General features: G+C 58.0%; 46 protein-coding genes, 3 pseudogenes and 1 other annotated feature (1 of these 50 running past the window's edge). Of the genes and pseudogenes, 27 read left to right on the forward strand and 22 right to left on the reverse strand.

Going from position 1 to position 57,671, the window contains the following annotated elements:
• Positions 1–110 precede the first annotated feature (110 nt).
• The 7 genes from EIEH_RS11815 to trxC form a co-directional block, all read right to left on the reverse strand.
• The gene (locus tag EIEH_RS11815) at positions 111–1,427 is read right to left on the reverse strand and encodes a pentapeptide repeat-containing protein (RefSeq protein ID WP_081490045.1); all 1,317 of its coding nucleotides are present in this window, start codon (positions 1,425–1,427) and stop codon (positions 111–113) included.
• Between the two features lie 687 nt (positions 1,428–2,114).
• Positions 2,115–2,351 carry a hypothetical protein gene (locus EIEH_RS16930; protein WP_015870062.1) on the reverse strand — a complete coding sequence of 79 codons (237 nt, stop codon included), beginning with the start codon at positions 2,349–2,351 and terminating at the stop codon, positions 2,115–2,117.
• 64 nt (positions 2,352–2,415) lie between these two features.
• Positions 2,416–2,775, reverse strand: coding sequence for a hypothetical protein (locus EIEH_RS16935; protein WP_015870063.1), 360 nt, complete (start codon positions 2,773–2,775; stop codon positions 2,416–2,418).
• Positions 2,776–3,242: 467 nt separating this feature from the next.
• On the reverse strand, positions 3,243–4,598 hold the full coding sequence (gene pssA / locus EIEH_RS11825; protein WP_035609684.1) for a CDP-diacylglycerol--serine O-phosphatidyltransferase: 1,356 nt from the start codon (positions 4,596–4,598) through the stop codon (positions 3,243–3,245).
• Positions 4,599–4,732: 134 nt separating this feature from the next.
• The gene (locus tag EIEH_RS11830; protein WP_015870066.1) at positions 4,733–7,405 is read right to left on the reverse strand and encodes a bifunctional acetate--CoA ligase family protein/GNAT family N-acetyltransferase; all 2,673 of its coding nucleotides are present in this window, start codon (positions 7,403–7,405) and stop codon (positions 4,733–4,735) included.
• A gap of 72 nt (positions 7,406–7,477) precedes the next feature.
• Complete coding sequence (locus EIEH_RS11835; RefSeq protein WP_015870067.1) at positions 7,478–8,158, reverse strand: tRNA-uridine aminocarboxypropyltransferase; 681 nt, start codon at positions 8,156–8,158, stop codon at positions 7,478–7,480.
• A gap of 101 nt (positions 8,159–8,259) precedes the next feature.
• Positions 8,260–8,691, reverse strand: a complete 432-nt coding sequence (gene trxC, locus EIEH_RS11840; RefSeq protein WP_015870068.1) for a thioredoxin TrxC — start codon at positions 8,689–8,691, stop codon at positions 8,260–8,262.
• Positions 8,692–8,897: 206 nt separating this feature from the next.
• Between trxC and EIEH_RS11845 the strand changes: the two genes are divergently transcribed.
• Positions 8,898–9,971 carry a tRNA/rRNA methyltransferase gene (locus EIEH_RS11845; RefSeq protein WP_015870069.1) on the forward strand — a complete coding sequence of 358 codons (1,074 nt, stop codon included), beginning with the start codon at positions 8,898–8,900 and terminating at the stop codon, positions 9,969–9,971.
• 156 nt (positions 9,972–10,127) lie between these two features.
• Positions 10,128–11,334, forward strand: a pseudogene (locus EIEH_RS18530) (IS3 family transposase).
• Positions 11,335–11,350: 16 nt separating this feature from the next.
• On the opposite strand, the gene arcA reads toward EIEH_RS18530, so the two are convergent.
• Positions 11,351–12,067, reverse strand: a complete 717-nt coding sequence (gene arcA / locus EIEH_RS11850; RefSeq protein WP_012847432.1) for a two-component system response regulator ArcA — start codon at positions 12,065–12,067, stop codon at positions 11,351–11,353.
• A gap of 103 nt (positions 12,068–12,170) precedes the next feature.
• Here arcA and yjjY point away from each other — a divergent pair.
• From yjjY to thrC, 5 genes and pseudogenes are all read left to right on the forward strand, one after another.
• Positions 12,171–12,313, forward strand: a pseudogene (gene yjjY, locus EIEH_RS19730) (YjjY family protein).
• A gap of 403 nt (positions 12,314–12,716) precedes the next feature.
• Positions 12,717–13,433: a tRNA/rRNA methyltransferase gene (locus EIEH_RS11855; protein WP_015870074.1), complete on the forward strand. Its 717-nt coding sequence runs from the start codon at positions 12,717–12,719 to the stop codon at positions 13,431–13,433.
• 213 nt (positions 13,434–13,646) lie between these two features.
• Positions 13,647–13,769, forward strand: a sequence feature (Thr leader region).
• Between the two features lie 21 nt (positions 13,770–13,790).
• Positions 13,791–16,253: a bifunctional aspartate kinase/homoserine dehydrogenase I gene (gene thrA / locus EIEH_RS11860; protein ID WP_015870075.1), complete on the forward strand. Its 2,463-nt coding sequence runs from the start codon at positions 13,791–13,793 to the stop codon at positions 16,251–16,253.
• Between the two features lie 2 nt (positions 16,254–16,255).
• The gene (gene thrB / locus EIEH_RS11865; protein WP_015870076.1) at positions 16,256–17,185 is read left to right on the forward strand and encodes a homoserine kinase; all 930 of its coding nucleotides are present in this window, start codon (positions 16,256–16,258) and stop codon (positions 17,183–17,185) included.
• A gap of 3 nt (positions 17,186–17,188) precedes the next feature.
• On the forward strand, positions 17,189–18,475 hold the full coding sequence (gene thrC, locus EIEH_RS11870; protein ID WP_015870077.1) for a threonine synthase: 1,287 nt from the start codon (positions 17,189–17,191) through the stop codon (positions 18,473–18,475).
• A gap of 60 nt (positions 18,476–18,535) precedes the next feature.
• Here the strand turns inward: thrC and yaaA are convergent, their stop codons facing one another.
• Together yaaA and EIEH_RS11880 are read right to left on the reverse strand one after the other, a co-directional pair.
• On the reverse strand, positions 18,536–19,333 hold the full coding sequence (gene yaaA, locus EIEH_RS11875; RefSeq protein ID WP_015870078.1) for a peroxide stress protein YaaA: 798 nt from the start codon (positions 19,331–19,333) through the stop codon (positions 18,536–18,538).
• 109 nt (positions 19,334–19,442) lie between these two features.
• Positions 19,443–20,883, reverse strand: a pseudogene (locus EIEH_RS11880) (alanine/glycine:cation symporter family protein).
• A gap of 431 nt (positions 20,884–21,314) precedes the next feature.
• On the opposite strand from EIEH_RS11880, the gene tal reads away from it, so the two are divergent.
• The 5 genes from tal to EIEH_RS11905 all read left to right on the forward strand — a co-directional run bounded on the left by tal (position 21,315) and on the right by EIEH_RS11905 (position 26,693).
• Positions 21,315–22,268 (forward strand): transaldolase, encoded by a 954-nt coding sequence (tal, locus tag EIEH_RS11885; protein WP_015870081.1) that lies wholly within the window; start codon positions 21,315–21,317, stop codon positions 22,266–22,268.
• Positions 22,269–22,388: 120 nt separating this feature from the next.
• A complete protein-coding gene (gene gabD / locus EIEH_RS11890; protein WP_015870082.1) occupies positions 22,389–23,843 on the forward strand; it encodes an NADP-dependent succinate-semialdehyde dehydrogenase in 1,455 nt (484 codons plus the stop codon).
• Between the two features lie 177 nt (positions 23,844–24,020).
• Positions 24,021–24,677: an HAD family hydrolase gene (locus EIEH_RS11895; protein ID WP_015870084.1), complete on the forward strand. Its 657-nt coding sequence runs from the start codon at positions 24,021–24,023 to the stop codon at positions 24,675–24,677.
• Positions 24,674–25,261 carry a molybdopterin adenylyltransferase gene (mog, locus tag EIEH_RS11900; RefSeq protein ID WP_015870085.1) on the forward strand — a complete coding sequence of 196 codons (588 nt, stop codon included), beginning with the start codon at positions 24,674–24,676 and terminating at the stop codon, positions 25,259–25,261. Before EIEH_RS11895 ends, mog begins: the two co-directional genes overlap by 4 nt.
• 121 nt (positions 25,262–25,382) lie before the next feature.
• Complete coding sequence (locus EIEH_RS11905) at positions 25,383–26,693, forward strand: MFS transporter (RefSeq protein WP_015870086.1); 1,311 nt, start codon at positions 25,383–25,385, stop codon at positions 26,691–26,693.
• Between the two features lie 88 nt (positions 26,694–26,781).
• Here EIEH_RS11905 and satP read toward each other — a convergent pair whose 3' ends face one another.
• Positions 26,782–27,351, reverse strand: coding sequence for an acetate uptake transporter (gene satP, locus EIEH_RS11910; RefSeq protein ID WP_035609688.1), 570 nt, complete (start codon positions 27,349–27,351; stop codon positions 26,782–26,784).
• Between the two features lie 316 nt (positions 27,352–27,667).
• Here satP and dnaK point away from each other — a divergent pair, with 316 nt between their 5' ends.
• The 4 genes from dnaK to nhaR all read left to right on the forward strand — a co-directional run bounded on the left by dnaK (position 27,668) and on the right by nhaR (position 33,337).
• Positions 27,668–29,575: a molecular chaperone DnaK gene (gene dnaK, locus EIEH_RS11915; protein ID WP_015870088.1), complete on the forward strand. Its 1,908-nt coding sequence runs from the start codon at positions 27,668–27,670 to the stop codon at positions 29,573–29,575.
• Between the two features lie 110 nt (positions 29,576–29,685).
• The gene (gene dnaJ, locus EIEH_RS11920; RefSeq protein WP_015870089.1) at positions 29,686–30,819 is read left to right on the forward strand and encodes a molecular chaperone DnaJ; all 1,134 of its coding nucleotides are present in this window, start codon (positions 29,686–29,688) and stop codon (positions 30,817–30,819) included.
• Positions 30,820–31,047: 228 nt separating this feature from the next.
• Positions 31,048–32,226, forward strand: coding sequence for a Na+/H+ antiporter NhaA (gene nhaA / locus EIEH_RS11925; RefSeq protein WP_015870090.1), 1,179 nt, complete (start codon positions 31,048–31,050; stop codon positions 32,224–32,226).
• A 208-nt stretch (positions 32,227–32,434) separates the two neighbouring features.
• Positions 32,435–33,337: a transcriptional activator NhaR gene (nhaR, locus tag EIEH_RS11930; RefSeq protein WP_012847450.1), complete on the forward strand. Its 903-nt coding sequence runs from the start codon at positions 32,435–32,437 to the stop codon at positions 33,335–33,337.
• Between the two features lie 69 nt (positions 33,338–33,406).
• Here the strand turns inward: nhaR and rpsT are convergent, their stop codons facing one another.
• On the reverse strand, positions 33,407–33,670 hold the full coding sequence (gene rpsT / locus EIEH_RS11935; protein ID WP_015460922.1) for a 30S ribosomal protein S20: 264 nt from the start codon (positions 33,668–33,670) through the stop codon (positions 33,407–33,409).
• 411 nt (positions 33,671–34,081) lie between these two features.
• On the opposite strand from rpsT, the gene ribF reads away from it, so the two are divergent.
• The 5 genes from ribF to ispH are packed head-to-tail and all read left to right on the forward strand — an operon-like array spanning position 34,082 to position 39,814.
• Positions 34,082–35,077, forward strand: coding sequence for a bifunctional riboflavin kinase/FAD synthetase (gene ribF, locus EIEH_RS11940; RefSeq protein ID WP_015870093.1), 996 nt, complete (start codon positions 34,082–34,084; stop codon positions 35,075–35,077).
• Positions 35,070–37,916 carry an isoleucine--tRNA ligase gene (ileS, locus tag EIEH_RS11945; protein WP_015870094.1) on the forward strand — a complete coding sequence of 949 codons (2,847 nt, stop codon included), beginning with the start codon at positions 35,070–35,072 and terminating at the stop codon, positions 37,914–37,916. Before ribF ends, ileS begins: the two co-directional genes overlap by 8 nt.
• Positions 37,916–38,413 (forward strand): signal peptidase II, encoded by a 498-nt coding sequence (gene lspA / locus EIEH_RS11950; RefSeq protein WP_035609724.1) that lies wholly within the window; start codon positions 37,916–37,918, stop codon positions 38,411–38,413. Before ileS ends, lspA begins: the two co-directional genes overlap by 1 nt.
• Positions 38,413–38,880 (forward strand): FKBP-type peptidyl-prolyl cis-trans isomerase, encoded by a 468-nt coding sequence (gene fkpB, locus EIEH_RS11955; protein WP_015870096.1) that lies wholly within the window; start codon positions 38,413–38,415, stop codon positions 38,878–38,880. Before lspA ends, fkpB begins: the two co-directional genes overlap by 1 nt.
• On the forward strand, positions 38,861–39,814 hold the full coding sequence (gene ispH / locus EIEH_RS11960; RefSeq protein ID WP_015870097.1) for a 4-hydroxy-3-methylbut-2-enyl diphosphate reductase: 954 nt from the start codon (positions 38,861–38,863) through the stop codon (positions 39,812–39,814). Before fkpB ends, ispH begins: the two co-directional genes overlap by 20 nt.
• Before the next feature lie 85 nt (positions 39,815–39,899).
• Here the strand turns inward: ispH and EIEH_RS11965 are convergent, their stop codons facing one another.
• The 4 genes from EIEH_RS11965 to xdhA form a co-directional block, all read right to left on the reverse strand.
• The gene (locus tag EIEH_RS11965; RefSeq protein ID WP_015870098.1) at positions 39,900–40,454 is read right to left on the reverse strand and encodes a YbhB/YbcL family Raf kinase inhibitor-like protein; all 555 of its coding nucleotides are present in this window, start codon (positions 40,452–40,454) and stop codon (positions 39,900–39,902) included.
• Between the two features lie 190 nt (positions 40,455–40,644).
• Positions 40,645–41,133, reverse strand: a complete 489-nt coding sequence (xdhC, locus tag EIEH_RS11970) for a xanthine dehydrogenase iron sulfur-binding subunit XdhC (RefSeq protein ID WP_015870099.1) — start codon at positions 41,131–41,133, stop codon at positions 40,645–40,647.
• On the reverse strand, positions 41,130–42,008 hold the full coding sequence (gene xdhB / locus EIEH_RS11975; protein ID WP_015870100.1) for a xanthine dehydrogenase FAD-binding subunit XdhB: 879 nt from the start codon (positions 42,006–42,008) through the stop codon (positions 41,130–41,132). Before xdhB ends, xdhC begins: the two co-directional genes overlap by 4 nt.
• A 6-nt stretch (positions 42,009–42,014) precedes the next feature.
• A complete protein-coding gene (xdhA, locus tag EIEH_RS11980; RefSeq protein ID WP_015870101.1) occupies positions 42,015–44,306 on the reverse strand; it encodes a xanthine dehydrogenase molybdenum-binding subunit XdhA in 2,292 nt (763 codons plus the stop codon).
• Positions 44,307–44,751: 445 nt separating this feature from the next.
• Between xdhA and dapB the strand changes: the two genes are divergently transcribed.
• The 6 genes from dapB to folA all read left to right on the forward strand — a co-directional run bounded on the left by dapB (position 44,752) and on the right by folA (position 52,500).
• A complete protein-coding gene (dapB, locus tag EIEH_RS11985; RefSeq protein ID WP_015870102.1) occupies positions 44,752–45,570 on the forward strand; it encodes a 4-hydroxy-tetrahydrodipicolinate reductase in 819 nt (272 codons plus the stop codon).
• A gap of 464 nt (positions 45,571–46,034) precedes the next feature.
• Complete coding sequence (gene carA, locus EIEH_RS11990) at positions 46,035–47,192, forward strand: glutamine-hydrolyzing carbamoyl-phosphate synthase small subunit (protein WP_015870104.1); 1,158 nt, start codon at positions 46,035–46,037, stop codon at positions 47,190–47,192.
• A gap of 19 nt (positions 47,193–47,211) precedes the next feature.
• Positions 47,212–50,433, forward strand: coding sequence for a carbamoyl-phosphate synthase large subunit (gene carB / locus EIEH_RS11995; RefSeq protein ID WP_015870105.1), 3,222 nt, complete (start codon positions 47,212–47,214; stop codon positions 50,431–50,433).
• Positions 50,434–50,654: 221 nt separating this feature from the next.
• Entirely contained in the window at positions 50,655–51,425 is a 771-nt protein-coding gene (locus tag EIEH_RS12000; RefSeq protein ID WP_015870106.1) for a threonine/serine exporter family protein, read from the forward strand.
• Positions 51,416–51,889, forward strand: coding sequence for a threonine/serine exporter (locus EIEH_RS12005; protein WP_035609693.1), 474 nt, complete (start codon positions 51,416–51,418; stop codon positions 51,887–51,889). Before EIEH_RS12000 ends, EIEH_RS12005 begins: the two co-directional genes overlap by 10 nt.
• A 128-nt stretch (positions 51,890–52,017) precedes the next feature.
• Positions 52,018–52,500: a type 3 dihydrofolate reductase gene (folA, locus tag EIEH_RS12010; protein ID WP_015870108.1), complete on the forward strand. Its 483-nt coding sequence runs from the start codon at positions 52,018–52,020 to the stop codon at positions 52,498–52,500.
• A gap of 251 nt (positions 52,501–52,751) precedes the next feature.
• Here folA and apaH read toward each other — a convergent pair whose 3' ends face one another.
• The 6 genes from apaH to lptD all read right to left on the reverse strand — a co-directional run.
• Complete coding sequence (apaH, locus tag EIEH_RS12015; RefSeq protein ID WP_015870109.1) at positions 52,752–53,591, reverse strand: bis(5'-nucleosyl)-tetraphosphatase (symmetrical) ApaH; 840 nt, start codon at positions 53,589–53,591, stop codon at positions 52,752–52,754.
• A 4-nt stretch (positions 53,592–53,595) separates the two neighbouring features.
• Positions 53,596–53,973 (reverse strand): Co2+/Mg2+ efflux protein ApaG, encoded by a 378-nt coding sequence (gene apaG / locus EIEH_RS12020; protein ID WP_015870110.1) that lies wholly within the window; start codon positions 53,971–53,973, stop codon positions 53,596–53,598.
• Positions 53,974–53,997: 24 nt separating this feature from the next.
• Positions 53,998–54,813, reverse strand: a complete 816-nt coding sequence (gene rsmA / locus EIEH_RS12025) for a 16S rRNA (adenine(1518)-N(6)/adenine(1519)-N(6))-dimethyltransferase RsmA (RefSeq protein ID WP_015870111.1) — start codon at positions 54,811–54,813, stop codon at positions 53,998–54,000.
• Complete coding sequence (pdxA, locus tag EIEH_RS12030; protein WP_015870112.1) at positions 54,803–55,798, reverse strand: 4-hydroxythreonine-4-phosphate dehydrogenase PdxA; 996 nt, start codon at positions 55,796–55,798, stop codon at positions 54,803–54,805. The genes rsmA and pdxA overlap by 11 nt, the downstream gene beginning before the upstream one ends.
• Positions 55,799–55,802: 4 nt before the next feature.
• On the reverse strand, positions 55,803–57,107 hold the full coding sequence (gene surA / locus EIEH_RS12035) for a peptidylprolyl isomerase SurA (protein ID WP_015870113.1): 1,305 nt from the start codon (positions 57,105–57,107) through the stop codon (positions 55,803–55,805).
• A 119-nt stretch (positions 57,108–57,226) separates the two neighbouring features.
• Positions 57,227–57,671: the 3' end of an LPS assembly protein LptD gene (gene lptD, locus EIEH_RS12040; protein WP_015870114.1), read on the reverse strand. The gene runs 1,943 nt beyond the window's last position; 445 of the gene's 2,388 nt are visible here — the last part of the coding sequence; its start codon lies off the right edge, out of view; the stop codon is at positions 57,227–57,229.

Genomic DNA, 57,671 nt, shown 5'->3' on the forward strand with positions numbered 1-57,671 from the left:
CTACAGGGTCTTTAAGCTAGATGTAATCTGACAGATACCTGTATAAATAACCGGTAACTGTCAGATCAGGTCTGAGCTAATACACATTAGTTAATAACAGTTAATAACAGTTAATAGCCGTTAATAATTGTCGGTTTGTTATCTGAGTTGTAGTGATAAACCTTGTAACACTTCACGCTATCCAATCTCATGCCATACACATCGCTTGCGAATTCCTTTTCACCGACTGAACTGATTTCTTTATGTATGAAATCTACATTTGACAATTCCGCCCCAGTCATATTGCAATGAGATAACTCACAATCGCGAAACTGACACTGTCGTATTCCCGAACCAGTGAGATCGGCATCGGTAAAATCGGACTTGTGAAACGTGGAATCATTGATGCTGGCATACGTCAGTTTCGCGCCACTCAGGTCCACCCCTGAGCCGATATTATCCACCACGATACTCTGCAGCGTAGCCCCGGACAGGTTCGCCTCATTCAGCTTCGTACGGTTCAAATTCACGTTGGTCAAGGCCGCACGACTCAGGTCCGCGCTGGTCATATCCGCCGCCTCCAGATTCGTTTCATCCATAGTGGCCCCGGCCAGAGTCGCCTTGCTCAACTTCGCGCCCTCCAGGTCCGTCTGGCTGAGATTTGCACCCTTTGCGCACATCCGCACCGCTTCTACTTCAATCATTATCGCCTCGCTCAAATCTGCGCCGGTCAGATCCGCGTCATTCAACTTCGCCTGACGCAGAATCGCTGAACTTAGATTTACGTTCTTCAGCACCGCCTGATTCAGCGTCGCATTGCTTAAATCCGCGTTATCCATATCTGCCTGATTCAGAGTCGCATTGTTCAGACTCGCACCGCTCAGCTTCGCGAAGCTCAGCTGCGCGCCGGTCAGATCCGCATGGTCCAGCGTTGCTCCGCTCAGGTTCGCGAAGCTCAGCTGCGCGCCGGTCAGATTCGCATGGTCCAGCTTCGCTCCGCTCAGATCCACATACCCAAGTTTTCCATTTTGTAGCGAAATGTCGGTCAAGTCCGCGCCGGATAAATTCAGACCCTCAAAGAAATCATCTTTAGTAAGGGTGATGAAATTCTCCTCCCCATCAATATCTATATTGAATTTGATACAATTGTCCACGACATCGTATTTTTTGGTAAATCTATCACTATGCGCGCTTCCAACGAGTTCTTGTAGCTGATCAAAAGCCTCACATCTTGCCTTATTGCTTTGGTTGTGATCTTGATTCATCACGATGAAAAGCTGCTCCATGGCTTCCGTTTTTTTGGTATTACAACACCAGTCAAGAACTTTATTCACAATACGGTTAAATCTGCTGCCAATATGGCCTATGTCTGTAGCATTTTTAACCAGTGAAATATCATTACGACTAAGATTTCTGGAGAATAAGCCAGAATGTGGTAAGGGAAGCATATTTAACCTCAATTAAGTCTGCTTGGCATGTTACCGGTATTACTCAGGAAAGGTGCGATCGAGTAGGCCATACCTCATTATGAGTAAAATGCCTGAATTCTAAACGCACGCATATCTAAATTCTTTAGTTTTTTGTCTAAAACGAGGATTTTTGGGGCATTGTCAGGTTGTTTACACTGGCGCTAATGCCTCCGATTGGTTGAGGGAGTGTAATGAGTTCTTTTGAGGCTCCGCGCTTCATGGTATCTATCACCAAGCGCCTTTGAGGCATCGCACTATAATTAGGGTGAGGCGTGGATGTTTTATCGAGACGCGCCATCTCAACCAATCGAAGGTATTATCCAGAAGCTGAGCTTTGAGGGACGGCATCTTTTTGACTCACTGAACAAGTCTGCAGTCAAACGCAGCGCGGCAGTTGTATTCTAACATGGCGGTTCATCTGATCTCAGAATACATGCTCTGAGGTGTCCGGAATCGATGTACAGGCTCGCAATCCGGAATCAGCATGCATTTTAAACCGGGATAGCTGTTCATTTTCAATGAACCTGTACCGCCTCTTTTGGCTGCATAACAAAATGTGGAGGCATAATTTGGACGTCAATGCAGTTAAACTTATCCAGAATGTGCCCGTGCAGTGCACTTTTTACCTGCGCCGACGTCTCTCCTGCGGCAATCTCTTTCCGTAGCTCATAGCTGACATACCTGTGTCTTGCATTCATTCTGACGGATCACGGGTGCTACGCCGTTCTGTCTCATCTTGGTTTGCGGCAACGCCAGCAGTAGCATGGCATGAACCTGACGCCAGGGCATATCATAGCTGATGGTGACGCCGGTATTGATAATGATCCCGCTGGGAGCGGTGTGGGTGCTGGGATTGACAATATTGCTACTGGCGAGGAGGGCGTTGGGGACGCGTGGTATCAAAGCCTTCGCGGCTTTTCGGCTTGGTAGTCAGTATCTCAATATCATCAATAACGCTCTCATCCCCCTATGCGAACATAATCCCCTGGTGTAAGACGAGTGACGAGATCTGGATCAGGCCGCTCATGGCAAGGCTGACCAGACCCGCTGAGTCCTGCGTGATCATCAGTCCCAAAAAGACGCTGACGCTCTTAAACACCCGGGTATTGGCGCAAGGGAAGAAGGGATAGGGCATCGACAGAGCAAACATCCAGATAATGACGCTGAGTTGGCGGCGAGTGGTCTTGATGGTATCCGGGTAGAACCCCGGCAGCCTGAGGCGTCCGCTCTCCACCTGGCGGAACAGCAGGCGCAATGGGCGTTGGATCAGCAGCGCGATCGAGGTAGGGCTCAGCAGATCCGGAGACGCGGCGATCAGATCCTGCAACAGTTGCGCCGCGCCTGTCAGGTTATCGCGATGAAGTGAGTAGCTCCAATAGCGCGTGGGGGGAAGCCGCTTTAAGACCTATACCAGCCAGGTATAGCCAGCGATAGGCCGGTATGCGACGCTCAAGGTTGCCAATGTAGGTGATAAGGGAGCCTGCATGATAAGAATATCGGCATGGCGGCGGATCTGTTTTTGCAATCGCTGCGCCAGCCACAGCGTGCTGTATTGCCGGTGAGACGCACGCCGGATAGCGCGTCGGATGTTGCCCGATCAACGCTCCGCGCAGGTTTCCCGTTGCTTTATACGCTCGGCCACCTGATCCAACGGCAGGATAACGCGCAGGAGACGAACCATCGCATCTATCTCGGTGATGTACAGAGACTATTGAGTATAAGCACAGTCTGTGTGTGTAAAGCGAGTGGCGAGAGAGAAAAAGGCCTCCAGGACGGGAGGCCATGAGACAGTCGTTACAGAATGCGGCTGATCAGGCGATCGACGCGAATGCGACGCAGGCGGCGGATCAGCTTGCGCACTTTCAGCGGATATTGCTGAATGGTTTCCAGATCCTCATAGCTACGTACGACTTGGGTATGACGGCGGATACACTCCAGTTCGTGCTGGCGCTGATGCTGGATTTCGCCCTGCGGATCGTGGATTAAAATCGCATTCTCCAAATCCAGGCGCCAGGCGCGCGGATTGAGATTGTTGCCGGTGATCAGCTGCCAACGATCGTCTACCCACATGCCTTTCAGATGATAGGTATTATCATCATCGCGCCACAGACGTACGGTCAACTGCCCGTTATCAAGGTAGGGCTGGAGCCGACTGATAAAGCGACGCAGGTTGATTTCATACAGATAGGGTAATGCACCGATGATCTTGAATGGCTCCTCTTCCGGAATAAAGAAGTCATTGGCCTTCTTGTCTCCGACGATGATTTCAACCTGTTTTCCCTGGCGCAGCAGGAAGATGATATCGCGTACCAGCGGGGTTGGCAGGTTGAAATAGGGAGTACACAGTGTGAGCGTCCGCTCGGTGCAGCAGATAAGGTGATGAATGGTCTTATTCAGGATATTCTGTTTACCCAGACCGGCTAATGGCGTCACCGCCAGCTCTTCGTTCCCAGCCTCTGCTGGCACCTGATAGCTGCTATCGCGCAGTGCATGGCGGAACTGGCGGGTTTCATTACGGATTTCAGGGCTTTTGGGACGATCGCAGCGGTCCAGGCGCTGCACCGCGGGGTTGCCCAGCAAGGTTGACTGAACAAATTGACACATGACTGCAGCCAGGCGCGGATTCCGGATAAAGTGGTAACGATCGTAGCGGTACTTGTCATGACGGTGCAGGTAGACATCGTTCAGGCTGGCGCCGCTGTAGATCACCCGATCGTCAATGACAAAACCTTTTAGGTGCAGTACTCCCAGGGCCTCGCGCGTGTTGACCGGCACGCCATAGATCGGCACGATAACATCTGGGTATTCGTTGGTCATCCGGCAGTACCAGTCGGCATTGGTGTTACTGGCCTCTGCGCCGATGCGGCCGCGCTGTGCCCGATGCCAATCGACCAGAACGAAAATCTCCAGCTGCGGACGCTGTCGTTTAGCCTGATAGAGCGCATTTAACACATCCCGACCACCATCGTCATTTTCCAGGTACAGCGCCACCAGATAGATCCGCTGAGTTGCCTGGCCGATGGCCTCTAGCAGCGCCTGACGGAATGCCGCCGGCGAAAACAGCGTCTCTACCTCGCCGACCTGTTGTGGGAGTTTGGGCAGTTGAGCAAGGTGTTGTTGATGTTTGGCTCGCTTAAATTTGGACAACATCACAGTGCGCTTCTTCTCTTGTCGTAGTGCAGCGCGGGCGGTTGCACACGCTCAGTTTAACCAACGGGATCGGACGATAATAACACTAGTTTTATCCCGTTGCGTATGTTTTGCCACGATTTGTCGAAATTGTCTCAGCATTTTTCGCTGCTTGGTCGCACGTTGTCCGACAGCGATAGTGAAAGATTGACTATCCCGTCCTCCAGTAGAACTTCCACCTGAAAGCCTACTTTACGCGCCAGCGCGATCATGCCGCGGTTGGTTGGCATGGTGATGCCCAGCAGATGCCTTAACTGGCGCTGACGCGCATAGCGGATCAGTTTATCCAGCAGGATAGAGCCTAATCCCAGGCCGTGATGATCGCTGCGCACCAGCACGGCAAACTCTGCGTTGGTGTTATCGGGGTCGATCAGCGCGCGGGTGACGCCGAGGATCTCCTCGCCCTGCGGCGTGGACTGTACCGCGACGAATGCCATCTCCCGCTCGTAGTCGATTTGGGTCATCTTGGCGAGATCTTCATGGGTAAACTCATTGATCTCACTGAAGTAACGATAGTAAAGGTCCTCTTTGCTGACGCGTTGGATAAATTGCTGAAGCAGGGGCTCATCCTCCGGGAGGATCGGGCGCAGCAGGGCGTCGTCGCCGTTTTTGAGCCGGATGGACTCCTTAAGCTGGTGCGGATAAGGGCAGATGGCAAGCCGGGTTGGCGCCGCATGTCGCTCGAGCAGCTGCAGTGAGACATCCAGGAGGGTGAAGGTGCTCCCGCAGGCAAGCAGTGGATGGATCTCCAGACGCTGGATCGTCGGACAGTCGACGATCAGGTGGGATACCTGCACCAGAACCTGACTGAGCCCGGCGATATCCAGATCGGCCAGCGGCGCACGCCGCCGAATCTGACCGCGCTTTTGCGCCTGGACTATCAGGTAACGGGCCAGATTCATATTCAGCGGGGGGAGTGCCGCCGCGGCATCCCGCTGGGCATCCCACTCGGCGCCGCCTTCACCCAGCAAAATCAGCGGGCCGAAGACGGCGTCGTTCTCCACGCAGATACGCAGTTCCTGTGCCCCAATACGGTTGGCCGTACTCTGAACCAGCAGCCCTAAAATCCGTGCATGGGGATAGGCCTGACGGGCCCGGTCGAAGATCGCATTGGCAGCCTGCTCGACTTCACGCGCGTTGCGCAGATAGAGCATGACGCCCTGAACATCCGAGTTATGGGCAATATCGGGGGAGCGCAGCTTGAGGGCGACGGGATAACCGATGCGCTCGGCGATATGCACCGCTTCGGTACTGTCGTTGGCTATCCAGCCCGGCAGGGTATCCAGGCCATAGCAGGCCAGAATATCGCGCACCTCATGGGTATCGAGGCGGGTGACACCGTCGGTCTGCGCCTGTGCCAGCAGACGATGGGCCAGCGCGGTATTGGCCGGCAGACTGGCAGGCAGGGCCGGGGTCTCCATCAGCTGCCGCTGGTTGCGCCGGTATTCAACCATGTGCATGAAGGCGGTGACTGCCCCTTCGGGGGTGCGATAGGTCGGAATGCCCGCCTCGTTGAAGAGGCGGCGGGCTTCTTGGGATGTGTTCTCACCGCTCCAGTTGGTCATCAGCGTTACATGGCGGGCTCGCGGGTGCGCGCTCAGCGTTTCGATCAGCGCGCGGGCGGTTTCGGTTGCCGGCGCTGTCGCGCTCGGTGCGTGCTGGATCAGCAACGCATCGTAACAGCGGCTGTCGAGCAGACACTGCAGCGTAGCCTGGTAACGGGCCGGCGTGGCATCATCGCGCAGATCGATCGGGCCCTGTAGGTAGGTTTCTACCGGCAGCACCGCGCACAGCGTGCTGTACAGCACATCATCGCATGAGGCGGGATGGCCACCGCGGCGTTGCAGCTCATCCAGCGCCATGGCGAGCGGGGCGGCACCGTTACCGACGATCAGCAGCCGCTCTCCGCGCAGGGGATGCATATGGCTGAGTGTTTCTACCGCAGAAAACAGTTCGTGGGTATTTTGCACCCGCAGCAGCCCGGCGCGCTGAATGGCGGCATCGTAGGCGATATCTAGCCCCGCAGCCTCGCCCAGCACATGTCGCGCCTGCGGACTACGTCCGCTTTTAATCACCAGGATCGGTTTATTGCGCGCCGCGCTGCGTGCGGCAGACAGGAAACGCCGCGCATCATGCAGGTGTTCGAGATAGAGCAGGATCGCACTGGTTTTGGCATCCCGCGCCAGATAATCCAGCAGATCGTCGACGTCAGTGTCCAGGCTATCGCCTAATGCTACAAACAGAGAGAAGCCGATCTCACGTTGGCGAGCCCAGTCGAGAATGGTGTTGGATACCGCCGCTGACTGGGAGATAAAGGCCAGGCGCCCCGGAAGGATCGGCACCGGGGAGAAGCTGGCATTGAGTTTTTGCCACGGCGCCAGCAGTCCCAGGCTGTTTGGCCCCAGCAGCCGTACGCCGTGGCGTAAGGCGAGGCTACGCAGCGCATCGGCCTGTGAGGCTGGAGAGGAGATTACAATGGCGGCTCGACAGCCTTTCGCCCCCAGCTCGGCGATCAGGACCGGGGTTCGTTGGGCATTGGTGCACAGGATGGCCAAATCCGGCACACAGGGTAGGTCGGTGATCGACGGATAGGCCAGTACGCCGCAGACGGCCTGATAGCGCGGCGTCACCGGCATTATCGGGCCGGGGAATCCCCCGTTTAGCAGATTCAGCATAACCAGATGGCCGTTGCGTTCCGGCTGATTGGAGGCGCCGATGACAGCGATGGATTTGGGGCGTAACAGGGATTCGAGACTGCGTTGACTCATGCCATCCTCCTGTGCGGTTTGCCCAGCGGCTGATCGCGGCGAAATGGGCGGGATGGCATGATTCTAGAGGCTTTATTCCACGGTTGCAGCGACGGGCACCTGAGGGTGCGATTTACCTAGCAAATATTGCTGACGGAAGTGGTGAAAGTGCTGAAGCAGTCCCTGCGATGCCTGCCGATCGTCCGCCAGTGCCAGCAGCGCCGCAGCGACTTCGGCGGTACAGTACTGCTCTGGGCGATGGGCCTCCCGCAGAAGATAGCCAGGTGCCTGTGCCATATTGATGGAGAGGACTGGGAACCTGTCCAGATAGGGGCTTTTGTGGAACATTTTGCGTGCCTCCGGCCAGGTTCCATCCAGCATGATAAACAGCGGGCGGTGCGTATTGTGTCGTACGCGGGTGACGACGCGCTCTGGCTCTGCGTAGCTTCCTGGAAAGACCACGTACGGCTGGTAGTCGGGATCGTCGAGCAGCTGCAGCAGCTGTGGATCCGGCTGCGTCCGGGACCAGCTATAGGCCAGTGTTTCCGGCAGTACATCGGCGATCAGGCGCCCGGTATTGCTGGGTTTTAGCGGTTCGGTATCATACATCATCAGGCAAAAGCGGCTGTGGGCCGGGTAGCTGGTCAGCGTATCACACAGGCAGTGGATCTGCGGCAGCAGGCAGCGCTGTACACGGCAGCCGCGGGCGTGAAATGGGCGGGTAGACTGGCTCAGACGCGCAGCGCGCAGGCGCAGTACAGCATTGGCGGACATGGTGTTCTCGGGGGATGAGCAAAACCGCTATTTTAAACAAGCCTCGTCACCGGGTACAGCATCAAACGGCCCTGCGCGAGGGCCGTTGGTTGATCTTGGGATCAGGCCTGCTTGGCCAGCTGCTCATCCAGCCAGGCTTCAAACGGCGCCTGGGGCATCGCGCCATTGAGCATATCTATGCGTTGGCCGTTGCGGTATAGCATGATGGTCGGGATGTTGCGAATGCGGAAACGGCTGCTCAGCGCCGGCTGATCCTCGGTATTCACCTTGATACAGCGTACTTCGCCAGCCCGTGCCGCGGCGACGGCGGCGAAGACGGGGGCGAATCCCTGGCAGGGGCCGCACCACGGCGCCCAGAAGTCGATCAGCACCGGCAAGTCATCCTGTAACAGTTTATCCAGCGTATCTTCGCTGGCGTTGACGATGGCGCCGTCAAACAGGGCATGGCTGCAGCGGCCACACTTTGCCTGTTCATTGCGGCGATCGTCGGGAATACGGTTGGTTGCATGACAGGCGGGGCAGACAGTGTTCATGATTATCCTCAGACATAAAACGGCGAAACTACAGTCGGGACATCCTCTGGCGTTTCAGCTAGGTTAAACATTATTGTGCTGTATTATGGGGACCACAATCAGATTTACCCAATGACTATAATAGATAGCAGCTTTTATGCTTGGCATATGGCAACGCGCACTCACATCAGGTAATCTTCGCGCCTTGCGCGTAGGTGGAGAAAGTAATGAGCGACTCTTTGAATGGTAAAAACGGTAAAGTAAAAGTGATGTATGTCCGCGACTCGGACGCTGCCGATGAGCGTCAGTCGCGTGCGCCCGCGAAGGGGCGTCCGGGTGTGCGCGGCGACCGCAGCCGCAGTGACCGCGGCGATCGTAGCCGCAGCGACCGTAGTGACCGCGGCGATCGCGCAGCCCGTCCGGCGCGCCGTGAGAAGGGTGCCGGTGAGCGTTCACCGTGGCGTACGGTTTCTCTGGGCGATAACGATGGCGTAGGTGGTGAAAGCGATCACGGCGGTATCAGCGGTAAAAGCTTTATCGATCCGGAGCAGCTGCGCCGCCAGCGCGCCGAAGAGACGCGGGTATACGGTGAGAATGCCTGCCAGGCGCTATTTGCGAGCCGTCCGGAGGCCATCGTGCGTGCCTGGTTCTTACAGGCGGTAACACCGCGTTTCCGGGATGCCTTGCGCTGGATGGCGGCTAACCGTAAGGCTTATCATGTAGTGGACGATGCCGAGCTGACCAAGGCGTCGGGAACCGATCATCATGGCGGCGTGTGTTTCCTGATTAAAAAGCGGCGCTCTCTTGATGCGCAACAGTATCTGGCCAATCAGGCAGAGGATGCGGTGGACTGCGTACTGGCGTTGGAGAATGTAGCCAACCCCCATAACCTGGGCGGCATTATGCGTACCTGTGCGCACTTTGGCATCCGTGGGATCATTGCCCCGGAGAGCGCCGCGCTGGAGTCTGGCGCAGCCGTTCGTACCGCCGAAGGCGGCGCGGAGCATGTACAGGCGATCGACGCTGAAGATTTTTCTGCGACGCTGGACACCTTCCGCCGCGCCGGTTATACCATTGTGACGACCTCGAGCCATAAAGGGACGACACAGCTGCACCGTGCGGTGCTGCCGGCGAAAATCGTGCTGGTGGTAGGGCATGAAGGCGATGGCTTGTCTGACGGTACGCTGCAGCAGGGCGATCTGAGCATCTCTATCGGTGGAACCGGCAGTGTTGAAAGCCTGAATGTGTCGGTTGCAACGGGGATTATGCTGGCCGAATGGTGGCGACAGAATGCGCATTAATTGACGTGACCCGCGTAAAAAAGGCCGGATATTCCGGCCTTTTTTATTATAGTTGCCCCGTCCTGAATAACGTTGACACGTTCCTGACTAAAATGTGGAGAACGTGATAATGACTGATTCAAACGTACCCAACGTGATTATCCTCTATCCTTTCAAATAGCTGTTGTTGAACAGATCGAAAAAGGCGAGATGACCTATAAACAGGCCCAGCAACGATACGGTATTCAGGGACGCTACAGCGTTCTTGTCTGGTTGCGTAAATATGGCCGGCTTGACTGGACCTTGGGCTCCCTGACCTAGCGAAGAGGAAACTGCCTGTGACACAGACAAATCCCTCACTCACACCCGAGCAAAGAATCAAAGAACAGGAAGAGCAACTGAAGCTGGTAAATCAGAAAGCTAATTTTTTTAGTCGGTTATCAACGTCCTGAAAACGATGACAAGGTGAGCATGGTAAAAAAGTGGCCCGGCAGGTCTTCGCGCAAAGTCAGGCCGTAAAAATAACCGTTACGCGCGCATGCCAGCTCCAGGGGCACAGCAGACAGGCCTGGTATCAGGACAAGGGCAGGTACAATAAATGACTGGGGAGTAATATTCATTTCATTAATTTTATTGACTATATTCAGAGAAATCAGCCACAAATTGGTACGCGTAAACTGGACTACCGGCTGAACAGTCAGGCCGACAGAATGTTGAATATCGGGCGGGACCGCTTGTTTACCCTACAGGATGAACACCGACTCCCGGTATCGGTGAAACGGGAATATCGCAAAACCACCAACAGCTATCGTCGGTTTTACCGGCATCCAAATTCGCTGAAACCCGGCCCCGGACAGGCTACTACCCTTAAGCCGGAGCAGGTCTGGGTTGCTGACATGACTTACCTTCCGCTGCGCAGTGGCACAATCTATCTGAGTCTGGTCACTGATGCCTGACCCAGAAGAGTCATGGGGTATCATGTAGGGGAAAAACTGCAGACTGAAAATGTGGTGAAAGCGTTCAGGCAGGCACTGAGGCGGAGAAAAACGACAGGTCCTCCGGTACATCACTCGGACAGAGGAGTGCAATACTGTTCAGCGCTTTATCAGTCAATACATGAAAGAAACGGGGTAACCTGTTCAATGACCGATGGTTATGACTGTTACCAGAATGCGTTGGCAGAGCGGATAAACGGTATCCTGAAAAATACGTTTTTACCCTCATGCCCGGCGGATCTTGCGCAGGCCAGAACAATGGTAAAAGAATCTGTAGATATTTATAACCATGAGAGGCCACATCTAGCGCTGAAATAGAAAACGCCCGATGATGTTCATCAGGCGTTTTACAGAAAAAAACTGTCAACCTATATCAGGACTCGTCATAGCGATGATTTTCAGTGCTTACTCTTCCAAATCGCCGCAGAAGCGGTAGCCTTCGCCATGGATAGTGGCGATGATCTCTGGCGTGTCCGGCGTTGATTCAAAGTGCTTGCGAATACGGCGGATCGTGACGTCGACCGTACGATCGTGCGGCTTCAGCTCACGGCCAGTCATCTTCTTCAGCAGCTCGGCGCGTGACTGAATCTTGCCCGGATTCTCGCAGAAGTGCAGCATGGCGCGGAACTCGCTGCGCGGCAGCTTGTACTGCTCGCCGTCGGGGCTGACCAGCGAGCGGCTGTTGATGTCCAGCTCCCAGCCATTAAAGCGATAGTGCTCAACACTTTTACGTTCTTCGGTTCCGCTGCCCAGGTTCATGGTGCGGGAGAGCAGGTTGCGGGCGCGGATGGTCAGTTCACGGGGGTTAAACGGCTTAGTGATATAATCATCGGCGCCGATTTCCAGGCCGAGGATTTTGTCCACTTCGTTATCGCGACCGGTCAGGAACATCAGCGCGACATTTGCCTGTTCACGCAGTTCGCGCGCCAGTAACAGGCCGTTTTTCCCAGGCAGGTTAATGTCCATGATGACCAGATTGATGTCGAACTCAGACAGAATCTGATGCATTTCGGCACCATCATTGGCTTCATGAACGATATAACCTTCCGCTTCGAAAATACTTTTTAGCGTATTACGAGTGACGAGTTCGTCCTCGACGATCAGAATGTGCGGGGTCTGCATGTTTTGCTACCTAAAATTGCCAACAAAATAGAAAAATAGGGGGTGTACAGCAGTCCGGGAACCCAGAGCACCAAATTACGGGTGTCTCAACCACGGGACTCTAGTGACTGCGGTACGTAAACTCGTTCTTGATGCACTTTCCATCAACGTCAACAACATCGCTAGGTTGGTCAGGGGGTGTCACTCCCTACAGCCCCGGTGGTGCCAAAAGCGGCGCACATCCTAACCCTATTAACAGCAATATAACAGCGCATGCGTCAAATGCCACCTAACAAAACTATCCTTTGTTGACATATATCAAGTCTAATTGTAGCACGTTAACAGATTTGTCAAAAACACTTACAAGTTTGCATGCTTAATGACTATCTTCCAGAGATCTTCTCCCAACGCTGTCCGCGCGGTGGTGATGGCGTATCCACAGCTATCTTTAATTTTCATTGTAGATTAACCGTATGAATATAATGATAATGATGCAACATTTTCTGTGAAATTTACGTTTGGCCATCAATTGCTGGAAATTTTCAATAAGATCGTTATTTAACAAACTGGAACGTTATTTTTTGTTAAAAAAGTGTAATCAAGAGCGGCGTGGAAAAATGATGTCTTGCAGGGTAGAGTGTGCGCCTAAGTAACAAAATGGGCTCTAAGCATGCAAATTCATATCGTCCTGGTCGCTCCGGCCAGAGCTGAAAACGTGGGTGCCGCGGCGCGCGCGATGAAAACCATGGGATTTACCTCGCTGCGTATTGTGGACAGTAGGGCGGACGGCGAATCGGCAGCGCGTTGGGTCGCGCACGGCGCCGGCGATATTCTGGACGGTGCCTGTCACTTTGATACCTTGGCGCAGGCGTTGGAGGATATTGACTTTAGCGTCGCGTCGACGGCCCGTAGCCGCGCCCGCTTTCACTACTACTGTACACCGCAGGAGCTCTGTGCGGTATTGCAGGAAAAACAGCACTGGATGGCCAACTGTGCGTTGGTGTTTGGCCGCGAGGACTCCGGCCTGACCAACGATGAGCTGGCGCTGGTGGATTTGCTTACCGGGGTGCCGATGGCGGCGGATTACCCGTCGCTCAATCTGGGGCAGGCGGTGATGGTGTTCTGCTATCAGCTCTCTTCACTGATGCAGGTACAGGCAGCACTGGCACCTGCGGCGCAGGGGGATCAACTGACCGCGTTGCGTACCCGTGCCGATCGTTTGCTGACAACGCTGGGCGTAGACGGGGATACCAAGCTGAGCGACTGGTTGGATCAGCGCATCGGTCTGTTGGCCCAGCGTGATACCGCGATGCTGCATCGTCTGCTGCATGACATCGAATCTGCGCTGGGAATGTCCGTGGCAGGTAAGAAAAAACAAAAAGAATAATGATTGGAATCCATGGCTATTTATTATTGTTATATCTCGATGTTATGCCGATTTACCATTTTTTTATTCTTTAAGTTTTTATTATTCAGATATTAATGCTGTATAAAGTGGCTGATCTTAGTGTCATAAAATAGAAAACGATTGACTCCGCGTTGGCTTTGCTTTAACCAATATAGGGCAGACACAGGAATTTAATTGGACAGACGATGTGTAACCTCAGCCTGAATATCACTACAATTATTACCACCACCGGTACCATAGGTAACGGGGCGGGCTGACGCATACAGAAACGTGAAAACGAAAAAGCCCGCACCTTACAGTGCGGGCTTTTTTTCGGCCAAATTCGGAGAGAGTCAGATGAGAGTATTAAAATTCGGTGGCACATCGGTCGCCAACGCGGAGCGGGTCTTCTGCGTTGCGGATATTTTGGAGAGTAAGGCCTCGCAAGGGCAGGTCGCCGTTGTGCTTTCCGCCCCAGCCCGTATCACCAACCATCTGGTTGCGCTGATCGAGCGCACCATCGCAGGGCAAGATATCCAACCGATACTTGGCGATGCCGAGAAGATTTTCACCGACCTGATCGATGGCTTAGCCCAAGTGCAGCCGGGCTTTGACGCTGCGTCGCTGCGTCTGCGCGTATCTCAAGAGTTTGGTCAGATCCGCCAGGTGCTGCACGGCATAGCCCTGCTGGGACAGTGTCCGGACGGCGTCAATGCGGCACTGATTTGCCGTGGAGAGGTGCTCTCCATCGCGATCATGGCGACGCTGCTGCAGGCACGCGGACGGCAGGTCACCGTTATCGATCCGGTCAGCAGCCTGCTGGCCCGCGGTGGTTATCTGGAGTCCAGCGTCGATATTGCCGAGTCTGCCCGCCGTATCGCTGCCCAGGCAATCCCTGCCGACAGTCTGATCCTGATGGCGGGATTCACCGCCGGTAACGAGCGTGGCGAGCTGGTGGTGCTGGGTCGCAACGGCTCAGACTATTCGGCGGCGGTGCTGGCAGCCTGCCTACGCGCAGAGTGCTGCGAGATCTGGACGGACGTTGACGGTGTCTATACCTGCGATCCGCATCTGGTCCCAGACGCTCGTCTGCTGGAGGCGATGTCCTACCAAGAGGCGATGGAGCTCTCCTACTTTGGCGCCAAGGTGTTGCATCCGCGTACCATTTTACCGATTGCCCAGTTTCAAATACCCTGCCTGATCAAAAATACTGCCAACCCACAGGCGCCCGGAACGCTGATAGGTGCGCAGCACCGCGCTGATGACGCGTTGTTGGTGAAGGGGATCACCCATTTGAACCATATGGCGATGCTCAACGTCTCCGGGCCGGGGATGAAAGGGATGGTCGGTATGGCGGCGCGGGTCTTCGCCGTGATGTCGCGCAGCGGTATTTCCGTGGTGTTGATTACCCAGTCCTCCTCTGAATACAGCATCAGCTTTTGCGTGCCGCAGGGGGAGCTGGGGCGAGCATGTCTGGCGCTGCAGGATGAGTTCTTCCTGGAGTTGAAGGATGGCCTGCTGGAGCCGCTGGATGTCATCGAGCATCTGGCGATCATCTCGGTGGTCGGCGACGGCATGCGAACTCAGCGTGGAGTTTCTGCCAATTTCTTCTCTGCCCTGGCTCGGGCGAACATCAATATTATCGCTATTGCGCAGGGCTCCTCTGAGCGCTCGATCTCCGTCGTGGTGAGTAATGATGTGGCGACGACCGCTGTGCGTGTGACACATCAGATGCTGTTCAACACCGATCAGGTGATCGAGGTGTTTGTGATCGGCGTGGGCGGCGTGGGCGGCGCACTGTTGGCGCAGATTGAACGCCAGCAGGCCTGGCTAAAAAGTAAGCATATCGATCTGCGGGTGTGTGGTATCGCGAACTCCCGCGCGCTGCTTACCCATGTACACGGCATCGATATGACGAACTGGCGCGGGGCGCTGGAGCAAGCCACGCAGCCGTTTAACCTGGGGCGATTGATGCGTCTGGTGAGCGAGTACCACCTGCTGAATCCGGTGATCGTCGACTGTACCTCCAGCCAGGCGTTGGCCGATCAGTACGCTGACTTCCTCGGTAACGGTTTTCACGTGGTGACACCGAATAAAAAGGCCAATACGGCTTCCATGGATTATTACCGTCTGCTACGGCAGAAGGCGGCGGGCAGTCAGCGTAAGTTTCTCTATGATACCAACGTCGGTGCCGGACTGCCGGTGATTGAAAACCTGCAAAATCTGCTGAGTGCCGGTGATGAGCTGCAGCGGTTCTGCGGTATTCTCTCCGGCTCACTGTCGTTTATTTTTGGCCGCTTGGAGGAGGGGGCGACCTTATCGCAGGCAACCCGCGAAGCCCGTCAACTGGGCTATACCGAACCGGATCCGCGCGACGATCTCTCCGGCATGGACGTTGCACGCAAGCTGCTGATCCTGGCGCGTGAGGCGGGATATGCCCTGGAGCTGGGCGATATCTGTGTCGAGCCGGTGCTGCCGAAGGCGTTTGATGCCTGCGGTGATGTTGATACGTTCCTCGCCAATCTGACGCAGGCTGATGATGTGTTTAGTGCGAGGGTCGTCGCTGCGCGGGAGCGTGGCTGCGTGCTGCGCTACGTTGGCGAGATCGATCGGGGGCGCTGCGCGGTGCGGATTGCAGAGGTGGACAGCGATGATGCGCTGTATAAGGTTAAAAATGGCGAAAACGCCCTGACATTTTACAGCCGCTACTATCAGCCGCTGCCGCTGGTGCTGCGCGGCTATGGTGCGGGTAACGATGTCACTGCCGCCGGCGTCTTTGCCGACCTGCTGCGCACCTTGTCATGGAAGCTGGGGGTTTAATGATGGTGAAAATATATGCACCGGCCTCAATCGGCAACGTCAGCATCGGCTTTGACGTCCTCGGCGCTGCGGTCACGCCGCTGGACGGTACCCTGCTGGGCGACTGCGTCAGCATCGCGGCCAGCAGCCATTTTTCGTTGCACTGCCACGGGCGTTTTGTTGACAGCCTGCCGTCTACGGTGCAGGAGAATATTGTCTATCAGTGCTGGCAGCGTTTTTGTGAGGTGACGGGACGCGAGCTTGCCGTCGAAATGGTGTTGGAAAAGAACATGCCGATAGGTTCAGGCCTTGGCTCAAGCGCCTGCTCCGTGGTGGCGGCGCTGGCGGCGCTGAACCGTTTTGCCGGAGAGCCGCTGGACGCTCACCGGCTGCTGATGCTGATGGGGGAGCTGGAGGGGCGTATTTCCGGCAGCGTTCACTATGACAACGTGGCGCCCTGTTATCTGGGCGGTTTGCAACTGATGCTGGAGGCGCAGGAGATCATCAGCCAGCCGGTGCCCTGCTTTGACGAATGGCTGTGGGTGATGGCGTATCCCGGGATCAAGGTCTCTACCGCCGAGGCGCGCGCCATCCTACCGCCGCACTATTCGCGCGGCGACTGCGTGCGCCACGGCCGCCATCTGGCGGGGTTCATTCATGCCTGTCATACCCGTCAGCCGTCGCTGGCCGCGGCGTTGATGCAGGATGTGATCGCCGAACCCTACCGCTGTGGTCTGCTGCCGGGCTTTGCCGATGCCCGCCGGGCCGCCGGTGAGCTGGGCGCGTTGGCCTGTGGGATCTCTGGCTCCGGTCCAACGCTGTTTGCCGTTTGCGATGATCTGACGGCGGCACAGGCGGTGGCGCAGTGGCTGGCGCAGCACTATCTGCAGAATGAACAGGGTTTTGTTCACATTTGCCGTTTGGACTCGGCGGGCGCACGACAACTGGGATAAACCATGAAACTGTACAACTTAAAAGATCACAACGAGCAGGTTAACTTTGCGCAGGCACTGGTGCAGGGGTTGGGGCGCCAGCAGGGACTGTTCTTTCCCCATGAGCTGCCCGCCCTGGCACGGACGCAGGTCGATTCCCTGCTGGAGCAGGATTTTGTGACCCGCAGCGCGCATATTCTGGCGGCGTACCTGGGAGATGAGTTCCCCTTTGATACGTTGTGGGCGCGGGTTCAGGCCGCTTTTGATTTTCCTGCGCCGGTGGTGCCGGTCAGCGACGATATCGCTGCGCTGGAGCTGTTCCACGGGCCGACGCTGGCCTTCAAGGACTTCGGTGGGCGCTTTATGGCGCAGATGCTGCAGCAGGTCGCGGGGGAGCGGCCGGTGACCATTCTGACCGCCACCTCCGGCGATACCGGCGCCGCGGTCGCCCATGCGTTTTATGGTCTGAAAAACGTCCAGGTGGTGATCCTCTACCCGCGCGGTAAGGTCAGTCCGCTGCAGGAGAAGCTGTTCTGTACCTTGGGCGGCAATATTCGTACGCTGGCGATCGAGGGCGACTTCGATGCCTGCCAGGCGCTGGTCAAGCAGGCGTTTGACGATCCGATGCTGTGCCGAGAACTGGGGTTGAACTCGGCTAACTCTATCAATATCAGCCGGCTGCTGGCGCAGATCTGCTACTACTTTGAGGCGGTAGCCCAGCTGCCGCAGGCGGCGCGCAATCAGCTGGTGATCTCGGTGCCGAGCGGCAACTTCGGCGATCTGACCGCCGGGCTGCTGGCCCAGTCGCTGGGGCTGCCGGTGAAGCGTTTTATCGCCGCCACCAATGCCAATGATACCGTTCCGCGCTTTTTATCCAGCGGCGTCTGGCAGCCTCATGAGACCGTCGCGACCCTCTCCAATGCCATGGATGTCAGCCGTCCCAACAACTGGCCGCGGGTGGAGGAGCTGTTCCGGCGTAGGGAGTGGGCACTGGGCGCGCTGGGCTACGGGGCGCTGAGCGATGCGCAGACGGCGGAGGCGATGCGTGAGCTGGCGGCGCTCGGCTATGTTAGCGAACCCCATGCCGCTATCGCCTACCGGGCGCTGTGCGACAGCCTGCAACCCGGCGAGTATGGCCTGTTTCTGGGAACAGCCCATCCGGCCAAGTTCCAAGAGTCTGTCGAGGCGATCCTGCAGCGGAGCATCCCGCTACCGCAAGCGTTGGAGGCGCGGGCTGAACTGCCGCTGTTGTCACAGACGCTGCCCGCTGATTTTTCCCGCCTGCGGGCGGCGCTGCTGGAACGCCCATGACGCTCGCTCCCCCGCCGCGGTGCGGGGGAGAAGGACAGTGCGGCGTAGTAAGGCGAGGGGTCAGCGCGCGGGGGATATCGCCGAGTGGCGACGGGTAAACAGCAGCTCGCGCCCTTGGCGTCCCTGCGTTTCACCGGCAAAGGCATAGCCCTCCAGATCGAATGCCTTGAGCTGCTCCGGCTCGCGCAGGCGCGCCTGGATAATAAAGCGGCTCATCATCCCGCGCGCCTTCTTGGCGTAGAAGCTGATGACCTTCATGCTGCCATTCTTCTCATCCATAAAGATCGGCTTAATCAGCTCGCCCTCCAGCGCCGCCGGTCTGACTGCCTTAAAGTATTCGTCTGAGGCCAGATTAACGACGACCCGATCGCCCTGCTGCAGCAGCTGCTGGTTGATCTGCCGGGTGATGCTGTCGCCCCAGAAGGCGTACAGATCGTTGCCGTATGGAGTATGTAGACGGGTTCCCATCTCCAGGCGGTAGGGCATCATCAGATCCAGCGGGCGCAGCACGCCATATAGGCCTGACAGCATGCACAGGTGTCGTTGGGCAAAGTCAAAGTCCTGCTCGCTGAACGTCTCCGCCTGGAGTCCGGTGTAGACGTCACCCTTGAAGGCCAGGATGGCCTGACGGGCGTTTTCCGGCGTGAAGCTGGGCTGCCACTCGGTGAAGCGGGCAGCGTTTAGCCCGGCCAGCTTGTCGCTGATTTTCATCAGCGAACCCAGCTGTGCCGGCGTCAGTGTGCGTACTGTCTGCATCAGGGTTTCGGCCTGCGCCAGCATTTGCGGCTGGGTATAGCGCTGGATGGCCAGCGGAGAGGTGTAATCCAACGTTTTAGCCGGAGAGATAATCATCAGCATAGCGGCATCCTGCAAAAGAAGAAGAGTGACGTCATCTACTGTAGCAAACTGCACCGGCGGCGGGGAGAATTGCTGTGATAGGGGGAGCTGACGCCCCCCCCTTTGGCGATTACGGCCGCGTTGGCTTTTCCCAGATACCGGGTTCAACCTGCTGCTGGATCTCGGGATACTTGCTGAGGTCCAGCCTCGGCAGCAGCCCCAGACGACGCTGGTGGTTATAGTCACGCGCCAGCTTGAAGGCAACGCCCGACAGCAGCAGGATGGCGATCAGGTTGGTTATCGCCATCAGGGCCATGGAGAGATCGGCCATTTTCCAGACGAGGGGCAGCTCCGCCAGCGCGCCGAACATCACCATGCCCAGCGTACACAGGCGTAGGAAAACCAGGCCGTGCGGATGGTTGTGCTCCAGAAAGATCAGATTGCTCTCCGCATAGGCATAGTTTGCGATGATCGAGGTGAAGGCGAAGAAGAAAATGGCGACGGCGATAAATATGCCGCCCCAGTCGCCGACAGCGGAGGAGAGCGCCCGCTGGGTCAGCTCAATGCCGCTGATGGTGCCCGGCGCCGCGTCCAGGACGCCGGAGGAGAGGATGATGGCGGCAGTCGCGCTGCAGATAACCAGCGTATCCATAAAGACCCCCAGCATCTGCACATAGCCCTGCGAGGCGGGGTGCGGCGGATACGGGGTACGGGGTGGCGGAGGCCGCGGCATTGGGCGCCGATCCCATGCCGGCCTCGTTGGAGAACAGCCCGCGCTGGATCCCTTGGGTCATCGCCTGTGAGATACCGTAGCCGATGGCGCCGGCGGCGGCCTCCTGCAGGCCAAAGGCGCTTTTAAGCACCAGCAGTAGCACCTCTGGCATTCGGGCCAGATTGTGTCCCATCACCCAGAATGCCAGCAGCAGATAGGCAATGGCCATGACCGGCACCACCAGTTCGGCGGTTCGGGCAATCGAACGCAGGCCGCCAAAGATGACGACGCCGCACATCAGCATCAGCGCGATGCCGACGTACAGTGGCGGAATATGGAAGGCAACGGCCGTCGCCTGTGCGATGGAGTTGGCCTGCACCGCATTGAAGACCAGTCCAAAGGCAACCAACAGAAACAGCGAGAACAGGATCCCCATCCAGCGCATGCCAAGCCCCTTTTCCATATAGTAGGCCGGGCCGCCGCGGAAGTTGCCCTGATCGTCGCGGGTCTTGTACAGCTGTGCCAGGGTGCTCTCAATAAAGGAGGTGGCCATGCCGATCAGGGCGATGATCCACATCCAGAAGATGGCGCCCGGCCCACCGGCGGTCAGCGCGATGGCGACGCCGGTCAGATTACCCGTGCCGACGCGTGCGGCCAGGCTGGTACACAGCGCCTGAAAGGAGGAGATACCGCCGCTGTCGGCCTTGTTGCTGTTTTTCAGAACAGAAAACATGTGGCCAAAATGGCGAAACTGAATAAACCCGGTGCGGAACGTGAAATACAGGCCTGCGCCGATCAGCAGATAGATCAGTACCGAGCCCCATAAGATGTTATTGATAAAACTAATGAGATCCGTCAATGCGTGCTCCTCTTTTATTATGTCATCTCCCTGATGATACGGTACGCACCGCCGCCCGTTGCGCAAGGCGGCGCGATACCGTGCCGATAAAGGCGGCAAGAATGTAGCATGATTTTTAATAGGCATGGCAGAATATTCGCGTTAACGCTTGCTCTGTAGTCATTGTCACTGGGTAAACGGTTGCCCAACAATTTACGGCCAGAATGTGGAAAAACGGCGCATTTCCCTGTGCTGTTTCCTCCATTGCGCAACGCAAACAGCGTGTTATCATCAGAGCAGGCACGTCACAAGCTCATGCACAATTTGTTAGCGCTTTCGCCTTTGCGCAAGGTGATACCCCTGATAGCGGCGAGGTATTAGGCCGTAAGCGACGGGGGGAGATAACAATTGGCGTATCAAGCTGGTTAATACACCAAAATGGGAACGCTAAAATGACCGATAAACTGACCTCCCTGCGTCAACTGACCACCGTTGTCGCTGATACTGGCGATATCGCCGCGATGAAGCAGTATCAGCCTCAGGATGCCACGACGAACCCCTCTCTGATCCTTAACGCCGCGCAAATTCCGGAATACCGTAAACTGATCGACGATGCCATTGCCTGGGCGCGTGCCCAGAGCGGCGATCGCGCGCAGCAGATCGTGGACGCCTCAGACAAGCTGGCGGTAAATATCGGTCTGGAGATCCTCAAGCTGATCCCGGGCCGCATCTCCACGGAGGTGGATGCCCGTCTCTCCTATGACACCGAAGCCAGTGTGGCGAAGGCGAAGCGTCTGATTAAGCTGTATAACGATGCCGGCATCAGCAACGATCGTATCCTGATCAAGCTGGCCTCAACCTGGCAGGGCATCCGCGCCGCGGAGCGTCTGGAGAAAGAGGGCATCAACTGTAACCTGACCCTGCTGTTCTCCTTTGCTCAGGCCCGGGCCTGCGCCGAAGCTGGTGTGTTCCTGATTTCACCGTTTGTCGGCCGTATTCTTGACTGGCATAAGGCCAACGGTGGCAAGAGCGAGTTCGCACCGGCGGAAGATCCGGGAGTGATTTCCGTTACCGAAATCTATAACTACTATAAGCAGCATGGCTATGAAACCGTGGTGATGGGCGCCAGCTTCCGCAACGTCGGCGAGATCCTGGAGCTGGCCGGCTGCGACCGCCTGACCATCTCTCCGCCCCTGCTTAAGGAGCTGTCTGAAAGCACCGGCAACGTTGAGCGTAAGCTGGCTGATCAGGGTGAGATCAAGGCTCGCCCGGCGCGGATGAGTGAGGCCGAGTTCTACTGGCAGCATAACCAGGATCCGATGGCGGTGGAGAAACTGGCGGACGGTATCCGCAAGTTCGCCGTTGACCAGGGTAAGCTGGAAAGCATGATCGGCGCGCTGCTGTAAGCGTGTTTTGCCGAATATCCCAAACACCCCGGCCGCGCGTGCGCCCGGGGTGTTCTTTTTTTATCTGCCGCGTCGCGGCGGATAGCGGCGCGCTGGCGCCGATAAGCGAGGTGAAACATGATGCAGCTCCATGATATGGGCCTGTTTCGTCAACAGGCGCTGATTGACGGGGTGTGGTGCGATGCCGATAGCGGCGATGTAATAACGGTGATTAACCCAGCGAACGGGGATACGCTGGGCAGCGTACCGAAGATGGGGGCGGCGGAGACCCGGCGGGCGATCGAGGCTGCCGCCCACGCGCTGCCGGGCTGGCGTGCCCGTACGGGGAAGGCGCGGGCGCAGATCTTGCGCCGCTGGTTTGAGCTGATCCTGGTGCATCAGGACGATCTGGCCCGGCTGATGACCCTGGAGCAGGGGAAGCCGCTGGCGGAGTCACGCGGCGAGATAGCCTATGCGGCGTCGTTTATTGAGTGGTTTGCCGAAGAGGCTAAGCGGGTCTACGGCGATACCATCCCCACTCCGCAGGGCGATAAGCGCCTGCTGGTGATCAAGCAGCCTATCGGCGTGACGGCGGCGATTACGCCGTGGAATTTTCCTGCGGCGATGATCACCCGCAAGGCCGGGCCGGCGCTGGCCGCGGGCTGTACCATGGTGCTGAAGCCCGCCAGCCAGACACCCTACTCTGCGCTGGCGCTGGCGCTGGCGGAGCTGGCACTGCGTGCTGGGGTACCGCAGGGGGTCTTTAGTGTGGTGACCGGCTCGGCCGGGGCGGTGGGCGATGAGCTGACCGCCAATCCGCAGGTGCGTAAGCTGAGCTTCACCGGCTCGACGGAGATCGGGCGTCAGCTGATGGCGCAGTGTGCGCACGATATCAAGAAGGTCTCTCTGGAGCTGGGCGGCAATGCACCGTTTATCGTTTTTGATGATGCCGATCTGGATCAGGCGGTGGCGGGGGCGATGGCCAGTAAGTTTCGTAATGCCGGCCAGACCTGCGTGTGCGCCAATCGCCTGTATGTACAGGAGGGCATTTATGAGCGCTTTGCCGAGAAGTTGTGCAGCGCGGTACAGGCGCTGAAGATGGGCAATGGGCTGGATGAGGGGGTGACCGTCGGTCCGCTGATCGATGGTCGGGCGCGGGCCAAAGTGGAGGAGCATATTGCGGATGCCGTGGCGCGCGGCGCCCGCATTGCCTGCGGCGGTCAGGCCGATGCCCGCGGAGGGAACTTCTTTTGCCCGACCGTTCTGCTGGACGTACCCGCCGATGCGCAGGTCGCGCGCGAGGAGACGTTTGGCCCGCTGGCGCCACTGTTTCGCTTCCGTGACGAAGATGAGGTTATCGCCCGGGCCAATGCGACGGAGTTCGGCCTGGCCTCCTACTTCTATACCCGCGACGTGGGGCGGGTATTCCGCGTCGCCGAGGCGCTGGAGTATGGCATCGTTGGCATCAACAGTGGGCTTATCTCCAATGAGATGGCGCCGTTTGGCGGAGTAAAATCCTCAGGATTGGGCCGGGAGGGCTCCAAATACGGCATTGAGGACTATCTGGAAATTAAATATTTGTGCCTCGGTCTGTAGCAGAGTGCAGAGTGGCGCGCCGTTAACCGCGGCGCGCCAGCGTTCGCTGGCCGTTTTCCGTGCCATTTTCCCATCGCCTTCCGTTAGATAAATTTTGCCTCTTCGCGGCGATGGCGCTAACGTTTTGCCAGAGCATCTGTTACGACATCGTCGATTGCTGACAGAGGAGATTGGGTCATGTGGAGAAAACATTTCGCCGCCATCTTTCTGGATATGGACGGCGCACTGCTCGACAGCAACGGCCATGCGGAGCCGGTGTGGGAGCAGTGGGCGCATCAGCGCCAGATAGACTACGCCCTGCTGCGTCCGCGCATTTATAGCCAGCGGGTACAGGAGATCCTGCGCCAGCTGACGCCCCGCTATAGTGATGATGCGGAGTGTCAGCGTCTGGAGCAGGCGCTGCTGGCAGTGGTACGTCAACGGCGCAGCCGTCTGCGTCAGGACGCCGCCGCGTGGCTGGCGATGCTGGGAGAAACACCCTGGGGTGTCGTGACGCAGGCTGGACAGCCGCGCGCTGCAGAGCAGATTGCCCACAGTGGCATGTGCCAGCCGCCATTGGTGATCGGCGCAGAGCAGGTCAGCTGCGGTCGTCCCGATCCCGAGCCGTACCTGCTGGCCGCCAGCCACTATGGCCTAGATCCCCGCGACTGCCTGGTCATCGAAAGCGACGAGGCTGGTATCCGTGCGGCTCAGGCAGCGGGAATGACTGTCATCGCCCTGAGCTGCCGTCGTCCTCGTCACTCTTTACAGTGTGCGGATGTGGTTATCGGCGGCTGGCGTAGTATTATCCTGCATCCACAGCCGGAAGGCATCGTCGTTGAGGTTATTGCATGAATACACTACGCATCGGTTTAGTATCGATCTCTGACAGGGCATCCAGCGGTGTCTATCAGGACCTTGGGATCCCGGCGTTGGAGACGTGGCTGGCCAGCGCACTGGCTACCCCTTATACCCTGGAGTCCCGGCTGATCCCGGACGAACAGCCGCTGATCGAACAGACCCTGTGTGAGCTGGTGGATGAACGCGGCTGTCATCTGGTGTTGACCTCCGGTGGTACAGGCCCGGCGCGGCGTGACGTGACGCCGGACGCCACGCTGGCGGTTGCCGATCGCGAAATGCCGGGGTTTGGTGAGCAGATGCGTCAGGTTAGCCTGCGCTTTGTTCCGACGGCGATCCTGTCGCGTCAGGTGGGAGTGATTCGTAAACAGGCGCTGATCATCAATCTGCCGGGTCAGCCGAAGTCGATCCGCGAAACGCTGGAGGGGCTGAAGGATGGGGATGGGAATACGGTCGTTCACGGGATCTTTGCCAGTGTGCCGTACTGCATCCAGTTGCTGGATGGCCCCTACGTAGAAACCCACCCGGCTGTAATAGCAGCATTTCGGCCGAAAAGCGCCCGTCGCGAAACAATTGACTGAAGTTAGCGTCATTGCAAGATAAGATTCAGAATGACTGGTATGTCTGTGGCTAACGTTATATCACTATTTTTGCAACACAACATGAACAATAAGTGTCACAAAAATAGGACCATTAAGACATATGGAATTGCACAATCAACGTAGACTGAATCGGCAGGACTATAAAACGCTGGCGCTGGCCGCTCTGGGCGGGGCGCTGGAGTTTTATGACTTTATCATCTTCGTGTTTTTCGCCACCGTGGTCGGCGCGCTGTTTTTCCCGCCGGATATGCCGGAGTGGCTGCGCTTGGTGCAGACCTTCGGTATTTTTGCCGCCGGGTATCTGGCGCGTCCGCTCGGCGGGATTATCATGGCACATTTCGGTGACCGTATAGGTCGCAAGAAAATGTTTTCCCTTAGTATTTTATTAATGGCACTGCCGACACTATTGATGGGGATGTTACCGACCTATCAAAGTATTGGCATTGTTGCACCGTTGTTGCTACTCCTGATGCGAGTGCTTCAGGGGGCTGCTATCGGTGGCGAGGTCCCCGGGGCCTGGGTTTTTGTTGCAGAGCATGTCCCACCACAGCGTATTGGCTTTGCCTGTGGGGTTCTCACCTCGGGGCTGACGTTCGGTATTCTGCTGGGGTCGTTGGTGGCGACCTGGCTGAACAGTTGGCTTACGCCGCAGGAGGTATTGAACGGGGGATGGCGTATTCCGTTCTTCCTTGGTGGTCTGTTCGGGCTGATGGCAATGTACCTGCGGCGCTGGCTGCATGAGACTCCGGTGTTTTTGGAAATGCAGGCGCGCCGGGCGCTGGCCGCTGAATTACCGTTAAAGAGTGTCGTGCGCGATCACCGCCGGGCTGTTGTCGTCTCAATGCTGCTGACCTGGCTGTTGTCTGCCGGTATTGTTGTGGTGATCCTGATGACCCCCAGCCTGTTACAGGCACAGTATCATTTACCTGCGGCGTTAACCCTGCAGGCTAACAGCGTGGCAATCATAACGCTGACGCTGGGCTGTGTTCTGGCGGGGAGTCTGGTGGATAGTCTTGGCGCGGGGCGCTTATTTATCGGATGGGGGGTGCTATTGGCTGTCTGTACCTGGCAGTTTTTTAGTCGCCTGTCCCCGGAGATTGAGCCGGTCCAGCTGTTCTGGCGCTATGGGCTGGCCGGTTTTAGCGTCGGCCTGGTCGGTGCGGTGCCTTTTATTATGGTTTGTGCCTTTCCGGCGGAAGTCCGTTTCAGCGGTATCTCCTTTTCCTACAATCTGGCCTATGCCATTTTTGGCGGCCTGACACCGATTGTCGTGACGCTGCTGCTCACCCTGACGCCGCTGGCGGCAGGCTGGTATGTGCTGACGCTATCGCTGCTGGGCGTGGCGCTGGGGTTTTATTTTCAGCGCTCTCCGCTGCGGGCAGCCGAGGGAGAGATACGTCTGTCCCGTTAGCCTGCACGCGTTTCGCTACGCGTGGTACAACATGTGGTAGGTACAAAAAAGGCTTCCTGCAGGAAGCCTTTTGCATGATGGCGCACAGTTAGGCGTGCTTAGCGCCGATCGGCAATACGTCCCGGCCATATTGCTCGTTAATCACCTCGGCCATCGCCAGATAGATAGCGCTGGCGCCGCAGATAATCCCTTCAATGCCGGCGATATGCAGCACGCTGGCGTTCGCCGTGATGTTGCCATAGGCCAACAGAAAGAACAGTACGGTCAGGCTGGCGAAGACAAACTGCAGGACACGGTTGCCGCGCAGGGTGCCAAAGAACATAAACAGGGTAAAGATGCCCCATAGCGCCAAATAAGTCCCTAGCGACAGGGCGTCGGTAGCCTCGGCCAGCCCCATCTTGGGCAGCGTCAGCAGTGCCGCCAGAGTCAGCCAAAAGGAGCCATAGGCGGTAAACGCGGTCAGTCCAAAGGTATTGCCCTTCTTATACTCCATCAGTCCGGCCAGGATCTGGGCGATACCGCCAAAGAAAATCCCCATCGCCAGAATAACGGAAGTCAGCGGAAAGAGCCCTGCGTTGTGCAGGTTCAGCAAGACGGTAGTCATCCCAAAACCCATCAGACCCAGGGGGCCGGGATTTGCCAACTTGTTGGTGTGCATAAAGCCTCTGTAGTAATAGAATGTAGAAACGGGCTTGAGCCCGTAGGTACGTGCGCCGGGCCGCCACAACGGCCGCTGCTCCCGAGCGCGCGGCATAATAAAGAGGCATCGCACAAGAAACAATCTCTGGTAATAAAAAATCCGTTTTTTTTTGCATCCTCCCCCTTGATGCCCGCGTGGGCGACCCCATCTTAGTAACATCGAAGTTGTTACCCAGTTCGGCAAATGTGGTGAGAACGGTGGTTGAAATGCGAGAACTCGCCCCCACCTAAGGTAACAACGAGCTTGAAAACCGAATTTTTAGTGGAGACGTTCGATGGGTAAAATCATTGGTATCGACCTGGGTACAACTAACTCTTGTGTAGCAGTTATGGATGGCGGCAAGGCCCGCGTTCTGGAGAATGCTGAGGGCGATCGCACCACGCCCTCCATCATCGCCTATACACAGGATGGGGAAGTTCTGGTTGGCCAGCCGGCAAAGCGCCAGGCGGTCACCAACCCGCAAAACACGCTGTTTGCGATCAAACGCTTGATCGGCCGTCGTTTTGAAGATGCCGAAGCACAGCGTGATAAAGACATCATGCCCTATAAGATCGTGGCAGCTGATAACGGCGACGCATGGGTAGAAGTGAAAGACCAGAAGATCGCGCCGCCGCAGATCTCTGCCGAAGTCCTGAAGAAAATGAAGAAAACGGCGGAAGATTTTCTGGGTGAGACGGTGACTGAGGCGGTCATTACCGTACCAGCTTACTTTAACGACGCGCAGCGCCAGGCGACCAAAGACGCTGGTCGTATCGCCGGTCTGGATGTGAAGCGTATCATCAACGAGCCGACCGCGGCCGCGCTGGCCTACGGCATGGACAAAGGGGTGGGTAACCGCACTATCGCTGTCTATGACCTGGGTGGCGGTACTTTCGATATCTCCATCATCGAAATCGATGATGTCGATGGCGAAAAGACCTTCGAAGTTCTGGCGACCAATGGTGATACCCATCTGGGCGGGGAAGATTTTGATAGCCGTCTGATCAACTACCTGGTCGATGAGTTTAAGAAAGAGCAGGGTATTGACCTGCGCAACGATCCGCTGGCGATGCAGCGTCTGAAAGAAGCGGCTGAAAAAGCGAAGATTGAGCTCTCCTCTGCTCAGCAGACCGACGTGAACCTGCCGTATATCACCGCAGATGCCACCGGTCCGAAGCATATGAACATCAAGGTGACCCGCGCTAAACTGGAGTCCCTGGTCGAAGAGCTGGTTGCCCGTTCCATGGAGCCGCTGAAGGTAGCTCTGAAGGATGCCGGTCTGTCTGTCTCTGACATCGACGACGTGATCCTGGTGGGCGGTCAGACCCGTATGCCGATGGTGCAGAAGCAGGTTGCAGATTTCTTCGGTAAAGAACCGCGTAAAGACGTTAACCCGGATGAAGCTGTGGCCATCGGTGCCGCTGTTCAGGGGGGAGTACTGGCGGGTGATGTGAAGGATGTATTGCTGCTGGACGTTACCCCGCTGTCTTTGGGTATCGAAACTATGGGCGGCGTCATGACGGCGTTGATCTCTAAGAACACCACCATTCCGACCAAGCATAGTCAGGTGTTCTCTACCGCTGAAGACAACCAGTCTGCCGTGACCATCCATGTCCTGCAGGGTGAGCGTAAGCGTGCGGCGGATAACAAGTCTCTGGGTCAGTTCAACCTGGATGGTATTCAGCCGGCGCCGCGCGGTATGCCGCAGATCGAAGTCACCTTCGACATCGACGCCGACGGTATCCTGCATGTCTCCGCGAAGGATAAGAACAGTGGGCGTGAGCAGAACATCACCATCAAGGCTTCTTCTGGTCTGAGCGAAGATGAGATCAAGCAGATGGTGCGTGACGCCGAGGCCAACGCCGAAGCGGATCGCAAGTTCGAAGAGCTGGTTCAGGTGCGTAACCAGGCCGATCAGCTGGTGCATGGCACCCGCAAGCTGGTGGAAGAAGCGGGCGACAAACTGCCGGCGACTGACAAGAGCGCGATCGAAGAGGCGGTGAAGGCGCTGGAAGCGGCCAGCAAGGGTGAGGATAAGGCGGATATCGAAGCCAAAATCCAGGCGCTGGTACAGTCTTCTGCCAAGCTGCAGGAGTTGGCGCAGCAGCAGGCCCAGGCCGGTGAAGCGCAGGCGGACACCAGCGCCAAGAAAGATGACGACGTGGTTGACGCCGAATTCGAAGAAGTAAAAGATAAAAAATAATCGCCCTTAAGCGGGCATGGTAACGGCGGCATAAGTCGCCGTTATTCACCGGCACGGGCGTCGAGGAAACTCAACGCCCGTGCCTCTATGTTAGGGGCAAAGCAACCGAAATGGCGAAGAAAGACTACTATGAGATTTTGGGCGTATCCCGTGAAGCGGATGAGCGCGAAATCAAAAAAGCCTATAAACGCCTGGCCATGAAGTATCACCCTGACCGTAATCAGGGCGATAAAGAGGCCGAGGACAAGTTTAAGGAAATCAAAGAAGCCTATGAAATCCTGACCGATGCGCAGAAGCGTGCGGCCTACGATCAGTACGGCCATGCGGCGTTTGAGCAGGGCGGCATGGGCGGCGGCGGCGGTGGTTTCGGCGGCGGTGCGGATTTCAGTGACATCTTCGGCGACGTGTTCGGCGACATCTTCGGCGGCGGTCGTCGCCAGCGCGCGGCGCGCGGCGCGGATCTGCGTTACAACATGGATCTGACGCTGGAGGAGGCGGTACGTGGCGTCACCAAAGAGATCCGGATTCCGACCTTGGCTGAGTGCGATGTCTGCCACGGCAGCGGTGCCAAGAAGGGCAGTGAGCCGATCACCTGCCCGACCTGCCATGGTGCCGGTCAGGTACAGATGCGCCAGGGCTTCTTCACCGTACAGCAGCCTTGTCCGCACTGCCACGGGCGCGGCACTATTATTAAAGATCCGTGCAATAAGTGTCACGGCCACGGCCGGATTGAAAAATCCAAAACCCTGTCGGTGAAAATTCCTGCCGGGGTCGATACCGGTGATCGCATCCGCCTGGCGGGCGAGGGTGAGGCTGGGGAGAACGGGGCGCCGGCCGGCGATCTGTATGTTCAGGTGCAGGTGAAGGCACATCCGATTTTTGAGCGGGAAGATAATAACCTGTTCTGCGAGGTGCCGATCAACTTCGCGATGGCGGCGCTGGGCGGTGAGATTGAGGTGCCGACCCTGGATGGGCGGGTTAATCTGAAGATCCCGGCCGAGACCCAGACCGGCAAGATGTTCCGTATGCGTGGCCGGGGGGTGAAGTCGGTGCGTGGCGGGGCGCAGGGTGACTTGCTGTGCCGTGTGGTGGTCGAGACGCCGGTGAACCTGAACGATAAACAGAAACAGCTGCTGCGTGAGCTGGAGGAGAGCTTTGGCGGCCCCGCCAGTGATAAGAATAGCCCCCGCTCCAAGCGTTTTTTCGACGGGGTGAAGAAATTCTTTGATGATCTGACTCGCTGATATTCTGTTGATTCTGCGTATTCAATCCCCGGGCAGCTTGCTGTGTCGGGGATTTTTTATTGCTCATGCGTTGAGCTCAGTTCGTTAATGATGTCTCTTTCATAAAAAATAATTCTATTATTCCGAGTTATATGCGAAAAATAAATTACTTTTTTCGAGCTATAAGAGGGAGTATGCTGATAGTAAGAGTCTCCGACCTCCTTTGTTTCAGTTGCTTGGGTGAGTGCAATGATAAAGAGTTTGCAGCGTTTTGTCGGCAGTGATGCCTTTGGCGGCGTGATTTTGATCATCGCCGCCGCGCTGGCCATGATCCTGGCCAATACGGACTGGACTAGCCATATCTATCAGGCCTTCCTCAACACGCCGGTTGAGGTACACGTAGGTAGCCTGCACATCAATAAAAATATGCTGCTGTGGGTTAACGATGCCCTGATGGCGGTATTCTTCCTGATGATTGGTCTGGAAGTAAAGCGTGAGCTGGTGTGTGGTTCGCTGGCCAGCGCCCGTCAGGCGGCTTTCCCGGTGATCGCCGCCGTGGGCGGGATGGTGGTGCCGGCGCTGATCTATCTGCTGTTTAACGGCCAGGATGCCGTTGCCAGCACCGGCTGGGCGATCCCGGCCGCGACCGATATTGCCTTTGCCCTGGGGGTTCTGGCACTGCTGGGTAACCGGGTGCCGCTGGCGTTGAAGGTGTTCCTGCTGGCGCTGGCCATCATCGATGATCTGGGCGCTATCATCATCATCGCGCTGTTTTACACCAGCGATCTGTCGATCCTGTCGCTGGCGGTGGCCGGTGCGGCGATCGTGGCGTTGGCGCTGTTGAATCTGTTTAACGTGCGTCGCGTCGGACTGTATATCTTGGTCGGCGTGGTACTGTGGACCGCAGTGTTGAAGTCTGGTGTTCATGCGACGCTGGCCGGCGTGGTTATCGGTTTCTTCGTTCCGTTGAAAGAGCAGGATGGCAAGTCGCCGGCGCGCTCGCTGGAGCATGCGCTGCATCCGTGGGTGGCCTATATGATCCTGCCGCTGTTTGCCTTTGCCAACGCCGGGGTTTCTCTGGATGGCGTGACGCTGTCAGGTCTGTTCTCTCTGCTGCCGCTGGGGGTTATCGCCGGTCTGTTCATTGGCAAGCCGCTGGGGATCAGCCTGTTCTGCTGGCTGGCCGTTAAGCTGAAGTTAGCCACGCTGCCGCAGGGGACCACCTTCAAGGAGATTATTGCCATCGGCGTGCTGTGCGGCATCGGCTTCACCATGTCCATCTTTATCGCTTCGCTGGCCTTTGGCGATGCGGATCCGGCGCTGGCCGTCTTCTCGCGCTTGGGGATCCTGCTGGGCTCTTCCCTGGCGGCTATCGTGGGCTATCTGCTGCTACGGCGGGTGCTGCCGGTGCAGAAAGCGGTGGCGTAACGGCTGCGTTATTCGATACATCTTCACCGCGGGGTCGCTTTTGCGACCCCGTTCTCGTATAGGGGGATGCGTGCCGTTACAGATCTATTGATGGCATGATATCTATCGGTCTAACTGTTATCTTATTATTTAGTTAAGGCTCCCTTGCTGCCGTCAGACGGGGTTCGTCTGAGGAACTGCGGCGGTAACTCACTAGGAGTGCGCACAAGTGCGTCTGTCACATATAAATTTCAATCATCTCTATTACTTCTGGCAAGTGTGTAAAGAGGGGTCGGTGGTCGGGGCCGCGGAGGCGCTGTTTCTGACGCCGCAGACCATTACCGGGCAGATTAAGGCGCTGGAAGAGCGCTTAGGCGGCAAGCTGTTTAAGCGCCAGGGGCGCGGCCTGGTGCCTTCTGAGCTGGGGCAGCTGGTATTCCGCTATGCCGATCGCATGTTTATGCTCAGCCAAGAGATGCTGGATATTGTTAATTATCGCAAAGAGTCCAGCATGCTGTTTGACGTCGGCGTAGCCGATGCGCTCTCTAAACGGTTGGTGAGCCAGGTGCTGGAGACGGCGGTAGCCGACCATGAGCAGATCCACCTGCGCTGCTTTGAGTCGACTCACGAGCTGTTGCTGGAGCAGCTGAGCCAGCACAAGCTGGATATGATCCTGTCGGATTGCCCGGTGGACTCCAGTCAGCAGGAGGGGCTGTTTTCCGTCAAGCTCGGTGAGTGTGGCGTCAGCTTCTTCTGTCGTCAGCCGCTGCCAGAGATGCCGTTCCCGACCTGCCTGGAGCAGCGTAAGCTGTTAATTCCGGGACGTCGCTCTATGCTGGGACGCAAGCTGTTGAACTGGTTTAACAGCCAGGGGTTACAGGTGCAGATCCTCGGTGAGTTTGATGACGCCGCGCTGATGAAGGCGTTTGGCCTGTATCACGATGCCATTTTTGTCGCTCCGTCGATTTATGCGCAGGATATGTACGCCAACGTGCAGGACAATATCCGCGAGGTGGGACGCATCGACAATGTGCAGGAAGAGTATTACGTGATCTTTGCCGAGCGGATGATTCAGCATCCGGCTGTACAGCGGGTATGCAACAAGGACTTTTCAGCGCTGTTCAGCCGTTAGCCATTCCGTGTCGGAAACAAAAAAACCGGCCGAGACCGGTTTTTTATAAAGCTTACAACGTAAGGCAGATTACTGCATTGCGTTGATCTGAGCGGTCAGATTAGCTTTATGACGAGCAGCTTTATTCTTGTGGATCAGGCCTTTGTTTGCCTGACGGTCGACGATCGGCTGCATGTCGTTGTACGCTGCCTGAGCAGCTGCTTTGTCGCCAGTAGCGATAGCTGCGTATACTTTCTTGATGAAAGTACGCATCATGGAACGGCGGCTAGCATTGTGCTTGCGACGCTTTTCAGACTGAACGGCGCGTTTCTTAGCTGACTTGATATTAGCCAAGGTCCAACTCCCAAAATATTCTATAGAGGACAATTCAAAGGCCGAGGAATATGCCCTTTCAGCCTTCTTTTGTCAATGGATTTGTGCAAATAAGCGCCGCTTGTAGTGGCGACACCCGTGCGTTTCAATGGCGCCGAATTTTACCAGCTTTGTTGTGTGGAATACAGCGTTTCGCGCGATTTTTCCCATCATGGCCATCTGACAATGGTGGATGGGGGCTAAATGGTCGCCGCTGGTGCACAGGCGGTAGCGATGCCGTTCCAAGCGGGAGATAAATCCGCATTCATGTATTTAATCGTCGGCTTAACTCCGGTATGGTGAATCAATCCCGTTAAACACCCGACAATCGCCGGTTAACCTTAGTCGCTGTACAAGGTATAATCCGTCGATTTCCACTGTTTTGAGCCTGATATGGAGCTAATTCGCGGCACTCATAACCTACGCGCGCGGCATCGTGGCTGTGTGCTGACCATCGGCAACTTTGACGGCGTGCACCGGGGGCATCGGGCGCTGCTGGCGCGTCTGCGTCAGGAGGGCGATCGTCTTGGGGTGCCGGTGATGGTGATGATCTTTGAGCCCCAGCCTCTGGAGATGTTCGCGCCGCAGAATGCGCCAGCCCGCTTGACGCGCCTGCGGGATAAGTGCCGCTATCTGGCCGACGCCGGGGTGGATGCCGTGCTGTGTGTGGGTTTTGACCGCCAGTTCGCCAGCCATTCGGCTCAGGATTTTGTGAAACACCTGCTGGTCGAGCGCCTCGGGGTGAAGTTTTTGATGATTGGCGATGATTTTCGCTTTGGCGCCGGGCGTGAGGGGGATTACCAGATGCTGCAGGCCGCCGGAAAAGTCTATGGGTTTACCGTCACTAACAGCCTCAGCTTTTGTGTCGGTGATCGGCGGGTCAGCAGTACCGCGGTGCGTCACGCGCTGCGCCACGATGACCTGGCACTGGCGGAAAGCCTGCTGGGCCACCCCTATCGCATTGCCGGGCGGGTGGTTCATGGCGATGCGCTGGGGCGTACCATCGGTTTCCCCACCGCCAATCTACCGCTAAAACGGCTGGTCGCGCCGGTAAAAGGTGTTTATGCCGTAGATGTTTATGGACTGGGTCCCACGCCTTTGCCGGGCGTGGCCAATATCGGTACCCGTCCGACCGTCGCTGGCATACGCCAGCAGCTGGAGGTCCATCTGCTTGATGTGACGATGGATCTCTATGGGCGCCATATTGATGTGGTGCTCCGCGCAAAACTGCGCAATGAACAGCGTTTTGATTCGCTTGATGCACTGAAGCGGCAAATCGCCCAAGATGTGGTGGCTGCCCGCGAATTTTTTTGGGCTGACAACACCGGTCCAGAGCCTGATGGCTCAATCCCAATAGTCGAAAACGGAACCGAAATCGAAGATGAGTGACTACAAGAATACCCTGAATTTGCCGGAAACAGGGTTCCCGATGCGCGGCGATCTGGCCAAGCGCGAGCCTGGCATGCTGCAACACTGGTATGAGCAGGATCTGTACGGAATTATCCGTAATGCTAAGCAAGGCAAGAAAAGCTTCATTCTGCATGATGGCCCTCCGTATGCGAATGGCAGCATTCATATCGGTCACTCAGTCAACAAAATCCTGAAAGATATTATTATCAAGTCCAAGGGGCTCTCCGGCTACGACTCGCCCTATATCCCCGGCTGGGACTGTCATGGTCTGCCGATTGAGCTGAAGGTAGAGCAGCTGATTGGCAAACCGGGAGAAAAGTACAGCGCGGCTGAATTCCGTGAGCAGTGCCGTGCCTATGCCGCCGAGCAGGTCGCCGGGCAGAAAGCCGACTTTATCCGTCTTGGCGTGCTGGGCGACTGGGAACACCCCTATCTGACCATGGACTATGGTACTGAGGCCAATATCATCCGTGCGTTGGCGCGCATTGTGGATAACGGCCATCTGATGAAAGGGGCTAAGCCGGTGCACTGGTGTCCGGACTGCGGTTCTTCGCTTGCCGAAGCGGAAGTGGAGTATTACGACAAGGTCTCGCCGTCCATTGACGTTCGCTTTGCCGCTGTCGATAAAGCGCAGGTGCTGGCAAAATTCGGCGTCAGCGAGGCGAAGGGCGATGTGAACGTGGTGATCTGGACCACCACTCCCTGGACACTGCCGGCCAACCGCGCCGTGGCGCTGCATCCGGAGCTGGAGTACCAGCTGGTGCAGGTGGAGGGGGAATGTCTGATCCTGGCCGCCGATCTGGTCGAGAGCGTGATGAAGCGTGCCGGCATCGACTACTGGCAGGTGCTGGGCAGCTGCAAAGGGGAAGCGCTGGAGTTGCTGCACTTCTGTCATCCTTTCATGAACTTTGACGTGCCGATCATCATGGGCGACCACGTTACCCTGGACGCCGGTACCGGTGCGGTGCACACCGCACCGGGTCACGGACCGGACGACTATGTCGTCGGTCAGAAATACGGCCTGGAGATCGCCAACCCGGTCGGCAGCAACGGCTGCTATCTGCCGGGCACTCATCCGGTGCTGGACGGGCTGTTTGTCTTTAAGGCCAACGATATCGTCATCGATCTGCTCAAGGATAGCGGTGCGCTGCTGCACGTAGAGAAGCTGACCCACAGCTACCCCTGCTGCTGGCGTCATAAGAGCCCGATTATTTTCCGTGCGACGCCGCAGTGGTTTATCAGCATGGATCGTCAGGGGCTGCGCAGCCAGTCGCTGGCTGAAATCGATCGCATCGAACGGCAGGGGCTGGATGAGCAGAATCTCAGCGGCTGGATCCCGGCCTGGGGCAAGGCACGCATCGAATCGATGGTAGCGAACCGCCCGGACTGGTGTATCTCGCGCCAGCGTACCTGGGGCGTTCCGATGGCCATGCTGGTCCATAAAGAAACCCAAGAGCTGCATCCGCGTACCACGGAGCTGATGGAAATGGTCGCCAAGCGCGTGGAGCAGGCGGGCATTCAGGCTTGGTGGGATCTGGACATTCGCGATCTTCTGGGCGACGAAGCCGATCAGTATGAGAAGGTACCGGATACGCTGGATGTGTGGTTTGACTCTGGCTCAACCAGCTATTCGGTAGTGGACGCCCGTCCGGAGTTCAACGGCCACAGCCCGGATATGTATCTGGAAGGCTCCGATCAGCATCGTGGCTGGTTTATGTCCTCGCTGATGATCTCCGTCGCCATGAAGGGTAAGGCACCGTATCGCCAGGTGCTGACCCACGGTTTCACCGTGGATGGGCAGGGGCGTAAGATGTCCAAGTCTGTTGGTAACGTCGTCAGCCCGCAACAGGTGATGAACAAGCTGGGTGGCGACATTCTGCGCCTGTGGGTCGCTTCGACCGACTATACCAGTGAAATGGCGGTGTCGGACGAGATCCTCAAGCGCTCCGCCGATGCCTACCGTCGCATCCGTAATACGGCCCGCTTCCTGCTGGCTAACCTGAACGGTTTTGACCCGTGTAAGGACATGGTGAAGCCGGAGGATATGGTGGTACTGGATCGCTGGGCGGTCGGCTGTGCCAAGCAGGCGCAGGATGAGATCATCGCCGCTTACGAAAACTATGATTTCCACGAAGTCGTGCAGCGTCTGATGCAGTTCTGCTCGGTTGAGATGGGCTCTTTCTACCTGGATATCATCAAGGATCGTCAGTACACCGCCAAGGCTGACTCCGTGGCTCGCCGCAGCTGCCAGACCGCGCTGTACCATATCGCAGAGGCGCTGGTGCGCTGGATGGCACCGATCCTCTCCTTTACGGCTGATGAGGTCTGGGGTTATCTGCCGGGCGATCGCGCACAGTTCGTGTTTACCGAAGAGTGGTACCAGGGGCTGTTTGGTCTGGATGCCGCGGAGCAGATGAACGACGCCTTCTGGGCTGAGCTGCTGAAGGTGCGTGGCGAGGTGAACAGGGTCATTGAGCAGGCGCGTAACGACAAGAAGGTTGGGGGATCGCTGGAGGCTGCCATCACGTTGTATGCGGATGAGGCGCTGGCGACGCAGCTGGACAGTCTGCAGGACGAGCTGCGCTTTGTGCTGATCACCTCGGCGGCGCGCGTTCAGCCATTGGTTCAGGCCACCGCTGATGCGGTTGCCAGCGAATTGGCCGGGCTGAAGGTGGGCTTGGGTAAGGCTGATGGCAGTAAATGCCCGCGCTGCTGGCATTACTCGACCGCCATCGGTCAGGATGCCGCGCATCCTCAGCTGTGTCCGCGCTGTGTCACGAACGTGGCCGGTCAGGGCGAAGAGCGTAAGTTTGCATGATGCGCAGACCTATTTTTTCAACCGGACTGCGCTGGCTGTGGATCGTCGTTGCCGTACTGATTGTTGATTTGGGTAGCAAGCAGCTGATCCTCCAGCATTTTATGCTGGGGGAGACCCTGCCGCTGTTCCCGTCGCTCAATCTGCACTATGCGCGGAACTACGGTGCCGCCTTTAGTTTTCTGGCCGACAGCGGCGGCTGGCAGCGCTGGTTTTTTGCCGGCATTGCCATTGCCATTTGCGTAGCCTTGCTGGTTATGATGTACCGCAGTGCAGCCTCGCAGCGTCTGAGCAATATTGCCTATGCACTGATCATCGGTGGGGCGCTGGGTAATCTGTTCGATCGCCTGTGGCATGGCTTCGTCGTCGATATGATCGACTTTTACGTCGGGAACTGGCACTTCGCCACCTTTAATCTGGCAGATACCGCGATCTGTATCGGGGCCGCACTGGTGGTGGTCGAGGGCTTTTTACCGCAGCGTGACAAGGAGAACAAGTAATGCCTCAGGTTCAGGCGACAAGCGCGGTACTGGTGCATTTTACGCTGACGCTGGAGGACGGCTCCCTGGCGGAGTCGTCACACGAGCGCGGTCAGCCGGCGTTGTTCCGGCTGGGCGACGGCAGCCTCTCTCCGGCGCTGGAAGCTCATCTGCTGGGCTGCAGGCGCGGCGATCGGCGGACTTTCACCTTGGTGCCCGCCGATGCGTTCGGCGAGCGCAGTGATGATCTGGTACAGTTTTTCCCACTGGGGCAGTTTCGCGACAGTGGGATGCCGCAGGCCGGCGCGGTGATTTTGTTCACCGCCGCCGACGGTGCCCAGATGCCGGGGCTGGTTCGCGAGATCGTCGGTGAGTCGGTCACGGTCGATTTTAACCACCCGTTGGCGGGGATGCCGGTGACCTTTGACCTTGAGGTGCTGGCGATCGATCCGCCGCAGGGAGATGAACATGCGCATTCTGCTGGCTAATCCGCGCGGTTTCTGTGCCGGGGTTGATAGGGCGATCAGTATCGTTGAGCGTGCATTGGCTATCTATGGTGCCCCGATCTATGTCCGACATGAGGTGGTGCATAACCGTTTTGTGGTGAACGATCTGCGTGAGCGCGGCGCGGTGTTTATCGAGGAGATCAGTGAAGTCCCCGACGGGGCGATCCTGATTTTCTCTGCGCACGGCGTCTCCCAGGCGGTGCGCGCAGAAGCAAAGGCGCGTCACCTGACCATGCTGTTCGATGCCACCTGCCCACTGGTGACCAAGGTCCATATGGAGGTGGCGCGCGCCAGCCGCCGTGGTACGGAGGCTATCCTGATTGGTCATGCCGGCCATCCGGAAGTGGAAGGTACGATGGGACAGTACAGCAATCCTCAGGGGGGCATGTATCTGGTTGAGTCGCCGCAGGACGTCTGGCAACTGCAGGTTAAAGACGAACAGAACCTCTGCTTTATGACCCAGACGACGCTGTCGGTCGATGATACCTCTGAGGTGATAGACGCTCTGCGGGCGCGTTTCCCGGCGATCGTCGGACCGCGTAAAGACGATATCTGTTACGCCACCACCAACCGCCAGGAGGCGGTGCGCAGCCTGGCGGTACAGGCGGATGTGGTGCTGGTGGTTGGCTCGAAAAACTCCTCCAACTCTAACCGTCTGGCGGAGCTGGCGCGTCGGGCCGGAAGAGCGGCTTACCTTATCGATAGCGCTTCGGATATTGATGATGCCTGGCTGAGCGGAGTGGGCTGCGTGGGGGTTACAGCCGGGGCATCGGCACCGGACGTACTGGTACGCGAGGTCATCGACCGTCTGCAGGCGCTGGGGGGGGCGGCGGCGCAGGAGATACAGGGGCGGGAAGAGAATATTGTGTTTGAGGTACCGCGTGAGCTACGTATCGAGGTACAGCAGGCCGACTGAGCCGTGGGGCAGAGAGTAAAACAAACGGGGTGCCCGATGGGTGCCCCGTTTGTTTGTTGCCCTTTGTCATCAGGCGAGTCCGGACTCAGCGCATATTGGTCGGTGCCGTCAGGCGGGCTTCGCCGATTTTATGCTGCAAGATGAAGTAGCCGGCATAGGCGGGAGAAGCGTGGGCAGGAATGTCTAACTTCGCGACATTCAGTGCATATACGGTGATTTGGTAGTTATGGGGCTTGGCTCCCGGAGGAGGACAGGCGCCGCCAAAGCCGTTATAGCCAAAGTCATTGCGCAGCTGGATTGCGCCCTTGGGCAGATCGCGGCTCTCTTTCTCTCCGACGTTTTGTGCCAGGCTATGTACTGAGGCGGGAATGTCGATCATCATCCAGTGCCACCATCCGCTGCCTGTTGGTGCATCCGGATCATACATGGTGACGGCAAAACTCTTGGTGCCCGCCGGTACATCACTCCAGGTCAGCGCCGGTGATTTATTCTGCCCGGTACAGCCCCAGCCATTAAAAATCTGTACGTTCTGTAGCGACTTACCATTGTCAACTGAGGGACTACTGAGCGTCATTGCCTGGGCGCTGAGGCTAAGTCCCCCGGCAACCAGCAGGCAAGCGAGTGCTTTCTTGGTAAACATAACATAATCTCCTAGGGAGGCTAATGGGAATGCCATGAATGTGTCTGATCATAGCTCCCTGCGGAGAAACTGTCAGCCATATATAGAATATTTCTATTATTTTCAAATTGTTATGTAATTATTTCCCCAAGGCTGTAACCCGATATTACCGCAATAATACCGGGTTACGCCGGGGTGCGGTTTAGGTGCCCTACTGCTCCTCTTCTTCGTGCTGGCAGAGATCGACGGCGCGTACGATGGCCTGATAGCCGGTACAGCGGCACAGGTTGCCGGAGAGGCCGCGGCGGATCTCTTGATGCGTCAGCGGGCGACTGCGCGGTTTTGCCAGCAGGGCATGGGTCGCGACCACCAGTCCCGGAGTACAGAAACCGCACTGCACAGCGCCGGCGTCGACATAGGCCTGCTGGATCGGAGAAAGGCTGTCGGCTCGGCCCAGTCCTTCGGCCGTGACGATTTGCTTACCATCTGCCCACAGCGCCAGATACAGGCAGCTGTCGGTTGCCACGCCATCGATCAATACGCTGCAGGCGCCGCACTCACCGACGCAGCAGCCCTGCTTCACGCTGGTTAGCCCGTGCTCGCGCAGCATTTCCAGCAGTGATATCGCCGGCGACACGCAAAACTGATAGGTTTTCCCATTGATCTGGCAGCGGATCTCAACCCACTCTTTGACATTCATAGTATATCTCCTCCCGCACGCTGCACGGCCAGGGTAATGGCCCGCTGTGCCAGGGTGCGGATCAGGTGTAAACGGAATTCCTTTTCTGCGCGCCAGGATGAGCGTGGCGAAACGTCAGCGGCGACGGCGGCAGCGACGGCGGCCAGCGTCTGGCGGCTCAGCGGCTGGCCGTTGGCGCAGGACTCGGCCTGCGGGCAGCGGATCGGCGTCGGTGCCGCGACGCCGTAAGCCAGACGCAGCTCGCTGAAGCGTCCAGACTCAATGCGACACAGCGCTGCACAGCCGATGGTGGCAATATCCATCGCACCGCGCATGGCGTACTTGATATAGGCGCTGCCAGCGTGGCGGTGATCGTTGGGATGAAAGCGGAAGGCCAGCAGGATCTCACCAGGGGTCAGCGCCACCTTCCCCGGCCCGGTATGAAAGCCGTCGATCGGACGGATCGTTACGCCATCAGGCGTCAGGATCTCCAGCTGGGCCTTGAGCGCGACGCTGGGGGCAGCGGAGTCTGCGCTGGTGGCACCGTTGCAGATGTTACCGCCGTAGGTGGCGACGTTGCGGATCTGCGGACCGGCGATGGTGGCGGCGGCTTCAGCCAGCATTGGCAGGTGCATCTGGATCAGCGGGTGCTCGATGAGCTGGGTAAAGGTGGTGCCTGAGCCGATGCGTAGGGAGCCATCCTCTAGCATCGTAATGCCGCACAGCTCGGGTAGCCCGTGGATATCCACGATATGGGCGTACTGCGCGTTATGGTGGTGCAGCTGGATCAGCACGTCGGTGCCGCCCGCCAGCAGCCGGCTGTCCGGGTGGGCCAGCATCAGCTCGCTGGCATGGCGCGCGCTGGTGGCGCGCAGGTAGCGTTTAATATCATACATGTCGCATTACTCCCTGATCAGTCCGGCCTGCACAAATTCGCGATACAGCGTTTTGGGGGTGATCGGCAGCGCATTGATCGCGACCCCCGTTGCCATGCGAATGGCGTTGCGGATCGCCGGTCCAGGCGAAATGATCGGCGGCTCTCCCAGCGCCTTGTGGCCATAGGCTGACTGCGGCTCCACCGTCTCGACAAAGGCGCACTCCAGATCCGGCAGGTCGACACAGGTGGGGAATTTGTAGTCGAGCAGATTCGGATTGCGTACCACGCCACTCTGCTCATCGATGATCATCTCTTCGAACAGCGCCCAGCCGATCCCCATACCCATGCCGCCGTGAACCTGTCCCTCCGCCAGCTGCGGGTTGAGGATCCGCCCGGAGTCATGCAGATTCAGGATGCGGTTAATAGTGACCTGGCATAGCGCGATGTCGATGCTGAGATCGACAAAGGTGCAGCCGAAAGCCGGGGGATTGGTGGTGGTTTTATGGGAGACCTCGGCCAGGATCTGTGCGCCGATCTCCTGGTGGTAGTAGGCCTGCATGGCGACGTCGGCGACGCTCATCAGCACCTGATCCGGCTGCATCGCCATCACCACGTTACCGTCGCACAGGGTCAGTCCCCACTCCGGCTGGTGGCTTATCAGCGCCGCGTGCGCCAGGATCTTCTGGCGCATGATCTCCGCTGCTCGGCGGATCGCCGGGGCGGCGACGTAGCTTTGCCGTGAGGCAAAGGCGCCGGGATCGAAGGCGGTGATATCGGTATCCTGAGTTGAGATCACCCGGATCTGTTTAAAGGGGATCCCCAGCGTTTCCGATGCCATCTGGGCGAAGACGGTATCGGACCCCTGGCCAATTTCGGTGGCGCCAATCTGCAGGTTTACCGTCCCGTCCTGATTGAGCAGCAGGCGGGCGCCGGCGATCTCCACCCCGACCGGATAGGTATTGGAACCATAGCTGAAACAGGCGATGCCGATGCCGCGCCGCACCGGCGCATCGGCCGCCTGGGCCAGACATTCGGCGCGGCGCTGATCCCACTCAAACAGACGGCGGCCTTTTTCCAGGCACTCTGTGAGCCCGGCGCTGTAGATGGTCTTTCCGTTAACCGGGTTGCGGTCGCCCTGACGCGCGACGTTGCGCAGACGAACCTCGAGGGGATCGAGATCGAGGCGGGCCGCGGCGTCGTCCATCAGGCATTCCAGGGCAAAGTCGACCTGCGGTGCGCCGTAGCCGCGCATCGCACCGGCGGCGGGCAGGTTGGTATACACCGTATCAGCGCAGTAGCCAAAGGCGCTGCGGGGATAGAGATAGCTGATTTTATTGGCGCCGGCAGCGGCAATCGAGTGGCCGTGAGAGGCATAGGCGCCGGTGTTGGACAGCACCGTCAGCCGGTACCCCTCCAGCTGGCCATCCCGGCGCATACCTAGCCGGGCATCGATGCTGAAGGCGTGGCGGGTGCGGGTGGCGACGAAGCACTCCTCCCGGCTCAGGCTGACCTTGACCGGTTTACCGCCGAGGCGCTGGGTTAAAAAGGCGGCCATCGGCTCTTCCAGCACATCCTGCTTATTACCGAATCCGCCGCCGACGTAGGGCTTGATCACCCGGACGTGCGACCAGGGGAGACCGAGGGCCTGGGCGACGGTGCGCCGGACAATCTGGGGAATTTGGGTGCTGGAGACAATGACGATGTGATCGGGCTGCTCCATATAGGCATAGCAGGTCACGCCCTCCATGTGGCAGTGCTGCACCACCGGCGTCTCGTAGTGACCCTCCAGCTGCAGATCGGCGGTGGAGATGCGGACTTCTGGCTCTCCGGCGTCGATCTCGCTGTGGCGCAGCAAATTGCCGCCGGGGTGAATAGCTGGCGCACCGTCAGCCAGGGCTGCCTGTGGCCGGGTGATCACCGGCAACGCATCATAGCTGACCTGTACCCGCGCCGCGGCGCGCTCGGCGCTGAGCAGATCGCGGGCGACGACGATGGCGACGCCGTCGCCAAAGTGGCGCACGTGGCCGGTCAGCAGATGGCGATCGGCGATATCCCGTTTGCCCGGCTCCAGAGACCAGGCGTGGCCGGCAGTAGGGAAGGGGGCTGAGGGGACATCGTGAAAGGTGAAGACGGCTTCTACGCCGGGCATGGACTCCGCTTCCCGGGTATCGATGGCGGTGACGTTACCGTGGGCGATACGGCTGCGCACGTAGCAGGCATGGAGCATGCCGGGCATCATCATATCATCGGTATAACGCGCCTGTCCGGTGACCTTGGCTTCGGCATCAACCCGCCGCAGCGGCGATCCTAAAGACATAGTATTCTCCTGTGGGGAAATAAGCTGGGGGATAGCTCAAGGCAGCAAGATATGCGCCACACTCATTGAGAGGAGGCGGTATATCCTCATAAGTGTGAGTCGGATCGAGATATCCCAAGGAAATTATGACGCTATAAGACAGGAAAAAACTGGCTGCATATCACTTTGAGAGCATGACGGGCATTTTTGATAGCTTGTCTCTCAAAGTGATAGCGGTATCGTGGGAGACATAACGGTGATAATTGCATATTCATGCAGCGAGAGGCACGGTAGCTACGCCGGACGTCCGTCGCCGGTGAATTTTTGCATCGTCACCGATTTTTTCTGGCTCAGGGCCGAGACAGCCGTTAATCTGAAAAGCAATCAAACAGAGGGGCCGTGAGGTACGCCGCGAGCGACGCGACGTCGGCGGACAGCGAAGCAAGCATCATAAAGGAGACGGAAGATGGCAGAACAGATTCGGGTAGCGATCGCCGGTGCTGGCGGTCGGATGGGGCGTCAGCTGATTGCGGCGGCCGCGGCGATACCTGGCGTGACGCTGGGGGCGGCGCTGGAGCGGGAGGGTTCCGGCCTGCTGGGGTGTGACGCTGGCGAACTGGCTGGCTGTGGTGTGACCGGTGTGACGGTCGAGTCATCGCTGGAGCGGGTCGCGGGCCAATTTGATATCCTGATCGACTTTACCCGTCCTGAGGGAACGATGGCGCATCTGGCTTTTTGTCAGGCGCACGGTAAAGCGATGGTGATAGGGACTACCGGTTTCAGCGAGCAGGAAAAGGCGACCATTGAGGCGGCTTCACAGCATGTCGCCATCGTGTTGGCCGCTAACTTCAGCGTTGGGGTGAACGTGATGCTGCGCCTGCTGGAAAAGGCGGCGCAGGTGATGGGGAGCTACTGCGATATTGAAATTCTTGAGGCGCATCATCGCCATAAAGTCGATGCGCCATCGGGGACGGCGCTGGCGATGGGCGAGGCGATCGCCGGTGCGTTGGGCCGTAGCCTGGAAAGCTGTGCGGTCTATACTCGCCTGGGGCACACCGGGGAGCGGGCTCCTGGCAGCATCGGTTTCGCAACGTTGCGCGCCGGCGATATCGTGGGCGAGCATACCGCTATGTTCGCCGATGTCGGCGAGCGTCTGGAGATTACCCATAAGGCGTCTAGCCGTATGACGTTTGCCAGCGGTGCCATGCGGGCGGCGCAGTGGCTCGGCGCACAGCAGCCAGGGATGTACGATATGTGTGATGTTTTGGCTCTTGATACCTTATAAATGGCCTGTTATTAGATAGATATCATGGTCTGTTTGTTATTTAATGTGATGAAAATAATTGTTTTTTTATCACATTTTTTATTTATGGTGAGAATTTAAATCTAAGCTTATCAGTATGGCAATTTTTTCTGTTTACCTTTTATTTCCCCCGCTGCACTGCCCGCATATTGATTTTTTCAGTGAAAAAACGCATTATAGCGCCGTTGCCTTTGATATCTGTGTCCGGCAACCGTTTTCTCCTTTCTTAAAATTGGCGTTTTTAATCACTTGGCATTAAAAACACATTCAGATTTGTAAAAAACACAAAAAACTCTCCTTTCATCTGGACAATGGGCGGATGCGTCATTAGAATGCGCGCAATTTGTCAGAAATTCGCCGCAGTGGCAGTTTTTGCGATTGATTCACGATACAATGTCTGAATTAATATGCATATGCTGTGACTGAGTATTCCTTTGGAGGGTGTTTTGATTAAGTCAGCGCTTTTGGTTCTGGAAGACGGAACCCAGTTTCACGGCAGGTCGATCGGGGCAGATGGCTCGGCCGTGGGGGAAGTGGTCTTCAATACCTCGATGACCGGCTACCAGGAAATTCTCACCGACCCCTCCTATTCCCGCCAGATCGTCACGCTTACCTATCCCCATATTGGCAATGTCGGCACCAACGCCGCCGATGAAGAATCCTCCACCGTGCATGCTCAGGGGCTTATCGTGCGCGATCTGCCGCCGATCGCCAGCAATTTCCGCTGCCAGGAGACGCTGCCGGACTATCTGCGTCGTCACCGCGTGGTCGCCATCGCTGATATCGATACCCGTAAGCTGACCCGTCTGCTGCGTGAGAAAGGGGCGATGAACGGCTGTATCGTCACCGCAGAGAATGGGAGCGAGCCAGACGCGGCGCTGGCTCTGGAGAAGGCGCGCGCGTTCCCCGGCCTGAAAGGGATGGATTTGGCCAAAGAAGTGACCACGAAGGAGGCCTATAGGTGGTGCCAGGGCAGCTGGACGCTCAGCGGCGGCCTGCCAGCGCCGCGTGACGACGCCGAACTGCCTTACCATGTCGTGGCCTATGACTTTGGCGTGAAGCGCAATATCCTGCGAATGCTGGTGGATCGCGGCTGCCGCCTGACGGTAGTACCGGCCCAGACGCCTGCACAGGATGTGCTGGCGCTGGATCCGGACGGTATTTTCCTTTCCAACGGTCCCGGCGATCCGGCCCCTTGTGACTATGCTATCGAGGCTATCGCGACCTTCCTGCGCGGAGAGATCCCGCTGTTTGGCATCTGCCTTGGGCATCAGCTGCTGGCGCTGGCCAGCGGTGCGCAGACGGTAAAAATGAAGTTTGGCCATCACGGCGGCAACCATCCGGTGAAAGATTTAGAGGGCGATCGGGTAATGATCACCGCGCAGAACCACGGTTTTGCCGTTGATGAAGCGACCTTGCCGACGACGCTGCGGGCGACCCATAAGTCGCTGTTCGACGGCTCGCTGCAGGGCATTCACCGTACCGATCGTCCGGCGTTCAGTTTCCAGGGACACCCGGAGGCCAGCCCGGGACCGCACGACGCCGCCCCGCTGTTTGACCATTTTATGACGCTGATTGAAAACTATCGCCGTACCGCCAAGTAATCAGGGAGCCTGAACAACCATGCCAAAACGTACTGATATTAAAAGCATCCTGATCCTGGGCGCCGGGCCGATCGTCATCGGCCAGGCGTGCGAGTTCGACTACTCTGGCGCTCAGGCCTGTAAGGCGCTACGCGAAGAGGGCTACCGCGTCGTCCTGGTTAACTCCAACCCGGCCACCATCATGACCGATCCGGAGATGGCCGATGCGACCTATATTGAGCCGATTCACTGGGAAGTGGTGCGAAAGATCATCGAAAAAGAGCGCCCCGATGCGGTGCTGCCGACGATGGGCGGCCAGACGGCGCTGAACTGTGCCCTGGAGCTGGAGCGCCAGGGGGTACTGGCCGAGTTCGGTGTGACCATGATTGGGGCGACGGCGGATGCCATCGATAAGGCTGAGGATCGACGGCGTTTCGACCAAGCGATGAAGAAGATCGGGCTGGATACCGCGCGTTCCGGCATTGCCCACAGTATGGAAGAGTCGCTGGCGGTGGCTGAGCAGGTCGGTTTCCCCTGCATTATCCGTCCGTCGTTTACGATGGGCGGCACCGGCGGCGGTATTGCTTATAATCGCGAAGAGTTTGAAGAGATCTGCGCACGCGGCCTGGATCTTTCGCCGACCAATGAGCTGCTGATCGATGAGTCTCTGATCGGCTGGAAAGAGTATGAGATGGAGGTGGTGCGCGATAAGAACGACAACTGCATCATCGTCTGCGCCATCGAAAATATTGATCCGATGGGGATCCACACCGGCGACTCGATTACCGTCGCGCCGGCGCAGACCCTGACCGATAAAGAGTACCAAATCATGCGTAACGCCTCGATGGCGGTACTGCGTGAGATCGGCGTGGAGACCGGCGGCTCCAACGTGCAGTTTGCGGTTAACCCGAAAAGCGGCCGTCTCATCGTTATCGAGATGAACCCGCGCGTATCACGTTCTTCCGCGCTGGCCTCCAAGGCGACCGGTTTCCCGATCGCCAAGGTTGCAGCCAAGCTGGCGGTGGGCTACACCCTAGACGAGCTGATGAACGACATCACCGGGGGGCGTACGCCGGCCTCCTTTGAACCCTCCATCGACTACGTGGTGACGAAGATCCCGCGCTTCAACTTTGAAAAGTTTGCCGGGGCTAACGATCGCCTGACCACGCAGATGAAGTCGGTGGGTGAGGTGATGGCGATTGGCCGTACCCAGCAGGAGTCGCTGCAGAAGGCGCTGCGCGGGCTGGAGGTCGGGGCGAGTGGCTTCGATCCCAAGGTAAATTTGGACGATCCGCAGGCGTTGACCAAGATCCGACGCGAGCTGAAAGATGCCGGTGCAGAGCGTATCTGGTATATCGCCGATGCCTTCCGCGCCGGTCTGTCGGTGGATGGGGTGTTTAACCTGACCAACATCGATCGCTGGTTCCTGGTGCAGATCGAGGAGCTGGTGCGTCTGGAGGAGCAGGTTGCCGACGTGGGCATCAATGGCCTGACGCCGGATTTCCTGCGTCAGCTGAAGCGTAAAGGGTTCGCCGATGCCCGTCTGGCCCGTCTGGCCGGTGTGGCGGAGAGCGAGATTCGCAAGCTACGCCATAAGCAGGGGCTGCATCCGGTATATAAACGCGTGGACACCTGCGCGGCCGAATTCGCGACCGACACGGCTTACCTTTACTCCACCTATGAAGAGGAGTGCGAGGCTAACCCGACTCACGATCGCCCAAAGATCATGGTGCTGGGCGGTGGCCCGAACCGTATCGGTCAGGGGATCGAGTTTGACTACTGCTGCGTGCACGCGTCGCTGGCGCTGCGTGAGGATGGCTATGAAACCATCATGGTCAACTGTAACCCGGAGACCGTCTCCACGGATTATGATACCTCTGACCGTCTCTACTTTGAGCCGGTTACGCTGGAGGATGTGCTGGAGATCGTCGCCGTCGAACGTCCGCAGGGGGTGATCGTACAGTACGGCGGCCAGACGCCGCTAAAGCTGGCCCGGGCGCTGGAGGCCGCAGGCGTGCCGGTTATCGGCACCAGTCCGGACGCCATTGACCGCGCCGAGGATCGTGAGCGCTTCCAGAAGGCGGTGAATCGCCTGGGGCTGAAGCAGCCGGCCAACGCTACCGTCACGGCCATTGAGCAGGCGGTGGAGAAGGGGGCCCAGATAGGTTATCCGCTGGTGGTTCGCCCCTCTTATGTTCTCGGTGGCAGGGCGATGGAGATCGTCTACGATGAGAGCGATCTGCGGCGCTACTTCCAGACGGCGGTCAGCGTCTCCAACGATGCGCCGGTGCTGCTGGATCACTTTCTGGACGATGCGGTCGAAGTGGACGTCGATGCCATCTGTGACGGCGAGCGAGTGTTGATCGGTGGCATTATGGAGCACATTGAGCAGGCGGGGGTACACTCCGGTGACTCCGCCTGTTCGCTGCCGGCCTATACCCTGAGTGCTGAAATCCAGGACGAGCTGCGCCGCCAGGCGGAGAAGCTGGCGATGGAGCTGTGCGTCCGCGGGCTGATGAACGTGCAGTTTGCGGTGAAAGATAACCAGGTATACCTGATTGAGGTCAACCCGCGCGCCGCGCGTACCGTTCCCTTCGTCTCCAAGGCGACCGGCGTACCGTTGGCTAAGGTGGCCGCCCGTGTGATGGTGGGGCAGACGCTGGCGCAGCAGGGAATGACAGAAGAGGTGATCCCGCCTTATTACTCCGTCAAAGAGGTGGTGCTGCCGTTTGCCAAGTTCCCCGGCGTCGACCCGATTCTGGGGCCGGAGATGCGCTCTACCGGTGAAGTGATGGGGGTGGGCCGTACCTTTGCCGAGGCCTTTGCCAAGGCGATGCTTGGCAGTCTGTCGCAGGTGAAGACCCCGGGACGCGCCCTACTGTCGGTTCGTGAGGGCGATAAGCACCGGGTGGTGGATCTGGCGGCCAAGCTGCTCAGGCAGGGCTTTGAGCTGGATGCGACCCACGGCACCGCGGTGGTGCTGGGGGAAGCGGGTATTAATCCGCGTCTGGTCAACAAAGTGCATGAGGGGCGTCCACACATTCAGGATCGCATCAAGAATGGCGAGTATACCTATATTGTGAACACCACCGCCGGGCGTCAGGCGATCGAGGATTCCAAGCTGATCCGCCGTAGCGCGCTGCGCTACAAGGTGCACTACGACACCACGCTGAACGGCGGTTTTGCTACGGCGATGGCGCTGAACGCGGATCCGACCGAACAGGTGATTTCAGTACAGGAGATGCATGCCCGACTGAAGTAATGGCGCGGAGCAGCGTCAGGCCCGACATAGCCGGGCCTTTTTGTTGTCGGCCGGGCGGCCCGGAAACTTGCCGTCATGGGATAGGGCGGCAGGTTACGCGACGTGCGGGGTTGTGGCACAATAAATCACCGCGGTGCGGGTAGTCTGCGCCGAGGGAGCGTTGCCATCGGTGCTGGAGCCGCGGCGACGGTATGACGGGATTACCCTGACAGGAGTCGATTGTGGAGTCTGATCGCCAGCGGGAGATAACCCGCCTGTGTATTCATTGCGCCCTTTTCCTGCTGCAGCATGGTGCCGAGAGCATGTTGGTCGAACAGCTTTCTACCCGGCTGGGGTTGGCGCTGGGCGTAGACAGTGTGGAGAGTTCTATTTCTGCCAACGCGGTGGTGTTGACCACCATCAAGGATGGCCGTTGTCTGACGTCGACGCGCAAAAATGTCGATCGCGGCATCAATATGCACGTGGTGACTGAGGTGCAGCATATTGTGATTATGGCTGAGCACCGCCTGCTGGACATGCACGATGTGCGCCGACGGTTGGAGCATATCCGCCCGTTGCGCTATCCGCGCGCGCTGGTGGTACTGATGGTCGGCCTCTCTTGCGCCTGTTTCTGCAAACTGAATGGCGGCGGCTGGGACGGCGCGCTGGTGGCCTTTTTTGCCAGCGCGGTGGCCATGTATGCCCGGCAACTAATGACTCATCGACAGCTTAATCCGCTGATTAATTTTTGTATTACGGCCTTTATTGCCACCTCGGTCTCTGGCGGCCTGCTGCAGCTGAGCGTATTTGCCGGGACATCGCTCATTGCCATGGCGGCCAGTATTCTGCTGCTGGTGCCTGGGTTTCCTCTGATCAATGCGGTGGCGGATATGTTTAAAGGGCATGTCAATACCGGGCTGGCCCGCTGGGCAATGGCGACGCTGTTGACCCTGGCCACCTGTCTTGGCGTCGTGATGGCGCTATCGCTGTGGGGACTACAGGGATGGGCATGATAACGCTGCTGCTGCAGCTGGTGCAGGATATGCTGCTGGCCGCTGTGCCAGCGCTGGGGTTTGCCATGGTGTTCAACGTGCCAAACCGGGCCTTACGTTATTGCGCACTGCTGGGGGCAATTGGGCACGGCTCCCGTCTGTTGTTGATAACGTTGGGGCTGAATATTGAGTGGGCGTCGCTGATGGCGGCGATCCTGATCGGAGTCATCGGTATTCAGTGGTCGCGCTGGCTGCTGGCACACCCGAAGGTGTTCACCGTTGCAGCGGTGATCCCGATGTTTCCCGGCATCTACGCCTATCGGGCGATGATCGCCGTGGTTGAGATCTCCCGCAGCGGCTATTCCGAGCCGCTGTTCGCCAGCATGGTCACCAACTTTCTCAAGGCCTCTTTTATCGTAGGGGCGCTCTCCATCGGTCTGTCATTACCGGGGATATGGCTGTATCGTAAGCGCCCTGGAGTCTAATTGACTGCTTTTAAGGTTTACTTCGAGATTTTACTGTGCATATAGATTTACCCGCCGCAGGCTATCGACGCCTGCGCGGTCATTCCGTATAGTGTGCGCACTTTTTCTCCCAGACAGGACAGACAAGCATGATTATCAGCCTGATCGCTGCACTCAGCGCGGATCGTGTGATCGGTTTAGACAATGCTATGCCATGGCATTTGTCGGCCGATCTTGCGTGGTTTAAGCGCAATACTCTGGCAAAACCAGTGATCATGGGGCGTAAAACCTATGAGTCCATCGGGCGCCCGCTGCCGGGTCGTCATAATATCGTGATCAGCCGCCAGGCGGGCTGTGACGATCGTGTGAGTTGGGTAGCGACACCCGAGGCTGCACTGACTGCCGCTGCAGATGCTGATGAGGTGATGATTATCGGCGGCGGTACGCTGTATGAGCAGTTTTTACCGCAGGCGAGCCGACTGTATCTGACCCACGTGGACGCTGACGTCGCCGGAGACACCTATTTCCCCGACTATGCACCGGATGAGTGGCAGACGTGCTTCAGTGAGTTTCATGAGGCCGATAGCGACAATTCACACGCCTACTGCTTTGAGATCCTGGATCGCCGTTAACCGTGTCGAGCCCTTTCCCTGCACGTCCTCCGTGCTTGTTATCATGCCATCATCGCGTCGTTCACCCTATGCAGCTCCTCTGTAGCGTGGTGTGACCGAGAGGCTGTCACGCCGGGAAAATACCGCCTGCATCGTGTTTCCAGCGAGCACTCCCCGCCGTTAGCGCGCCGGTACGCCTACGCCAGCAGCTGGGCAGCGCTGGCATGGGCGGCATGAGGCCGTTTCGCGGCGGTGGGGAATGGGGGCCGCGGCTATTCCGCTTTGGCGTGGCGCGATGCGCGGCGAGAGGGCACGCTGAAGCTGTGGCGATCCTCCCAGCGCAGGGCCGTCAGGGTGCCGCCCCAGCAGCACCCGGTATCCAGGGCGTAGACCTGTGGCGGCGTACTGCGCCCTTCCAGAGAGGCCCAGTGGCCGAAGGCGATGCTGTAGCCAGCCTCGCGTACCGGGCTGTCGAGATCGAACCAGGGACGCAACGGTGCCGGCGCATCCTCAGGCGCATCCTTGCAAATCATGTCCAGCTCGCCGCCGGGGAAGCAGTAGCGCATCCGGGTCAGGGCATTGGTGGTAAAGCGCAGGCGCGCCAGGCCGCTGAGCGACTCGCTCCAGTTATTCGGCATATCACCGTACATGGCATTGAGAAAAAAGGGGTAGCTGTCGCTGGCCAGCATGGCTTCCACCTCGCGCGCGCAGCGTTGCGCGGTGGTCAGATCCCACTGGGGACTGATGCCCGCGTGTGCCATCACCAGGCACAGATCGTTATCGACCTGCAACACCGGCTGGCGACGCAGCCAGTTGATCAGGCTGTCCGCATCCGGTGCCTCCAGCAGCGGCGTCAGTTTATCCTTGGGCTTATTCCGGCTGATGCCGGCGTAAATGGCCAGCAGGTGCAGGTCGTGGTTACCCAGCACCAGGCGTGCGCTGTCGCCAAGGGATTTGACATAGCGCAGTACCGCCAGAGAGTCGGGGCCGCGGGCGACCAGATCGCCGGTCAGCCACAGCGTGTCGCGGGCGGGATCGAAGTCCGCCAGGGAAAGCAGGTCGCGCAGTTCATGGTAGCAGCCATGAACGTCGCCAATAAGCAGTGTCGACATAGAATCAGTTAATCAGGCTGGGAATGGCCAGGCGGAAGACCGGAATGGCGATACGGAAGGTGTGTCCCTGATGGTCAACCATTTCGTAGTGCCCCTCCATGGTACCGCAGGGCGTTTCGATGATGGCGCCGCTGGTGTACTGAAACTCACCATTGGGCTGGATCAGCGGCTGTTCGCCGATGACCCCTTCGCCCTGGACTTCAGTCTGGCGGCCGTTGCCGTTGGTTATTAGCCAGTAGCGGCGCAGGAGCTGTACGTTAAAGCGGCCCAGATTACGCAGAGTGACGGTATAGGCAAAGACGAAGCGCGCCTCTTCAGGCAGCGACTGTGATCCAGCATAGACACTCTGTACCTGAACGATGATACGGGGTGCATCGATCATAACGTAAGGCTCCTGTTTGCACGGTTACTGAGCCTGTGGGTGTTCACACAGCCAGTTGGCCAGTCTGCAGTAGTCTGCCACGGACAGCGTTTCTGCTCTGCGTGCCGGATCGATTCCCAGCGCGCTGAGCTGGTCGGCGCTGAACAGATGGCCAAGACTGTTGCGGATGGTCTTGCGCCGTTGGTTAAAGGCTTCTGTCGTGATGCGGCTCAACACGCGTACGTCGCTTACCGGATAGGGCAGCTCACGGTGTGGGATCAGGCGAACCACGGCAGAATCCACCTTAGGTGCCGGGCGGAAGGCGCTGGGCGGAACTTCCAGAACCGGGACTACCTGGCAGTAGTATTGCGCCATAACGCTCAGACGGCCATAGGTTTTGCTGTCCGGCCCGGCGACAAGGCGGTTAACAACCTCTTTCTGCAGCATAAAATGCATATCGCTGATGGCGGATGCATAGCTGAACAGATGAAACATCAGCGGGGTGGAGATGTTATACGGCAGGTTGCCGAACACGCGCAGCGGCTGGCCTGCTTCACGTGCCATCTCGCTGAAGTCGACGGTCATGGCATCCTGCTGACGAATGGTCAGCTTACGGCTGATAAACGGATGGGTAGACAGACGCTCCGCCAGATCTCTGTCCAGCTCGACGACGGTCATTTTATCCATGCGGTCGGCGACCGGTTCGGTCAGCGCGCCGAGGCCCGGGCCGATTTCGACCACGGCCTGACCCGGTAGGGGATTGATGGCGGACACGATGCTGTCGATCACGAACTGATCGGTCAGGAAGTTCTGTCCAAAGCGTTTTCGGGCCAAATGCCCCTGGTGCACTCTACTGTTCATTGCTGTGGTTGGTCATCTCTATGGCAAGATTTAATGCGGTGATAAAGCTGCCGGGCTGCGCCTGACCGCTGGCGGCCAGATCCAGCGCGGTGCCGTGATCTACCGAGGTGCGGATAAACGGCAGCCCCAGCGTGATGTTGACCGCGCGGCCAAATCCCTGGTATTTGAGTACCGGCAGTCCCTGATCGTGGTACATCGCCAGCACCGCGTCGGCGTCGTCCAGGTATTTCGCCTGGAACAGCGTGTCGGCGGGCAGCGGGCCGGTAAGGTGAATAGCGCTGGCGCGCAGGGCATCAAGGGTCGGGATGATAATATCCAGCTCCTCCCGCCCCATATGCCCGCCTTCACCGGCGTGTGGGTTGAGTCCGCAGACGTAGATATGCGGTTGGCGAAGGCCAAACCGGCGGCGCAGATCGGCGTCCAGAATGGTGATGACCTCGCGTAGCGTCTGCGGCGTAATCGCTGCAGGAACCTCCTGCAGCGGTAAGTGTGTGGTCGCCAGCGCGACGCGCAGGCGCTCGCTGGCCAGCATCATCACGACGCGCGGGCAGCCGCTGCGATCGGCGAAGAACTCGGTATGCCCGGTGAAGGGGACACCGGCATCGTTAATGATCCCTTTGTGCACCGGGCCGGTCACCAGCGCGGCAAATTCGCCACTCAGGCAACCGTCGCAGGCGCGCGTCAGCGTGGCGACCACATAGTTGCCGTTGGCGACGTTGAGTTTGCCGGGGATAACGTCGGCTTCCAGCGGGATCGGCAACACCGTCAGGGTGGCCGCCTGCTGCGCCTGGGGCGATAGCGCCGAATCATAGCGGCGCAGCGTCAGCGGCAGCCCCAGCGCGTGGGCGCGCGCCTCTAGCAGGCCCGGATCGGCGCATACCACCAGCTCGGCAGGCCAGGGCCGCTGCGCCAATTGAACGAGCAGCTCCGGTCCTACCCCGGCCGGCTCGCCGGGGGTGATGACAATGCGACGAATCGATGCCATGGAATTACTGGGCCCCGTTGGCGCTGTTGCCCAGGATCTTCACATAGGCCGCAGCGCGTTGCTCCTGCAGCCAGGTCTGTGCTTCTTCGGCAAATTTACGGTTAAACAGCATGCGATAAGCGCGCTCTTTCTGGGCCTCATCGGTGCGATCGACCTGGCGGGTGTCCAGCAGCTGGATCAGGTGCCAGCCAAAGTTGGAGTGCACCGGCTGGCTTATCTCACCCTTGTTCAGCTTCATCAGCGCATCGCGGAAGGCCGGATCGTACATGGACGGTACTGCCCACCCCAGATCGCCACCTTTCTGCGCGCTGCCTGGATCCTGTGAATACTCTTTCGCTGCCTGTTCAAAGGTGATCTGACCGGACTTGATCTGGGCGGAGAGCGCTTCCAGCTTGGCGCGCGCCTGGGTATCGCTCATGACCGGCGAGGGGCGCAGCAGAATATGGCGTGCGTGCACTTCGGTGACGGAGACGCTGGCCTGATCGCCGCGCAGATCGTTGACCCGCAGAATATGGAAACCGACGCCGGAGCGGATAGGCCCGACGATATCCCCTTTCTTGGCGCTCTGCAGGGCTTCAGCGAACAGGGTCGGCAGCTCTTGCAGACGACCCCAACCCATCTCGCCGCCTTTCAGCGCCTGGGGATCGGCGGAGTAGGCTGCCGCCAGCTTGGCAAAGCTGGCGCCCTGGTGCAGCTGCTGGATCAGTGACTCTGCCTGCTTCTGGGCTTCACTGACCTGCTGCTGGGTCGGATTTTCCGGCAGCGGGATCAGGATGTGACTTAGGTTAACGGCGGTTTCGCCGCTGTTCTGGCTGCCGATTTGCTTGGCCAGCGCATCCACCTCCTGCGGCAGAATGGTGACGCGGCTGCGTACCTCATTATTACGGACTTCGCTGATCAGCATCTCTTTGCGGATCTGGTCGCGGTAGGTTTTATAGTCAAGCCCATCGGCCGCGAGGCGGCTGCGCAGCTGCTGCATGCTGATGTGGTTCTGCTGGGCGATACCGTTAATGGCGTTATCCAGTTCGCTGTCAGAGATCTCCAGCCCCATACGCTTGGCCATCTGCAGCTGCACGTTGTCCATGATCAGCCGCTCAAGGATCTGATGGCGCAGAGTGGCATCGTCCGGCAGCTGTTGACCGGCCTGCTGGGCGTTGAGTTTTACCGACTTCATCATGCCGTCGACGTCACTTTCCAGCACGACGCCGTTGTCTACGATAGCCACGACTTTATCGACGACTTGGGGGGCCGCAAAGGCGGTATTGGCACACAGCGCCACGCCGAGGATCAGCGTTCTCCAGTTCTTCATAACTATCCCATTGTATTAATCCGCCCACGGCGGGTTTAGGTTTTACCTGATGCCGACAGCCTGTGGCTAACGGTATTGCCTGCGTTTTTGTACCGTTAGACCACGCATTGCGCCAAATGTTAGAAGGCGCGTTGATAAGGCAGAATGCCGGAGCGTAGCATCTCTGCAGAGCCCAGGCTGTAGTTCTGGTTCATCCCGCGCAGGGCAAACTTGAGCGAGAACTTGTTGTCATACTTGCTGTTCTGGGTCGCGCTGTCCCAGCTGTTGATCTTGCGCTCATAGGTGACGCCCATCGACCAGCAGCAGGTATTGTACTGCAGGCCGGCGATGGCATCGGCGGACTGCTTCGCCTTGGTATCATAGTAGTAACCGGCGACCAGCGCCCAGCGCTCGGCCAACGGCAGGCTGCCGATGATCCCAGCCTGGCTGATGCCCTGGTTGTAGATGGTATTATTGGCGTAGCTTGGCAGCATGGAGGTAATGTACTCCGGGCTGGCGTAGCGATAGCTGAGCTGCAGTACGCTCTCGGCGTCTTTACGATACTCCATCACCGCGTTACCCAGT

Source organism: Edwardsiella ictaluri ATCC 33202 (assembly GCF_000264785.1).
Lineage (GTDB): Bacteria > Pseudomonadota > Gammaproteobacteria > Enterobacterales > Enterobacteriaceae > Edwardsiella > Edwardsiella ictaluri.

Excerpts from the sequence above, each read along its gene's own strand:
- thrB (WP_015870076.1), top strand. The coding sequence starts at position 16,256 with ATGGTGAAAATATATGCACCGGCCTCAATCGGCAACGTCAGCATCGGC.
- gabD (WP_015870082.1), top strand. The coding sequence starts at position 22,389 with ATGCAGCTCCATGATATGGGCCTGTTTCGTCAACAGGCGCTGATTGAC.
- apaG (WP_015870110.1), bottom strand. The coding sequence starts at position 53,973 with ATGATCGATGCACCCCGTATCATCGTTCAGGTACAGAGTGTCTATGCT.
- lspA (WP_035609724.1), top strand. The coding sequence starts at position 37,916 with ATGCGCAGACCTATTTTTTCAACCGGACTGCGCTGGCTGTGGATCGTC.
- ispH (WP_015870097.1), top strand. The coding sequence starts at position 38,861 with ATGCGCATTCTGCTGGCTAATCCGCGCGGTTTCTGTGCCGGGGTTGAT.
- mog (WP_015870085.1), top strand. The coding sequence starts at position 24,674 with ATGAATACACTACGCATCGGTTTAGTATCGATCTCTGACAGGGCATCC.
- trxC (WP_015870068.1), bottom strand. The coding sequence starts at position 8,691 with ATGAACACTGTCTGCCCCGCCTGTCATGCAACCAACCGTATTCCCGAC.
- EIEH_RS11815 (WP_081490045.1), bottom strand. The coding sequence starts at position 1,427 with ATGCTTCCCTTACCACATTCTGGCTTATTCTCCAGAAATCTTAGTCGT.
- EIEH_RS11965 (WP_015870098.1), bottom strand. The coding sequence starts at position 40,454 with ATGTTTACCAAGAAAGCACTCGCTTGCCTGCTGGTTGCCGGGGGACTT.
- EIEH_RS12005 (WP_035609693.1), top strand. The coding sequence starts at position 51,416 with ATGGGCATGATAACGCTGCTGCTGCAGCTGGTGCAGGATATGCTGCTG.
- EIEH_RS11845 (WP_015870069.1), top strand. The coding sequence starts at position 8,898 with ATGAGCGACTCTTTGAATGGTAAAAACGGTAAAGTAAAAGTGATGTAT.
- surA (WP_015870113.1), bottom strand. The coding sequence starts at position 57,107 with ATGAAGAACTGGAGAACGCTGATCCTCGGCGTGGCGCTGTGTGCCAAT.
- arcA (WP_012847432.1), bottom strand. The coding sequence starts at position 12,067 with ATGCAGACCCCGCACATTCTGATCGTCGAGGACGAACTCGTCACTCGT.
- pssA (WP_035609684.1), bottom strand. The coding sequence starts at position 4,598 with ATGTTGTCCAAATTTAAGCGAGCCAAACATCAACAACACCTTGCTCAA.
- carB (WP_015870105.1), top strand. The coding sequence starts at position 47,212 with ATGCCAAAACGTACTGATATTAAAAGCATCCTGATCCTGGGCGCCGGG.
- EIEH_RS11855 (WP_015870074.1), top strand. The coding sequence starts at position 12,717 with ATGCAAATTCATATCGTCCTGGTCGCTCCGGCCAGAGCTGAAAACGTG.
- EIEH_RS11895 (WP_015870084.1), top strand. The coding sequence starts at position 24,021 with ATGTGGAGAAAACATTTCGCCGCCATCTTTCTGGATATGGACGGCGCA.
- satP (WP_035609688.1), bottom strand. The coding sequence starts at position 27,351 with ATGCACACCAACAAGTTGGCAAATCCCGGCCCCCTGGGTCTGATGGGT.
- ileS (WP_015870094.1), top strand. The coding sequence starts at position 35,070 with ATGAGTGACTACAAGAATACCCTGAATTTGCCGGAAACAGGGTTCCCG.
- thrA (WP_015870075.1), top strand. The coding sequence starts at position 13,791 with ATGAGAGTATTAAAATTCGGTGGCACATCGGTCGCCAACGCGGAGCGG.
- dnaJ (WP_015870089.1), top strand. The coding sequence starts at position 29,686 with ATGGCGAAGAAAGACTACTATGAGATTTTGGGCGTATCCCGTGAAGCG.
- xdhA (WP_015870101.1), bottom strand. The coding sequence starts at position 44,306 with ATGTCTTTAGGATCGCCGCTGCGGCGGGTTGATGCCGAAGCCAAGGTC.
- apaH (WP_015870109.1), bottom strand. The coding sequence starts at position 53,591 with ATGTCGACACTGCTTATTGGCGACGTTCATGGCTGCTACCATGAACTG.
- folA (WP_015870108.1), top strand. The coding sequence starts at position 52,018 with ATGATTATCAGCCTGATCGCTGCACTCAGCGCGGATCGTGTGATCGGT.
- dapB (WP_015870102.1), top strand. The coding sequence starts at position 44,752 with ATGGCAGAACAGATTCGGGTAGCGATCGCCGGTGCTGGCGGTCGGATG.
- nhaA (WP_015870090.1), top strand. The coding sequence starts at position 31,048 with ATGATAAAGAGTTTGCAGCGTTTTGTCGGCAGTGATGCCTTTGGCGGC.
- dnaK (WP_015870088.1), top strand. The coding sequence starts at position 27,668 with ATGGGTAAAATCATTGGTATCGACCTGGGTACAACTAACTCTTGTGTA.
- ribF (WP_015870093.1), top strand. The coding sequence starts at position 34,082 with ATGGAGCTAATTCGCGGCACTCATAACCTACGCGCGCGGCATCGTGGC.
- yaaA (WP_015870078.1), bottom strand. The coding sequence starts at position 19,333 with ATGCTGATGATTATCTCTCCGGCTAAAACGTTGGATTACACCTCTCCG.
- xdhB (WP_015870100.1), bottom strand. The coding sequence starts at position 42,008 with ATGTATGATATTAAACGCTACCTGCGCGCCACCAGCGCGCGCCATGCC.
- rsmA (WP_015870111.1), bottom strand. The coding sequence starts at position 54,813 with ATGAACAGTAGAGTGCACCAGGGGCATTTGGCCCGAAAACGCTTTGGA.
- thrC (WP_015870077.1), top strand. The coding sequence starts at position 17,189 with ATGAAACTGTACAACTTAAAAGATCACAACGAGCAGGTTAACTTTGCG.
- tal (WP_015870081.1), top strand. The coding sequence starts at position 21,315 with ATGACCGATAAACTGACCTCCCTGCGTCAACTGACCACCGTTGTCGCT.
- EIEH_RS11835 (WP_015870067.1), bottom strand. The coding sequence starts at position 8,158 with ATGTCCGCCAATGCTGTACTGCGCCTGCGCGCTGCGCGTCTGAGCCAG.
- xdhC (WP_015870099.1), bottom strand. The coding sequence starts at position 41,133 with ATGAATGTCAAAGAGTGGGTTGAGATCCGCTGCCAGATCAATGGGAAA.
- pdxA (WP_015870112.1), bottom strand. The coding sequence starts at position 55,798 with ATGGCATCGATTCGTCGCATTGTCATCACCCCCGGCGAGCCGGCCGGG.
- EIEH_RS11905 (WP_015870086.1), top strand. The coding sequence starts at position 25,383 with ATGGAATTGCACAATCAACGTAGACTGAATCGGCAGGACTATAAAACG.
- EIEH_RS11830 (WP_015870066.1), bottom strand. The coding sequence starts at position 7,405 with ATGAGTCAACGCAGTCTCGAATCCCTGTTACGCCCCAAATCCATCGCT.
- fkpB (WP_015870096.1), top strand. The coding sequence starts at position 38,413 with ATGCCTCAGGTTCAGGCGACAAGCGCGGTACTGGTGCATTTTACGCTG.